The organism is Fluviirhizobium alvei (assembly GCF_030551875.1).
Taxonomy (GTDB): domain Bacteria; phylum Pseudomonadota; class Alphaproteobacteria; order Rhizobiales; family Rhizobiaceae; genus Rhizobium_E; species Rhizobium_E alvei.
This window is the reverse complement of the sequence record NZ_JAUOZU010000006.1, coordinates 226,988-282,677: the sequence shown is the minus strand read 5'-3', so window position 1 is coordinate 282,677 and position 55,690 is coordinate 226,988. Positions and strand designations below refer to the sequence as shown.

Below are 55,690 nucleotides of genomic sequence, written 5' to 3'. Positions count from 1 at the left end.
CAGGCCGAAGATCAAGCCTCTGGTCTGCCGAGTAGCCAGAACAATCCAGCATATCGGTACCGCCGCTGTCATAAAGCGTCAGCGCCGGCGCCACGTTATCTTCCGGCGTCCCCGATCGGGTGAAATCGTAAAGGGCCGCAGACGCGCCATCGAGGCCGGATGTGTTGAAGCCATAGGACGTATCGCCCGTACGGGTCCGTTCGGCTCCATATTTCTCGGCGATGGCATAGATATCCGCCATCTGGGGCGTCAGAACGTCAAGCGTTGTCGAGCCATGGAAGTTTGCCTGACTGCGATAGGACATGATCGAAAACTGCAGCGTATCGTTTCGGTAATGGGCGCCGCCAACACTGCCGTTATAATCGCCGCCATGGCCGAGACCGAGCGCATGGCCGATCTCATGGACGAAAATTTCCGTCAGAACGCTGTTGAGCACCGCCGCATGGGTCGGATCGACATTGATGGTTGCCTCGGTGATGTCTCCAGCCGAAGTCACGTCGACACTCGCAAAGCTGCCGCCGATCATGGTCGAGAAATCGATCATCGCCTCGGCATCCGTCTCCGTTGCCTCCGTGAAGGTCAGGGCCGAAACATCATCCCAGGTCGCAAAGGCGATGCGCGCGATCGCCTTGTGCGCCTCCGACAGTCCTTCCAGCGAATAGGAGATTTCGGTCGTCTCCACAGGCCAGCTGCGCGCGCCCCAGGTCGGTTTTTGGTCCTGCCAGTAGCCGACGATCAGATAATCGGCGATCTCTGCCAGTGAGAATACTGGCAGGAGACGGTTTGCCGGATGCGAATTGCCAGGCGCTGCCATTCGGAACTCGTTGACGCAATCTTTTGATTCTTGACCTTTATAATCATGTTAATTCCTCACCTGACACCAAACAAGCCCGGCAGGTGCCAAAATGGCCGAAACGTCGCCGGTTTCGGATTTCGAAAAGTAATACGATAATATTCTTGATGACGATTAGGTTTCCTATTCAGTAGTTAACTTACTATTTTTTTGATAAACATCAATATTTATAGAATATTTATTGCCATCCCATCATTTCAACATGGACGAAAATATAGTTAACGAACTATGAATAAGATGGTCTCCGATAGATTCGCGGCAAGGGAACGAACTCGGAAGACCGGGGCACATTGTTGGCAGGGGGGGCTTATAAATGCACGTTTTCAGCAATTTTGTCAGGGTTTCAGCAGTTCTCGTCGCTCTATCGGGCTGCGAAATTGCTTTCGCTGACGAACCGTGGATCGACGAAATCCGCTTCGGAGCAAGCGGAAGTATTCAGTCTGACCACCTATATGAATCTGGTATCTTTACTTCAACAACGGTTTTTACTGATCCATTTGGCAACAATGATGCTCAAGGCGCATTGGAAAACATACTCCATCCGCGCCTGCATACTGGCGTCATCTATTCGCTCGATGGCAATGCCAACCAACTCTACGCTGGTTTCGACTGGCAGGCGCATATCGGTAGCCGCTTCTTTCTCAACGCCGGAATCGGTGGCAGCTTCCATAGTGGCGACCTGAAGCCCGACGGAACCGATGGCCCCAAGCTGGGAACACGGCTCCTCTTTCATGAATTCCTGGCGGCGGGTGTCGACATCAACAAACACTGGCGCGTTCTGGGCACTGTCGAGCATTCGTCCAATGCCAACATCGTCAATGCCAATGACGGATTGTCCTACGCAGGCATATCGATCGGATACAAGTTCTGACCGCCAACCATAGTCCGCGGTACCGAGCATAGAAGCCATATGCTTTGATCGGTTGCGCCGGCGGGCGCGCCAAACGGCATCCTCTCCGCTGGCAGAGCCAAGTTCCGGCCTGCCGAACATGATATGTCGTCACATGTTCGGCAGGCTCGTCAGACGATGGGAACCGAATGCGGGTTCCATCTGTTAAATCCCGCATTTTCCGGTCGCATCATCGCCCCCCATCGGCTATAGGCAGGCAAACGCCGTCTCCTAACGATTTCGAGAGCCCGATGACCGTTTCCAACGACCGCCCGATCACCCAAGAGCTGATTGCCAGCCATGGCCTCAAGCCAGACGAATACGAGCGCATCCTGAGCCTCATCGGCCGCGAACCGACCTTCACCGAGCTCGGCATCTTCTCGGCCATGTGGAACGAGCACTGCTCCTACAAATCCTCGAAGAAGTGGCTGAAGACATTGCCGACCAAGGGTCCGCGCGTCATCCAGGGTCCGGGCGAGAATGCTGGCGTCGTCGATATCGATGATGGCGATTGCGTCGTCTTCAAGATGGAAAGCCACAATCACCCCTCCTATATCGAGCCCTACCAGGGGGCAGCGACTGGCGTTGGCGGTATTCTGCGCGATGTCTTCACCATGGGCGCCCGACCGGTCGCCGCCATGAACGCGCTGCGGTTCGGTTCGCCGGATCATCCCAAGACCCGTCATCTCGTTTCGGGCGTCGTCGCCGGCGTCGGCGGCTATGGCAACTCCTTCGGCGTGCCGACAGTCGGCGGCGAAGTGGAGTTCGATGCCCGCTATAACGGCAACATTCTCGTCAATGCCTTTGCTGCCGGCCTTGCCAAGTCCAATGCGATCTTCCTCTCGGAAGCCAAGGGCGTCGGCCTGCCGGTCGTCTATCTTGGCGCCAAGACCGGCCGCGACGGTGTCGGCGGCGCAACGATGGCCTCGGCTGAATTCGATGAATCGATCGAGGAGAAGCGCCCGACCGTTCAGGTTGGCGACCCCTTCACCGAAAAGTGCCTGCTCGAGGCCTGCCTCGAACTGATGCAGACCGGCGCCGTCATCGCCATCCAGGACATGGGTGCGGCCGGCCTCACCTGCTCGGCTGTCGAAATGGGCGCAAAGGGCGACCTCGGCATCGAACTCGATCTCGACAGCGTGCCGGTGCGCGAAGAGCGCATGACCGCCTATGAGATGATGCTGTCGGAAAGCCAGGAGCGTATGCTCATGGTGCTGGAGCCTTCGAAGGAAGATGTCGCCAAGGCCATCTTCGTCAAGTGGGGACTGGATTTCGCCATCGTCGGCAAGACCACCGACGACCTGCGCTTCCGCGTCAAGCACCAGGGAACCGAAGTCGCCAACCTGCCGATCAAGGATCTCGGCGATCAGGCACCGGAATATGACCGTCCCTGGACGCCGCGCGTGGTGCCGGCTCCCATCGCTGCCAACGATATTCCGCAAGCCGATATTGCCGACGCACTCGTCAAGCTGGTCGGATCGGCCAACAATTCCTCGCGCCGCTGGGTGTGGGAACAGTATGATACGCTGATCCAGGGCAACTCGCTGCAGCTGCCGGGCGGCGATGCCGGCGTGATCCGCGTCGAGGGCCATGCCACCAAGGCGCTCGCCTTCTCTTCCGATGTGACGCCGCGCTATGTCGAGGCCGATCCTTACGAAGGTGGCAAGCAGGCCGTCGCCGAATGCTGGCGCAACCTGACGGCAACCGGAGCGCTGCCGCTCGCCGCCACCGACAACCTGAACTTCGGCAATCCGGAAAAGCCGGAAATCATGAGCCAGCTCGTCCATGCCATCAAGGGCATCGGCGAAGCCTGCCAGGTGCTGGAATTCCCGATCGTCTCGGGCAACGTCTCGCTCTATAACGAAACCAATGGCCAGGCCATCATGCCGACCCCGACGATCGGCGGCGTCGGCCTGATCAGCGACTGGCAGGACATGGCCCGCATCCGCTTTGCCGGCGAGAACGAATGCATTCTCCTGGTCGGCGCACCGGCATCCTGGGGCACCCATCTCGGCCAGTCGGTCTATATGCGCGACATCCACGGCCGCACCGATGGACCGCCGCCGCATGTCGATCTGATGCATGAGCGCAAGGTCGGCGATTTTGTACGCGACCTGATCCGCAACGAACTGGCGACCGCCGTCCACGATTGTTCGAGTGGCGGGCTGGCGCTTGCCGTTGCCGAAATGGCGATGGCTTCGGGCATCGGCGCAAGCGTCAACGCCCTCAACGATCACGATCCGATCCCGGTGTTCTTCGGCGAGGATCAGGGTCGCTATGTGGTGACAATCGAGCGCGACGATCTCGATGAAGTGCAGGAGTTGGCCGAACAGCGCGGCATCTTCGCCCCCTGGATCGGTACCACCGGCGGAGCGAGCGTCAAACTCGGCAATGCCCGGGCCGTCGCAATTCATGAATTGCAAAAGGCGCATGAATCGTGGTTCCCTGCTTTCATGGCTGGCACATTGCCGGCTTCGGAATAAGGAGACTCACTATGCCCATGAACCCCGGCGATATCGCAGATCTCATCAAGGAAGGAATTCCGGGCGCCCAGGTGGTGATCCGGGATCTGGCCGGAGACGGTGATCACTATGCCGCCGAAGTCGTGGCAGAGGCTTTCCGCGGCAAGTCGCGCGTGCAGCAGCATCAGATGGTCTATGGCGCGCTCAAGGGCCGCATGGGTGGTGAGTTGCACGCCCTGGCGCTGCAGACGTCAGCGCCCGACTGAAGATTGCGGGCGCACGGCATTGCGCCCGGCAGCCATTTTGCGTAATCGAATAATTTTCCCGCTTGAAACGTAGACTAAGCGAGTATTTTCCGGATATTTTATAGATACTCCGGTCAAAAATCGTTTACGGGAGAATTTAATGGCATGGAATGTACCGATATCGCAAACCACCGCTGGGACGACGGTTAATCTTGGCGGCCTCGATTCTGTTTTCGTCACCACCGATGTCGTCCTGATGTCCACTGACAGCAATGTCATCCGGGGAACGGGATCTGGCCACAGCGCCGTAATCTACGGGACTGTCATTGGAACCTCGGTGGGCGAGTTTGCGGTTCATCTCGGAGATTCACCCGGTAGCGATCATGGACACAGTGTTCATGTCAAGTCCTCCGGGCATGTGCAGTCTCTGGGACCTGGCGCCGCCGTTGCGATCTATGGATATGAGTCCGAAATCATCAATGAAGGAATCATTTCATCGATTGACGGCGCAGGCGTGGTGTTGCGCGGCAGCCAGGCGGACACGAGATCCGTCCTCATCAATTCCGGTGTGATTGAGGGCTATGCAGGCGTGACCAGGTTCGGAACGGATCCGGTCGCCGAGACAATCGTGTTGCGTAACAGCGGCACGATCAGCGGTGAACTCGCCTCCTATACGTTCTATTCGACGGAAGGCGGCGCGGCGCGCGATATCCTCACAAACAACGGCAAGATGATCGGCAGAATCGATCTCGGCAAGGGGGATGATCGCTATCTCGGCCGCAACGGAACGGTCGACGGCAACGTCAACGGTGGTGGTGGCAGCGACCTGCTCATTGGCGGTCGTGAAAAAAACCGTCTGAACGGGGATGCCGGCGCAGACACGATCCGGGGCGGTCGCGGAGCTGACATCCTGACGGGCGGTGCCGATGACGATGTTTTCCAGTTTAACTTGATTTCCGAAAGCGGGCGCGGCGCCTCCAAACGCGATGTCATCGGCGACTTTGCGCATGCAGAAGGCGATGTCATCGATCTTCACGCAATCGACGCCAACACTGGCGCCGACGGCGACCAAAAGTTCCGCTTCATTGGCTCCAAGGCCTTTTCCCAGGACGCGGGTGAGATCCGCTATCAGGTCAAATCCGGCGAAACGCTGATCTATGGCGATGTCGATGGCAACGGCACGGCCGACTTCGAGATTGAGGTGACTGGCTCGACGGCATTTCTCACAAGCGATTTCATTTTGTAGAGACATCGAAGCTGCATTGACGAAGTGAGACGTCCATGGCAGCAATGGTTAGCCGGTTGCGCCGGTTTTGCGGCAGGATTTCGATTGGTACGAACCCGATGGCGACCCCGCATCCCAAGCGCCGATCGGCCTCAGGAATTGACCATGAAATGACAGGACGTGGCGCGAAATGACAGGCTTAGTGGACAGTCTCATCACGGGCGTCGTCAAAAGCGCGATGAACGAGATTCTCAAGAAGACGATCGGCGGCAAGACGCGCACGACCAAGCGCACCAAGCGCAAGGCCAGCAGCACAAGTACGACCTCGAAGAAGAGGACCACCCGCACCAAATCGTCGGGCAGTGCCGGCAGCGGCTCTGCCGCAACGGCGCGGAAAACTACCACGCCGGCCAAGAAGCAGGTCAGCCGGCGGCGCACAAGTGCGGCCCGCAGCAAGCAGCGCAGCCGCTGACGTTTTGTTTTTCACCACAAGATTTTGAACGATGCTTATGAACCGAACCCTTCTTTTTGCCTGTCTTCTTCTCGCGCCCCTGCCCGTGCGGGCTGCAGATGTAGAGTGTCATACCGGAGAGATTTTCTCGGTTGCTGTCGAGACCTATGATGACGAAGCTGGCGCGCGTTTTGCCGTGTCGGCGACAAGCCGCGAACCCAAGGACAAGACGTGTCGGTTTGATCCGTCTCAGGCCGAATTCATCATCGGCGAAAAAGGCGATCCGCTCTGGTTCGGCGCGCTCAAGGATCGGTTCCTGGTACTGACACGCTCGACAGGACCGCAAGGCGACCTCGTCGTCCATGATCTCGCAGCGAGGAAGAAGGTGCTCGATGTGCCCGCCGACGAGTTCGAGATCGATGGTCAATCGCTGATCTTCTGGCAACGGGGCGAAGCGGCATCGGCTGACAACTGCCCGACCTTTACCCAGAATGAAGCCAACGGCATGGGTTCGGTGCTGGCAACCGGCATGGTGCTGGATCTTGCGAGCGGCAAAATCGCAGAAACCGGTGAGACACGCTGTCAGGCAACGCAGTGATTGTCAGCGACCGATCACGGACAAGATTTTGAACGATGCTTATGAACCGAACCCTTCTTTTTGCCTGTCTTCTTCTCGCGCCCCTGCCCGTGCGGGCTGCAGATGTAGAGTGTCATACCGGAGAGATTTTCTCGGTTGCTGTCGAGACCTATGATGACGAAGCTGGCGCGCGTTTTGCCGTGTCGGCGACAAGCCGCGAACCCAAGGACAAGACGTGTCGGTTTGATCCGTCTCAGGCCGAATTCATCATCGGCGAAAAAGGCGATCCGCTCTGGTTCGGCGCGCTCAAGGATCGGTTCCTGGTACTGACACGCTCGACAGGACCGCAAGGCGACCTCGTCGTCCATGATCTCGCAGCGAGGAAGAAGGTGCTCGATGTGCCCGCCGACGAGTTCGAGATCGATGGTCAATCGCTGATCTTCTGGCAACGGGGCGAAGCGGCATCGGCTGACAACTGCCCGACCTTTACCCAGAATGAAGCCAACGGCATGGGTTCGGTGCTGGCAACCGGCATGGTGCTGGATCTTGCGAGCGGCAAAATCGCAGAAACCGGTGAGACACGCTGTCAGGCAACGCAGTGATTGTCAGCGACCGATCACGGAAATGACACTGGCAATCGGCGCAACGGATTGCTATCTTGACGATTGAAAGAAGTGCGGCCTTGAACCGCATGCGAAAGGATATGGCCATGAGTGCAATCGAACAATTCATCGAAAATGAAGTGAAGTCCAACGATGTCGTGCTGTTCATGAAGGGCACGCCGGATTTTCCGCAGTGTGGTTTCTCGGGCCGCGTGGTCCAGATCCTCGAATATGTGGGAGTGGACTACAAGGGCCATAACGTGCTGGCCGATGCCGACCTGCGCCAGGGCATCAAGGACTATTCCAGCTGGCCGACCATTCCGCAGCTCTATATCAAGGGTGAGTTCGTTGGCGGCTGCGATATCGTCACCGAGATGTTCCAGTCTGGCGAGCTTCAGCAGGTATTGACTGAACAGGGAATTCCCTTCACCGGACGCGCTGCCTAAGCGATTGCATTCTTTTTTTGATGCATGGCGGGCCGGTTTACCGGCCCGTTCCGTTTCATATCGATTTCATTGCATTTCCCCCGCCTTTTCAGGAACAAACTCATGTCAGACCCAAACCAACCGGGCTCCGCGGCGCGCGCGAACCTGGGAATGTCGGAGTTCATCGCTCTTTGCGCTGCCTTCACGGCGATTGCGGCGATGTCGATCGACATCATGCTGCCGGCCCTGCCCGCCATCGGCAAGAGTTTCGGCGTTCTCGATCCCAATCGGGCTCAGCTCGTCGTTGTCGGTTTCTCGATCGGATTTGCCGTCGCGCAACTGTTTTTCGGCCCGCTGAGTGACCGTTTCGGCCGCAAGCCGATCCTGTCGCTCGGACTTGGTCTTTATATCGCTGGTACGGTCGGATCGCTTCTGGTCAGGGAATTCACGCTCTTTCTCGCCATGCGCCTGCTACAGGGTATCGGTGCCGCGGCCCTGCGCGTCGTGATCATGGCTGTTGTGCGTGATTGCTTTGCCGGTCCGGGCATGGCCCGGGTGCTCACCTTCGTCTTCACCACCTTCATGCTGGTGCCGATCATTGCGCCATCCGTCGGTCAGGCCATCGAATTGGTCGCCGGCTGGCGCGGCATCTTCGTGCTCCTCGGCCTGACTTCGGCATTGATGGCGCTCTGGATGGGGTTGCGGCTCAGGGAAACGCTGGCGGAAAGCGACCGGCGTCCGCTGTCGCTCTCGCATCTGGCCGGTGCGTTCGTGGAAATCTGCACCAACCGGGTCGCCGCAGGCTACACGCTCGCCTCCATGCTGACGACGATCGGTCTGTTTTCCTATATCGTTTCGGTCCAGCAGGTCTATGGCGAGCTCTATGGGCTCGGCACATGGTTTCCGGTCGCCTTCGGCGCTTCTGCACTCGGGATCGCGGCGACGGCTCTCTATTCGGCGCGCCTGTCGCGGAAAACCGGCATGCGGACCGTCACACATATTGCCCTCGTCGTCTTTGCTGCTGCCGGCCTGCTGTTGAGCCTGACCGCGCTTTTTGCGCAGCCGCCCTTCGTGCTGACCTTTGCCTGCCTCAGCCTTTGCATGATGGCGTTCGGCGTTCTGCAGGGCAATATCGGCGCGATCGCCATGGAACCGCTCGGCCATCTGGCCGGCATCGCCTCGTCGCTGTTCGGTGTCGTGACGACGACGGTGGGCGTGATCGCCGGTGGACTGGTCGGTCAGTCCTATAACGGAACCGTTCTTCCGCTCGCGCTTGCCTTCGGCCTTTCCGGACTGGGGGCCGTGCTGATCGTGCTCTGGACGGAAAAGGGGCGCCTGTTTGTCCATTGACGATCGGCGTTCATCTCTTTCGAAAGGCATTGTCATGAATTCCCCTTCCAGCACAGCATCGCGCGTCTCGCGGCCGGAACTCATCGCGCTCATCGCGGCTCTGATGGCGCTAAACGCGCTTGCGATCGACGTGATGCTACCGGCTCTGCCGAAGATGGGCGAAGCGCTCAAGGTCGCGCATGTCAACGACAACCAGCTGGTGCTGACGACCTATCTCATCGGCTTCGGGGTGGCGCAGCTGTTCTTCGGCCCGATTTCCGACCGTTTCGGACGTCGCCGGCCGCTGATCGTCGGTATTGTCATCTATATTGCCGCCGCTGCCCTGGCCGCTGTCGCACCGACCTTTGAATCGCTGCTCGTGCTGCGTTTCATCCAGGGATTGGGGGCCGCTGCCACCCGCGTCATCGCGCAATCAGCCGTCCGCGACCGTTTCGAGGGCCGTGGCATGGCGGAAGTGATGTCGCTCGTCTTCATGGTCTTCATGGTCATTCCGATCATTGCACCATCGATCGGCCAGCTGCTGTTGTTCTCCGGCCATTGGCAGATGATCTTCCTGTTCATGGCAGGGCTGGCGCTCATCATCGGGCTCTGGGCCTGGTTCCGACTGGATGAATCGCTCGCGGTCGCCGACCGGAGGGCCTTGCGGATCGGCACGATCGCCGAGGGTTTCTGGATGGTGCTTTCGAACCGCAGCGCCTTTTTCTATGGCCTGTCGGGCATGTTCGTCATGGGCGGATTGATGGGCTTCATCAACACCTCGCCGCAGATCTATCTCAACATCTACGGGCTCGGCAGCTGGTTTCCGCTCGCCTTTGCCTTCGTGGCGGCCACCATGTCGCTGTCGTCCTTTCTGAATTCCCGCATCGTACGGGCGATCGGCATGCGCCGCGTCGCCCATTCGGCGCTGGTCGCCTTCATTCTGCTCAGCGGTCTCTTTCTTGTACTGGCGCTGAATGGCGCCCTGCCCTTCTGGCTCTTCATGGCGGTCTTTACCACCATCATGTTCACCTTCGGACATCTGGGTTCCAACAGCCAGGCACTGTCGATGGAACCGCTCGGGGCGGTGGCCGGCACAGCCTCTTCGGTCTTCGGCTTCCTGCAGACCGTGGGCGGTGCGGCAATCGGCGCGACGATCGGTTATATCTACGATGGCACGCTTGTTCCGGTAGCGGCCGGCTTCTTCGCACTCAGCCTTATTGGTCTTGCCTGCATGCTGATTGCCGAACGCGGCAAGCTGTTCGGCGTTTCGTCGCAGTATCGGTAACTCTGAAAAGGATGGCAACGCTTCGAGGCGTTGACGATGCTCGCCAGAGTCATCTCCCAACTTCTCTTACGAGGGCGGAAAATGCCGCCCCCGAGATTGCCGGAGCATAGGTCGAGAATGGGCATAGAAAAAGAAAGAATCCGGTACGGCTCAGATGTCTGACGATGTCGAGGGCGGCGTAGCGACGAAGAGACCGGCAAAATCAAACAGCTTCGGATCGAGCATGTGCGACGGGTTGATGTGCCCGAGCGCCCGCAGCATCACATCCTTACGACCCGGCATCTTCGCCTCGATATCGCTCAGCATCGCCTTCATCGCATTGCGTTGCAATCCATCCTGCGAACCACAGAGATCACAGGGGATGATGGGGAACTGCATGGCCTGCGCGAAGCGGGCGAGATCGTCCTCAGCCGCATAGGCAAGCGGCCGCAGAAGCATCAGGTCGCCCTCGTCGTTCAAAAGCTTGGGCGGCATGGCGGCCAGACGTCCGCCATGAAAGAGGTTCATGAAGAAGGTTTCGAGAATATCCTCGCGGTGATGACCGAGGACGACGGCGTCACAGCCCTCCTCGCGGGCGATCCGGTAGAGATTGCCACGGCGCAGGCGCGAACAGAGTGAACAGTAAGTGGCTCCGCTGGGCACCTTCTCCTTCACGACCGAGTAGGTGTCGCGATATTCGATCCGATGGCGGATCCCGAGCGAGGCGAGATAGTCCGGCAGAATATGTTTCGGGAAATTGGGCTGGCCCTGATCGAGATTGGCAGCCACCAGTTCCACCGGCAGCAAACCGCGCCATTTCAGTTCCAGAAGGATGGCGAGAAGGCCGTAACTGTCCTTGCCGCCGGACAGACAGACGAGCCAACGGCTCTGACCGTTGAGCATGCCATAGTCGTCGATGGCCTGGCGCACCTGTCGCAAAAGGCGCTTGCGCAACTTGTTGAAGTTGGCCGAGGATGGCGCATGCCGAAAGAGCGCCTGCATCGTCGCATCACCGGCAAACGACAGGCCGTCCTCATCATCCTGATGATCGGGATTGGTGGTCAACATGCGCCCTGCCTCAGATGGAACGGTTTCCGACAGGCAATAGACGAATGGAAGCGGGCGTCAAGCACTGTTGCAGATGGTGTACCATCGCTCTCCTCATTCAGTCCTGGTTGCCATGCCTTGGCCAGAGCATGCGCTTCAGCACATCATCCCGGTGATGGAAATGGTGTCGAAGTGCCGCCAGCGCATGAATGCCGGCGAGGAAAAGCGCTGAATAGGCGAGAAGGCCATGGACGCTGCCCCAGATCTGCTGCGAATGAAGCGAGATTGTGAGCGGCAGCCTTGGAATGGTGAAGAGACCGAAGAACCAGCTGGCAATCGGCAGCGGCGAGGTGGAGACCACGGCCCAGCCGGTCAGGGGAATGGCGAACAGCGCCAGATAGAGCAGAGCGTGGCTTGCTTTCGCCAGTTGCCGCTCGCTCTCTTTCATTGTCGCGGGAAGCGCCGGCCGGCGATTGGCAAGCGACCATAGCAATCGCAGCATCACCAGACCGAGGATCAGGAAACCGAAGCTCTTGTGGCGCTGGTAAAGGGCGAATTTCTCGAGCGGATTGACAATACCCATCATCGTCAGCCCAATCCAGAACTGGATGAGAAACAGGATGGCCATGACCCAGTGAAAGGCAATGGCGACAAATCCGTAGGAGGCAGCCGAGTTCCGCAGCATGAGAATTCCGTTCGTTTCGCTGACAGAAGACAACAAAAAAGCCGCCCTGACGAGCGGCTTTTCCGAAACGCGGCGCTGAAAGGATCAGCGCGAATAGAATTCGATGACCAGATGCGGTTCCATGATGACCGGATACGGAACATCCGACAGGTTCGGCACGCGGGCGAACACAGCCTTCATCTTGGAATGATCGGCTTCGATATAGTCCGGAACGTCACGCTCGGCGAGCGATACCGATTCCAGAACGATCGCGAGCTGCTTGGAACGTTCGCGAACTTCGATCACGTCGCCAGCCTTGCAGCGGTAGGAGCCGATGTTGACGCGGACGCCGTTGACCGTCACGTGGCCGTGATTGACGAACTGGCGAGCAGCGAAGATGGTCGGTACGAACTTGGCGCGATAGACGATGGCGTCGAGACGCGATTCCAGAAGACCGATCAGGTTTTCCGGGGTATCGCCCTTGCGGCGCGATGCTTCTTCGTAGGTGGCGCGGAACTGCTTTTCAGAGATATCGCCGTAGTAGCCCTTGAGCTTCTGCTTGGCACGCAGCTGGACGCCGAAGTCCGAGAGCTTGCCCTTGCGGCGCTGGCCGTGCTGGCCCGGGCCATATTCGCGGCGGTTCACCGGGGACTTCGGACGGCCCCAGATGTTCTCGCCCATGCGGCGGTCGATTTTGTACTTAGACGATGCGCGCTTGCTCATCGCATTTCCTTTCTTTTTTGTGCCGGCGACCCGGCTGTTTGTTCAAGGAAACACGCCCTCCTGAGAAGATCCTTGCGTCACTTCTGACAGGCCCTTCCATTCGCGAACGGAACGACCACGGGACATGCTTGATTTTCTGCAGCGTCTGCAACAGAAAACAAACACCGGGCTTTTGGCCCGGAGTTGAGCGCCTTCTAGGGACTCAAAATGGAAAAGTCAACGCCCTGCCCTTGAATTGCAGACAAATGCTCCCCATTTCCGGCAGGCAACAGGGATCCGGGCCCCTCTGGCGTGGTAATCCGGACAGCACGTGATGTCGGAACCCTCAAGCCAACCGCGTCCGGTATCAGGTTGACTTATGGACCTCCTCCTTTTTGACTTCCTTGGCAAGCCCCTCTGGATGTGGGCTGTCTTCATAACTCTCGTGCTCGGGCTTCTCATTCTTGACCTGGGCGTTCTCCACAAGGGCTCTCGCGAGATCGGCATTCGCGAGAGCCTTCTGATGTCTGCCTTCTATATCAGCATCGGCCTCGCCTTCGGCGGCTGGATCTGGTACCAGTCCGGCGAGCAATCCGCATTGGAATATCTGACCGGCTTCGTGGTCGAAAAATCGTTGGCGATGGACAATATCTTCATCATCGCGATGATCTTCTCCTATTTCGCCATTCCGCGTGAATACCAGCATCGCGTGCTGCTCTGGGGTATCCTGGGCGTCATCGTGCTGCGCGGCATCATGATTGCGGCGGGCGCTGCAGTGGTGGAAAACTTCCACTGGGTTCTCTATCTCTTTGCCGCCTTCCTGGTCATCACCGGTATCAAGATGCTGTTTTCGGCCGATCATGACGAAAACGACATCGGCAACAATCCGGTGCTGAAGTTCCTGCGCAAGCATCTGCCGGTTGCCGACAAGCTGCATGGCGAGCATTTCTTCGTCCGCGAGACGGACCCGAAATCGGGGAAGCTGAAGACCCTGATCACGCCGCTCTTTCTGGCGCTGATCATGGTGGAACTGGCCGATCTCGTCTTTGCCGTCGATTCGATCCCGGCGATCTTTGCGATCACCACCGATCCCTACATCGTCTACACCTCGAACATCTTCGCCATCCTCGGCCTGCGCGCGCTCTATTTCGCTCTCGCGGCGATGATCCATCGCTTCGTCTATCTGAAATATGCGCTGGCAGCGGTTCTGGTGTTCGTCGGATCGAAGATCTTCGTCGCCGACATGTTCGGCCTCGCCAAGATCCCGCCGGCGGTCTCGCTCAGCGTCACGGTCGGCATTCTGGCCGTCGGTATCATCGGCTCGCTGTGGGCGACGCAGAAGGAAGAAAAGAAGCTCACCCAGAGCTGACCGTCATTCGGCCGCCGGCTTTGCCACTGGCTCCTCGGCGTCGGGATTTCCCGGCGCCGTTTCCGTTTCAAGATCCGGAAAAGCCGCGATCCTGTAACCACGCCGATCCTGATGCAGCACGATCAGACCCTGCTCCTCGAAATAGGAGAGGAAACGGCGCGCCCTTCGCGCCGAATGGGTTCCGTAGGCTCTGGCAATCGCAGCATCCGAAGGACAGGGTGCGCCATTGATGGCGGCGACGGCGAGCATGAGAAACACCGCCTTCAGATCATCCGTAACGGCATGACTCAACGTCAAGGTCTTCTGCCAGGCATCGGTGGCCTGCATCGCTTCATCCGCGCCAGAGCGGACCACCGCCAGCCGATGCCGGAAATCTGCGAGTGAAAAGGCCGTGCCGGTAACCCGGCGGATGCGGCATCGCACGAGAAAATCTTGATAAAGTTCCGCATCGGTCCGGAAGGAGGCATCGGGGCCGCTCAAAACATCGGCAAGGGCCGCATCGATCTGTTCCTGACGCTCCTCGGCACTCATCTCGGCCCGACGCGGCCGGCTTTCCGCGATTTCCTGTGGTGCCCCCTCCTCACGCGGTCGCGACAGTTCCGCGAGGATATCGGTGGAGGGGCGCGGCGCCGGCGCGATGTAACGCGTCACCGGACGGGCGAATTCGGCGGGATCGGGCGTGAGGATGAGATCGGCAGCATCGATATTGGCTTCCGGCAACGGCATGAGCTTCGGGCTCGAGGAACGGGCCGACGTCTCGACCGTCCCGATCTCCACCTTCAGCGGGCGGCGGGACATGGCCGGGCCAAGCGCAACGAAATTTCCGCGCGGCAGGTCGCGGAACATCTCCGCCTGGCGACGGTCAAGCCCGAGAAGATCGGCGGCGCGCGCCATGTCGATATCGAGAAAGGTGCGGCCCATGAGGAAGTTCGACGCTTCGGCGGCCACATTCTTGGCGAGTTTGGCGAGACGCTGGGTGGCGATGACGCCGGCAAGACCGCGTTTACGGCCACGGCACATGAGATTGGTCATGGCACCGAGCGACAGGCGACGGACCTCGTCGGCAACCTCACCGCTCGCGGCCGGCGCAAAGAGCTGCGCCTCATCGACCACCACCAGGACCGGGTACCAGAAGTCGCGATCGGCATCGAAGAGGCCATTGAGGAACAGGCCGGCAATTCGCATCTGGTCTTCGGCATCGAGCCCTTCGAGGGAAAGGACACAGGAAACGCGATGCTGGCGCACGCGCGCGGCAATGCCGAGCAATTCGGCCTCGGTCCGGTCGCCTTCGACAACGACATGGCCATAGCGATCCGACAACGTGACGAAATCGCCTTCGGGATCGATGATCACCTGCTGCACCCAGCCTGCGGATTGTTCGAGCAAACGCCTGAGAAGATGCGATTTACCCGAACCCGAATTGCCCTGCACCAGAAGGCGCGTTGCCAGCAACTCTTCCAGATCGAGCATTGCGCGGCCGCCGCCCGCGCCCTGCCCCATATCGATGCCTGCCGTCATGCCTGCCTCAAAACTTCTCGCAAACCGTCCCTTCGGGTCGAAACTCAATCAGGATTTGGAGCGTGGTATGCGGGAAAATCGTTCGGTTTTAGAAGCAGATCCGAAGATGGATCGATCATCCATCGAGGAGTTGCGACGCCAAACCGGGCGATTTTCACCATATCTCTTCGGGACGCGGCGGATTTTTGTTCTGAAGGCGTCGAAAACCCTTTGTGGAGTTGCGCTCCACGGCAGGCTTTTCTCCTGTTCAGAATCAAAATCCGTCTCGCGCCACGCCCGAAACCTGATTGAGTCTCGACCCTAGCAAGGATTCGCGCATGCGCCTGCGAGAAATTCACCCTACCCACAGCAATGTCGCGCGGCAGCTCGCCGCACGTTTTCAATCCTTCTAATGTGAAGGAATATGGTTTTTCCTTTCCTGCCTTTAATCGTCAATTAAGCATGGTTCTTCATAGTCCGATCGTCAGGGCCGCAAGCCGAAGCCGTGTATGGGCAGAGGTGGTCTTGATAAGGCAGCGTATTTCCACGGGTATCGAGTTCGAAATTTGCCATGTTGAGTATAGTAACCAACGCGGGGGCGATCTCTGCGGTCGATAGCTTGCGCTCTATTGGGTCTGTGCGTGATGCGCAGCATAGCCAGCTGGTGACCGGACTGAGAGTCGCCTCCGCGCAGGATAATTCCGCCTATTGGTCCATTTCCAAGACCATGGGCTCCGATAATAAGGCTTTCGCAGCCGTCGCCGATTCGCTTTCGTTCGGCGCAGCAACCGTCGATGTCGCCTATACGGGCATGACGGCCGTGATGGATGTGGTGGAGGAGATCAAGAAGAAGCTGATCTCGGCGCAGGAAAGTGGTATCCACTGGAACAAGATCAATCTTGAATTGAAGGAATTGCGCCAGGAGATCTATACGATCATCGACGGCTCGAGCTTCAACGGCGTCAACTGGCTGACGCGCCGCAGCGCCGCCGATGACAAGGATCATGAACTCGTCGGTTCCTTCGTTCGCGACCGCGCCGGAAATGTGTCCGTGAAGACGCTTGTCTACCAGATGGACAATGCCAAAGGCACCAATCACATCATCGATGAGGATTCCCAGGTCGGCATTCTCACCAATGCGCAATATGCGACCGATCTCGGCACCTCCAAGGACTGGGTGCTGATCAACGGGCGAAACCAGACGGCGCATACCGAGTTCAACCTGTCAGCGACGACGACCGACCAGGAAGTCAACGAGATGATCTACGTGACGGATGCCATGCTCCTGAGCATGACCGATGCCGCCACACAGCTCGGCGCCATCCATTCCCGTATCGGCATGCAGGAGGAATTCGTCGCCGATCTCCAGGATTCGCAGGATCGCGGGATCGGCAAATTGATCGATGCCGATCTGGAATCCGCATCCGCCCGGCTTCGGGCGATCGAAGCACAGGCGAAGCTGGCCACGACGGTCATTTCGATCGCCAACAACTCCCCTCTCGATCTGCTCGAGTTGCTGAGATGAAATCGAACGGGTGATCATGTTTTGATCGTCTTGTCTTGATCCTTGTCAATGCCCTGTCGTCGAAATGGTCGACATTGGGCGCACGACAAGGGAGAGCAAGATGAAAATCCTCATCGCCTATACATCCATCGAAGGCCAGACCCGCAAGATCGCCGAAGTGATCGCCGACCGTATCGAAGAGCGCGGCAACAGCGCCGCACTCATGAACATTGCCGGAATGGCGGAGTTTTCGCTTGAGAGGCCCGATGCGGTCATTCTCTGCGCACCCATCCATGCCGGACGCTATCCGACGCCCTTTACCGATTTCGTGCATCGCGAGAAGGACTGGCTGAACGGCCTGCCATCGGCCTTCGTTTCGGTGTCGCTGTCGATCCACAGCGAACATGCCGACGAGCGGCGGGAGGCTGAGAACTATCCCGAAGCACTAAAGGCTGAGACAGGCTGGCAGCCGCTGATGCATCACAATGCGGCCGGCGCTTTGCGCTTCACCGAATATGATTTCTTCAAGCGCTGGATGATGAAACGGATCGCCGAAAAGGAAGGGGCCGCCAGCAACGGCAAGCAGGATATCGAATTCACCGATTGGGCTGCCCTGGCTGCCTTTGTCGATCAGTTCGCCGAAGCCGCACAGAAGGAACAGGAGGCCGGCTGACCCGGGCTCGGGCGATAGCGATTTGCGGACAGCAAAAGACCCGGTGCAGCGTTTGCACCGGGTCTTGTCATTTCCGGAATGATCAGGCCGACATGGCCTTCTGCAGGTTCTCGTCGATCTTGTCGAGGAAGCCGGTGGTGGAGAGCCACGGCTGATCCGGACCGATCAGGAGTGCGAGGTCCTTGGTCATGAAGCCGCTTTCGACGGTCTGGATGCAGACCTTTTCCAACGTGTCGCAGAACTTCGCCAGTTCGGCATTGTCATCGAGCTTGGCGCGGTGAGCGAGACCACGGGTCCAGGCGAAGATCGAAGCGATCGAGTTCGTCGAGGTTTCCTGGCCCTTCTGGTGCTGGCGATAGTGACGGGTAACCGTGCCGTGAGCGGCTTCGGCTTCGACGGTCTTGCCATCGGGCGTCAGCAGAACCGAGGTCATCAGGCCGAGCGAACCAAAGCCCTGCGCAACCGTGTCAGACTGCACGTCACCATCATAGTTCTTGCAGGCCCAGATATAGCCACCAGACCACTTGAGGGCAGATGCAACCATGTCGTCGATCAGGCGGTGTTCGTAGGTGATGCCGAGCTTTTCGAATTCGGCCTTGAACTCGGTCTCGTAGACTTCCTGGAAGATGTCCTTGAAGCGACCGTCATAAACCTTGAGGATGGTGTTCTTGGTCGACAGGTAAACCGGCCACTTGCGCATGACGCCGTACATCATCGAGGCGCGCGCGAATTCGCGGATCGACTCATCGAGATTGTACATGCCCATGGCAACGCCGGCACCCGGAGCCTTGTAGACTTCCTTCTCGATGACGGTGCCGTCCTCGCCGACGAACTTCATCGTCAGCGTGCCCTTGCCCGGCATCTTGAAATCGGTTGCCTTGTACTGGTCGCCGAAAGCGTGACGGCCAACGACGATCGGCTGGGTCCAACCCGGCACCAGGCGCGGCACGTTCTTGCAGATGATCGGTTCGCGGAAAATGACGCCGCCGAGGATGTTGCGGATGGTGCCGTTCGGCGACTTCCACATTTCCTTGAGGTTGAATTCCTTGACGCGGGCTTCATCGGGGGTGATGGTCGCGCACTTGATGCCGACGCCATACTTCTTGATGGCATTGGCGGCATCGATCGTCACCTGGTCGTTGGTGGCATCGCGATTCTCAACGGAGAGGTCGTAATAGTCGATTTCGAGGTCGAGGTAGGGATGGATCAGCTTGTCCTTGATCAGCTGCCAGATGATACGGGTCATCTCGTCGCCATCGAGATCGGCGACCGGGTTTGCGACCTTGATCTTTTTCATGGATTTTCCTCTTCGTTCAACCGCAGTCACCCTGGCCGCGGCACCTGATATCTCGGGATGGGACTGCCTATAACACCGACATTTCCGAACGCAAATACGCCGCTGGTCGAATAGGCGCGGTTTGGTTGATTTTTCTCACCCTTCGCTTAAGTAACCCGCCCTCCCGTCCAGCGCCTGGGAAAAATGTGCATAAGGGAAAGCGGGATCGATCGTCATCTTGAATGGAATCGGCGCTTCGGACGTACTGGCATGGAAGGGCGCGGTCTTTCTGATCCGCCTTCCGCCTCGCCCAACCAATACGTTCAGGATTTTTGATGCGCCCGTTTCTTGCTCTTTTTCTCGCCCTTGCCTTCGTCAATCCTGCCGCAGCAGCCGATGCTTCGGCACCGGCCAAGGAATTGCTCGAAATCATGGTCGGCAGCGCCTCCGATGCTGGCGGCGACAGCGACTATTTCAGCGAGGACCGGCTGAACCGGCTCTTTAGCGACGACTTCGCAAAGCTTTATCGCGCTGCCTGGAAAAAACAGGAATCCGACGAGAATGGCGGCTATCTGCTCGGATACGATCCGATCACGATGGCGCAGGATGGATGTCCGATCAAGGATCTGTCGATCGAGACGCTGGACGATCAGGGCGGCTGGCTGCCGGTCATTGCCCGGTTCAAGGCTTTTTACTGCTTCAGCGACGACAACAAGGACAAGGTCGAAATCCGCCAGTTCATCATGGTGCCGAAAGGCGATGGCTGGGTGATCGACGACATCCAGTCGGTCGTCAACAATCGCGTCGAAGGATCGGTCAAGGCCAATCTAGAGGAATTGTCGAAATAAGCTGCAATCCGGCGGCTTCTCGGCCATCCTCGGGCCATGATTCGCAAGCCTCATGGAGGCTTCGCCGCGCCGAAAGGGTTTCCATGTTCAGACGTCTCGCCACCCTCATCCTGTTTGGATCCACCCTTGCCTCGCCGGCCCTGGCGGCCGGACCGGAAGACCCGGTCATTGCGGTGATGGATGTTGCCAAGGCGCTGTGGAGCGACACAGCAACCGAAGGCATGGATTATTTCGAGCCGAGCCGTCTCGACACGCTCTATTCGAAGGCGTTTGCCCAGGCCTATCGCGAAGCGGCGAAATATCCGATCTATGACGAGGGTGGTGGCCCGTTCGGCTATGATGTCATCACCAACGGCCAGGATGGCTGCCCGCTGAAGGATGTGACCATCAGCAAGGCTGGCGAGAAGGCCGGCGTCACCGATGTGAAAGTGACCTTCAAGCTCTGGACCTGCGTGGAAGATGGTTCCGCCGTCAAGGATGAAGTGTCGGAAGTGCATTTCGACGTGATCGAGGAGAATGGCCGGCCGGTGATTGCCGATATCCACCGGCTGACGGAAGGCACTTCGGATTCGCTGCTCAAGGAAATGCAGGACATCGCGAAGGAAGGCGCATCCGGCGCCAATGATGCCGTGCCGCAGGCCGAGATCGTGCCCGGCGACAAGCCGGCCGATCCCAATGCCAAGCCTTTGCCGGAGAATCCGCTCGGCGTCGGAAATTGAGCCGGGTCAGGCCGGAAGCTGCATGCATTTTTACATGACTTGACGATCGGAAACCGTTATTCGCCCGGCATAAACGATGGAATGGACAGATGGCGGGTACGAATTCTGAACTTGAACTGATCACCGGCGGACCGGCAATCGTGCTCGTGGAGCCGCAGCTCGGCGAGAATATTGGTATGGTCGCGCGCGCCATGGCCAATTTCGGCCTCTCGGAACTCAGGCTCGTGGCGCCGCGCGATGGCTGGCCGAGCGAGAAGGCCCGCGCCGCCGCTTCCAAGGCCGATCACGTCATCGACGGCGCCGTGGTCTATCCGACACTTGCCGAAGCGATCGCCGATCTCAACTTCGTCTTTGCCACGACCGCCCGCATGCGTGACGGGTTCAAATATGTGCGCGATCCGGTCACGGCCACGGCGATGCTACGCGAACGCGATCGCGCCGGCGCCCGGACCGGTATCCTTTTCGGCCGTGAAAAGGCCGGTCTTTCCAATGAAGATGTGGCGCTGGCCGATGAAATCGTCACCTTCCCCGTCAATCCGGCCTTCGCTTCGCTCAATATTGCGCAGGCGGTTCTCCTGATGTCGTACGAATGGATGAAGGCCGGGATCGGGGATATCACCGAAACGCCCTTCCAGGCACCCGAGCAGGAACCGGCAACCAAGGAGGAACTGTTCGGCCTGTTCGACCATGTCGAGGAGGCTCTCTCGGCGCGCGGCTATTTCCGGCCTGCCGACAAAAAGCCGAAAATGGTCGACAATATCCGGGCCGTGCTCTCGCGACCCGGTTTCAGCAAACCTGAAATCAAGATTCTCAGGGGTATCATTTCTTCCTTGGACCGCTTCTCGCGGAAACATCCGCGCGGCGCGGGCAATCCGGATCTAAACGATGACGAATGACATTTCGAAGCCGGTTCTGGTGTTTGATTCCGGGATCGGTGGACTGACGGTGCTGCGCGAACTCCGGGTGCTGATGCCGGAGCGCGATTTTCTCTATGTCGCCGACGATGCCGGCTTTCCCTATGGCGGATGGGCGGAAGCTGATCTCAGAGCCCGCCTTCTCGATCTGTTCGGGCAACTCCTCGCCGACCATGATCCGGTCGTCTCGGTGATCGCCTGCAACACGGCCTTCACACTGGCCGGGGCCGATCTCAGGGCCGCCTTCCCCAACCACACATTCGTCGGCACGGTTCCTGCCATCAAGCCGGCGGCAGAACGCACCCGGTCGGGGCTGATTTCGGTGCTCGCGACGCCGGGAACGGTCAAGCGCGCCTATACGCGCGATCTCATCCAGTCCTTTGCCAGCCAGTGCCATGTGCGGCTGGTCGGGTCTGAAAATCTCGCCCGCATGGCGGAGGACTATATCCGCGGCGGAACAGTCGATACGGCTGCGGTGACAGCTGAGATCGAACAATGTTTCTACGAGCAGGACGGACGCAAGACCGACATCGTGGTGCTGGCCTGCACCCATTATCCCTTCATGGCCAACCTGTTCCGCAAGCTGGCGCCCTGGCCCGTCGACTGGCTCGATCCGGCCGAGGCGATTGCCCGCCAGGCACGCAGGCTGGTGCCAGCGCTCGACCATCTTCGCCCCGGCCTGCATCTCGACCGGGCGATCCTGACCAAGGGCACGCCGGATTTCTCCACCCGGCGTCTGTTGCAAGGGTTCGGGTTGACTGTTCAATAGATGATTCAACAACTTTCTATTGACGGCATCAGCATATCAACAAGAATCAACTTTCAACAATTGGCGCTTATACAGCAATTGACTCCTATATTTTAGAGCAGTATTTTCTGGCAAATACTACAATGTGGGGAGCATTTTGAATGGCATACCCGAAAAGAATTTCCGGCCCCTCCCTTATCAACACATATACGGAAAATGATCAATATCAAGCACAGATATCTGCACTCAACAATGGCGGTTACGTTGTAACCTGGACATCCTACGCTCAAGACGGCAGCGGCTTCGGTATTTACGGCCAATTGTTTAACAAAGCAGGCCGTGATGTTGGGACAGAATTTCGTATAAACTCGGCAACCAGTGGAGATCAATCCGGCTCGTCTGTAGCGACCTACGGAAACGGATCCTTTCTAGTTGTCTGGAACGGCTTCGACGCAAACTCCTCAGGTATTGAAGCACAACGGATTGGGAGCGATGGGACGCTTCTAGGTTCTGAATTCTCTGTGAACACAACATCAGGCGGTGACCAACTTTATCCCTCTATTGCAGCACTGGCGAACGGCAAGATTGTAGCCACATGGTCGTCTCGCGGTCAGGACGGCAGTGACTTAGGCGTCTATGGGCAAATACTTGCGAGTGATGGATCAAAGGTAGGATCAGAGTTTCGGATCAACACATATATCAATAATTATCAGCGTTACTCCGTTGTTGACGGCCTCGCGGATGGTGGATTTGTGGTTGCCTGGGCTTCCTTTGGCCAAGATAGTAGCGGGGAAGGTGTATATGCGCAGCGGTTCAACAAGAACGGCGAAACTGTCGGCAACGAGTTTCAAGTAAATATTGCGGTAGACGGCAATCAGAATGAGGCAAGCGTGGCTGGCTTGATTGATGGAGGCTATGTCATCACCTATTCCGCCGACGGACTTGACGGGAGCGGTAGAGCCGTGTTCGGTCAGATGTATACAAGCACTGGCAAGAAGGACGGAACCGCGTTTCAGGTGAACACTTACACAAACGGATACCAGGCCGAGTCGCATGTAACTGCAATTGAGAACGGTGGGTTTGCTGTGACCTGGACTTCTGCCGGCAAAGACGGAAGTGACAAAGGGGTGTTCGGTCAGGTCTTCGACGCGGATGGCAAAAAGATCGGCAGAGAGTTTCAATTAAACGACTATACAAACGGCGATCAAGTCGGGGCATCCTCGGCTGTATTGTCGAGTGGCGATCTTGCCACCATCTGGGCCTCATATCCCAATCAGGATGGCTCTTCCGTGGGCGTCTACGGCTCAATTTATAGGGTTACCGAGATAATAGATGGAACTCAAAAGAATGACTCGCTCATAGGCACGAGCGCAGACGAGGTTCTTAAAGGTCTAAATGGTAAAGACTACCTGGAGGGACGAGCTGGGGCAGACCGGCTTGATGGCGGCAATGGCCTAGATGTCGCTTCTTATGAGCATGCCGGTGCAGGCTTGCATGTTAGCTTGTCGCGACCATCTATGAATACTGGCGACGCCAAGAGTGATACCTTTATCAGTATTGAAGGTGTGTTAGGGTCAAAATTCAATGATGTCCTCATTGGTGACGGCGAAGAAAACACAATAGAATCTGGCGGTGGCAATGATACGCTCACAGGCGGCGGTAAGCAGGATACATATATTTTTTGGACGGGAGACGATCGAGACACGATAACTGACTTTGAGGCTAGTGGCGTGAATCACGACGTCATCGACCTGTCAGGCGTTTCAAGTATAGCAAGTTATAAGGATCTAAAGACCAACCATCTTACATTTCATTCCGGCTACGCACTTATCGACACACACGACGGCGACACGGTCAAGTTGCTAGACGTAACGCTCCGACAAATTGACAGTGACCTTTTCGTGTTTTGAATTGCAACTGGTTATCAGAATCGGCTAGCCTCGATTAAGCCGTCTGCACAGGCTGTCGCAACACGGTCTTGAGTTTTTCGGGCGCCGTCTTGCGCGGATCGCCGAGATAGATCTCATGGTGTTTGCCATTGAAGATATAGCCGCCCGCCGGCATGACCTCATGATGCAGCCGCTTCAACACCGGACCTTCATCATCATAGGAACCGACATGCATGATCTGCAGGCTCGTTCCTTCGGCATAGGTCTCAAACCGGAGCTTGGCGAGCGCGGGCAAGGTCTTCTTGCGCGCCGCCTCTGATCGGGCCCGCTCGACCATCTCGGCGGTGATCCAGTCCGGTTGCATGATCATCATCGTCCAGTCCCAGGCATCCTTGCGGCGATCGACGAAGGATTGCATGTCGTCCGACCACCAGAGACCTTCAAGCGGATTGACGGAATAGTCGCGCTCGAGCTCCTTCTTGCTCATGAATTTGAGCGTATAGGACACCGAATAGAGTGCCTCGACGGCTTCGACATAGGCGGGCGAGACATTGGGATCGCCATGGCCATCAACCATCAAGAAGTTCATGGCAGGAACATCGACAAGGCTGAATTCGCCCATGCGCGGCTGATAGAGATGTTTGAGAACCTTCTTGAAATCGATCTTTTCCATCTTGATCCTCCACCGTGCCCGGTGCCGCGTTGGCTCTGGTCCGCGTGTTCCGCATAACGGCTCGTCTTGCGAACCAAAGATCGATGAATAGACGGAACCTTAAGGGGATTCGGGCAAAAGGAAACAGCGGCATTTTGGCGCTGCTGCGCCATTTGGCAGGTTACGAGGGCATTCAGTGATGAACGAGACGGCAAACTGCGCGGCTTGCGCCAACGGGCGCACCTTTCCGATTGCCATAACCATGGCCTTCCAGCCGATCATGGATGTTTCGACTGGCCAGGTGTTCGCGCACGAAGCGCTTGTTCGGGGTGAAGCCGGCGAAAGCGCAGGTCTGGTTCTGTCCGGTCTGGATGATGAGAACCGCTATGCGTTCGACCAAATGTGCCGCGTCAAGGCCATCGATCTGGCCGCCAGCCTGGGCATAGCCAAAAGCGGCGCGCTTCTGTCGATCAACTTCCTGCCCAATGCGGTTTACGAACCCTCCGCCTGCATTCGGCAAACGCTGGCCGCCGCCAAGCGCGCGCAGTTTCCGATCGAGAACATCATCTTCGAGTTCACCGAAGGCGAACGGATCGATACGGACCATTTGTTGAACATTCTGCAGGCCTATCGGGCGATGGGCTTCAAGACGGCCATTGACGATTTCGGCGCAGGCTTTGCCGGACTCGGTCTGCTTGCCTCCTTCCAACCCGATATCGTCAAACTCGACATGGACCTGATCCGCAATATCGATAGCGACAGGCCCAAACGGACGATCGTCAGCCACACGCTTTCGATGTTGCGCGACCTCGGCATCACGCCACTTTGCGAAGGAATCGAGTCGGTCGCGGAATATCAGTGCCTCGCCGATCTTGGCGTGAACCTGATGCAGGGCTACCTGTTCGCCAAACCGTCTCTTGCATCCCTCACCAAACCCGATCCTTCCTTTCTGCGGGTGGCATGACCAATCGGGTCCTTTTCGGCTTACACGGACCCGACCTATTGCATGCTGAGCGAAATGTTTTGCGCCTGCCCCCTCGCGCCGATTGTAAAGCCCCGCGCTTTTTGCAAAGCTTAGGCTGATCGTTGCCACATCCGTTGCGGGAGGAGGCATGCAGCCATCGTCAGACATGTTCGCGCCCAAACTCTGGAGCGTTCTGAAGGAGGGCTATAGCGGCGCAAAGGCGCGCGCCGACCTGATCGCCGGTCTGACAGTTGCGATCGTGGCGCTTCCGCTCTCGATGGCCATCGCAATCGCCTCTGGGGTCACGCCCGCCATGGGGCTCTATACGGCCATTGCCGGCGGCTTTCTCGTCTCTGCCTTTTCGGGCAGCCGCCACCAGATCGGCGGTCCCGCCGGCGCCTTCATCGTGCTCGTTGCCGCAACCGTCGACAAGCATGGCGTCGACGGGTTGATCCTCGCCACCATGCTTTCGGGCATCATGCTGTTCATCGCCGGCTGGCTGCGGCTCGGAAGCTATATCAAGTTCATCCCCTACCCCGTGACGGTCGGCTTTACCGCCGGCATTGCCGTGATCATTTTCGCAAGCCAGATCAAGGATCTGTTCGGGTTGACGCTTGCCGGCAAGGAGCCCGGCGATCTGGTGGCGAAGCTCGAAAGCCTGTGGCAGGTCCGGGAGACTGTCAGCCCGGCTGCAATCGCTGTTTCGATCGTCACGATCACGCTCATTCTGGCGATCAAGAAACTGCGCCCCCACTGGCCGAACCTGCTGATTGCGGTTGGCGTCGCCGCAATCGGCTCCTTTATCCTGAACCTGCCGGTGGAGACGATCGGAACCCGCTTCGGCGGCATTCCGCATTCTGTTCCGCTGCCACATATGCCCGCGCTATCGCTTGACAAGATAGAGGCCGTGCTGCCGGCCGCATTCTCTTTCGCGCTGCTCGGTGCCATCGAATCGCTCCTGTCGGCGGTGGTTGCCGATGGCATGACAGGACGGCGCCACCGTTCGAATGTCGAACTGGTCGGCCAGGGAATTGCCAATGTCGGCTCGGCGATCTTCGGCGGCTTCTGCGTCACCGGAACGATTGCACGCACGGCAACCAATGTGCGTGCCGGCGCCGTCAGCCCGATTTCCGGCATGGCGCATGCGGTGATCCTGCTCCTGTTCATGCTGCTTTTTGCACCGCTGGCGTCCTACATTCCGCTTGCAGCGCTCGCCGGTGTTCTGGCGACGGTGGCCTGGAACATGATCGAAAGACCCGCCTTCGCTGCCCTGCTCCGTTCTTCGCGCGGCGATGCCCTGGTTCTGCTCGCCACGTTTCTTCTGGTCGTGTTCCGCGACCTGACCGAGGGAATTCTTGTCGGCTTCGTTCTGGGAACAGTGCTTTTCATCGAGCGGATGGGGCGTTCGGTGAAGGTGAGCCCGGCGGCACGAGCAGCACTCGGCGACGGCAACGAAGGGCGCGAACATCCGGTCGACTATGCCGATCCCGATGTCGTGGCCTATCACATCAACGGCGTCTTCTTCTTCGGCGCAGCTGCGACGGTGGGTGCGGTGCTGGACCGGATTGCCGATACGGCAAAAACTTTCATCCTCGATTGTTCGGCGGTGCCCTTTCTCGATTCCACCGCAGCCAATGTCATCGAAGGGTCGCTCCGCAAGGCAGAGGCCCGCGGCATGCGTTTCTTCATTGCCGGTGCGAGCGAGGAGGCGCGCGACATGCTGAGGGCCCACCATGTGGGCGAGCCCCGGGTGCAGTTTCACGACACGATCGATGATGCCTTCGCGGAAGCGCGCGCTTTACCGTTTGTTGGAGTGGCTGCGAACGGACAATCGGCTCACCCGGCGCTTTGACAGGCTGACGCGGCTTTCCTCGCCGGATTCGACGATTTTCTGCAGGCGCTGTGCCGGATGGAACTGGCAGACCCGATTGCGTCCCTCGCCCTTGGCAATATAGAGCGCATTGTCGGCCGCAGCCATCAGGTTGTCGAAATCAAGCCCGGCATCCTCGATCGTCGCCATGCCGATGCTGGTCGAAATCTTGAGAATCGCTCCCATGAAGACGATGTCGAGCGCTTCGATCTCGGCACGGATGGCGTCGAGTTCGGCATAGGCCTCCTCCGCGGTATAGAAAGGAAGGAAGAGGCCAAACTCCTCGCCTCCGAGGCGCCCGAACAACGCCCGCGCCGGCAATCGCGATTTCACCTGGGCAGCGAATGCCGCCAGCACCTTGTCGCCAGCCATGTGGCCATAGGTATCGTTGACCTTCTTGAAGAAATCGAGATCAAGAACGGCAAGCACACCGGCGTCGGGTCGACGGCCAAGGCATTCCCGTGTTTGCGAGACGAAGAACCGCCGACTGGCAGCCCCGGTCAATCCATCGATTTCGGCCGCCAGACGATAAAGCCGCTCCGTGCGCTCCCGTATCACGACCACGAAGATGAAACTCGCCATCACGCCATGGATAAAGGCTTCAAGGGTCAGGACAGAATACCAGAGTGATTGATAAGGACCCTTGATGCCATAGACTGGCCAGATCAGTGCGAAAGGAATTCGAAACAGGTAGAATAGGCCGTGCGACCCATAGACGATTGCGGTACCCAACATGGATGGCAATCTCTCGACCGCCCAGTTTCGGTAGCTCACGCGCGCGACCAAGAGACCATAGGTGGCGCAAATCGCCGAGAAAAGCATGATCCGGACATCGATATCGTCGCGAACCCAATCGAAAGCAGCGTACAGTCCGAGCCAGATCAGCGACCCTGCCCCAATCTGGTACCAACGGAAAGTCTGGCCGACGAAGGCGATAAATCCGCCCCAGATCATTCCGTAGGCTAACAGTCCGACTGCGTTACCAATTCCGATCGCGAGCCAATCCGGTCCGATACCCCGCAATGCCAGGGCGGAAGAGGAGAAGGTGCCTATGAGCATGGCCAGGCACCAAAGTCCCACGGCCCGTTCGCGACGCTCAAAATACCAGATGAAGGCCAGCGCAAGACCAACGACGAACGTCATGATCGCGGTGCAAAGCATCATGGTCGAAATGTTGAGTACAGCAGCCAAGTTACGCCTCCGATTGGCATACTGTTAGGCCGCAAGCCTTAACAAAGGGATGAAACTTGGGGAGTTCCGTACCAGTTTGGTGCAATCAGAGTAAACTTAATCTGAATCTACCCAACCGGAATGCTCCATGCCGCAAGAGGTTGGTTATACGCGTTTTCTGGTTCCAGAGACCGGATGATGCGGGCCCTGTCTGTACGCGAATGGCCGTTCGATTCGGCTTGACCCGAAAATAAGCCAACTGTTGTTGGCGCCGGATCGCAAACTGCCTAGATTGTTTCAGACCATACGAATCCAGGAGAGCTACCATTGCGGCTGCAATATCATACGGTCGATGTATTCACCCGAACCCGCTTTGGCGGCAATCCGCTTGCCGTTGTGCTCGATACGGACGGGCTTTCGACAGAACAGATGCAGGCCATCGCGCGCGAATTCGGCTATTCCGAGAGCAGCTTTGTCATGCGCCCCTTCAATCCCCATCACACGGCGCAGATCCGGATTTTTACCCCGACCGTCGAAGTCCCGTTCGCGGGTCATCCGAATGTCGGGACAGCCTATGTTCTCGCAAAGACCGGTTTCGGCTCAAGCAAAAGCGAGTTCGTCTTCGAGGAAGCCGCCGGTCTGGTGCGGGCCCACATCTCGCGTGACGGCACAGATGTCAGCGAAGTGCAACTGGCCGCACCACAGCCGCTCAGTATTGGTGCGACATTCGATCCAGAGGTGATCGCCGAGTGCCTGTCTCTGACGACGTCCGAGATCGTTTGCAATTGCCATCCTCCTTCGATCGCCTCGGTGGGACTTCCATTCATCGTCGTCGAAGTTGCAAACCGGCAGTCTCTTTCGCGGGCTCAGCCAAATCCGCTCGCCTTCCGCAAAATCCTGCCGAGAGATGGAGCGGATGCGATCTATCTCTACAGCCGCGACACGAACGAGCATGATGGGAGGGTCGATTTCACGGCGCGCATGTTCAGCCCGTTCGACGGTGTGCCGGAGGATCCCGCAACCGGTAGCGCCACCGCGGCGACCTGCGCCATGCTGGCCGCCCTGGATGGAACATCCGTGCGGCGGTTCGAAGTGGCCCAGGGCATCGATATGGGGCGCCCGAGCCGGATCTCTGTCGAAATTACGGAAGATGCTGTTCTGATCGGTGGCGCATGCGTCGAAGTCATGTCGGGCGAGATTCTTGTCTGAACCGCAATCCATTGCCTTTTTGGGCTTTGCAACGGCACCTCTGGAATAGCCGCACGCATTTCCCAACGAAAACGCCCGGCTAAAAACCGGGCGCCACATCCTTCGTTTGCCTTGCAGGAATCAGAGAGACGCAGCCACGGCCTCGACCGCCGCTTCGGCCTTGCTGCCATCGGGTCCGCCGGCCTGAGCCATATCCGGACGGCCGCCGCCGCCCTTGCCGCCAAGAGCCTGCGAGGCAATCCGAACCAGATCCACTGCGCTCAGACGGGAGACGAGATCCTCGGTAACGCCGACAACAGCGCTCGCCTTGCCATCTTCAGCAACGCCGATGAGAAGCACCACACCCGAGCCCAGCGACTTCTTGCCTTCATCGGCAAGGCCCTTGAGATCCTTGGGATCGATGCCGGTCAGCACGCGGCCGATGAACTTGACGCCATTGACCTCGCGCTGGCCGCTATCGCCGCCTGAAGCACCGCCGCCCATGGCGAGCTTCTTCTTGGCTTCGGCCAGTTCGCGCTCGAGCTTGCGACGCTCGTCCATCAGGGTTTCGATGCGCGACAGAACCTCGTCCGGCTGGACTTTCAAGATCGAAGCCATGGCCTTGACCCGCTCGTCCTGACCATTGAGATAATCGCGGGCCGCTTCACCGGTCAGCGCCTCGATGCGGCGAACACCGGCACCGACGGCACTGTCGGACAGGATGCGGATCAGACCAATCTCGCCCGTCTCAGCCACATGGGTACCGCCGCAAAGCTCGACCGAATAGGCGCGTCCCGCTTTTTCGCCATGCTTGGCCGTTCCCATCGAAACGACGCGGACCTCTTCGCCATATTTTTCGCCGAACAGCGCCATCGCGCCTTCGGCAATCGCATCATCCACGCTCATCAAACGGGTGGTGACCGCCGCATTCTGGACGACGATTTCGTTCGCCAGCGTTTCGACTTCCTTCAGCTCGTCGGCGGAAATCGGCTTGGGGTGCGACACGTCGAAACGCAGCCGCTCGGGCGCGACCAGCGATCCCTTCTGTGTCACATGGGTGCCGAGCACTTCGCGCAGCGCCTCGTGAATGAGATGGGTTGCCGAATGGTTGGAACGCAAACGTGCACGGCGCGCATGATCCACTTCCAGAATCACGGCATCGCCGACCTTGAGGCTGCCGCCGGTGATTTCGGCCTGATGAACGAACAGCCCGTCACCCTTCTTCTGGGTGTCGGTAACGATTGCACGGCCGCCGTCAAAGGCGATCACGCCGGTGTCGCCCATCTGACCGCCCGATTCGCCATAGAACGGCGTCTGGTTGACGATGATCTGCACCTTCTGGCCAGTGACCGCTTCGGCGACCGATGCACCGCCCGAGACAATCGCCTGCACGACGGCTTCGGCGCGTTCGGAGCCGTAACCCAGGAATTCCGTGGCGCCGAACGCATCCTTGAGTTCGAACCAGACTGTCTCGGTTGCCGCTTCGCCGGAACCCGCCCAATGGGCGCGTGCCTCGGCCTTCTGACGTTCCATCGCCTTGGAGAAGCCTTCGGTATCGACGCCGATCCCCTTCTGACGCAGAGCATCCTGAGTGAGATCGAGCGGGAAACCATAGGTATCGTAAAGCTTGAAGGCGGTTTCGCCATCAAGCTCTGCCCCTTCGGCCAGTCCGCCCACGGCATCGTTGAGGAGGCCGAGACCGCGATCAAGCGTCTTGCGGAAACGGGTTTCCTCAAGCTTCAGCGTTTCGGAAATCAGCGCCTGGGCACGGACGAGCTCGGGATAGGCTGCACCCATCTGCTGGACCAGCGCCGGCACCAGCCGCCACATCAGAGGATCGCGTGCGCCGAGCAACTGACCGTGGCGCATGGCGCGGCGCATGATGCGGCGCAGAACATAGCCACGGCCTTCGTTGGACGGCAGAACGCCATCGGCAATCAGGAAGGCCGAAGAACGCAGATGGTCGGCGATCACGCGATGTGACGCCCGGCGTTCGCCTTCGGCATCGACCCCGGTCGCCTCCATCGAGGCCGAGATCAGGGCACGGAAGAGATCGGTGTCGTAATTGTCATGCTTGCCCTGCAGCAGCGCCGAAATGCGCTCGAGCCCCATGCCGGTATCGATCGACGGACGCGGCAGGTTGACCCGCTCTTCCTTTGTCACCTGCTCATATTGCATGAAGACCAGATTCCAGATTTCGATGAACCGGTCGCCATCCTCTTCGGCCGAACCCGGAGGGCCACCCCAGATATGCTCGCCGTGATCATAGAAGATTTCCGAACAGGGGCCGCAGGGACCGGTGTCGCCCATGGCCCAGAAATTGTCCGAAGTCGGAATGCGGATGATGCGGCGGTCCGAAAGACCGGCGATCTTCTGCCAGAGGCCGAAGGCTTCATCGTCTGTATGATAGACGGTTACCAGCAGGCGCTTGGCGTCGATGCCATATTCCTTGGTGATCAGGTTCCAGGCGAGTTCGATCGCCCGCTCCTTGAAATAGTCGCCAAAGGAGAAATTGCCCAGCATTTCGAAGAATGTATGGTGGCGAGCAGTATAGCCGACATTGTCGAGGTCATTGTGCTTGCCACCGGCGCGCACGCATTTCTGCGCCGTCGCTGCCGTCGAATAGGGGCGATGCTCAAGACCGGTAAAGACGTTCTTGAACTGCACCATGCCAGCATTGGTGAACATCAGGGTCGGATCGTTGCGCGGAACCAGCGGCGAAGACGGAACGATCTCATGCCCGTTCTTCTTGAAGTAGTCGAGAAACGCCGACCGGATCTCATTCACGCCACTCATGTCATGCCCTTTGATCTGAAACGCCTTTGCCAGGCCGCTTGATTAACCACGCGCTTTTATAACCGCCACGAAGGCATGTCCAGAAAAGAAAAGCCCCGGAGACGGTGCTTTCCAGCATCCTTCCGGGGCCAATGTCTGAGGACAAGCCGATCTTGCCGTCATGCATCCAGAGCGTCGTCGCCATCCTCGGATTCGGCTGCACCATTCTGCAGGAACCGATCGGCAATCAGGCCGGCATTCTGCCGCAGTGCCAGTTCGATTTCGCGCGCGAGATCCGGGTTGTCGCGCAGGAAGGTCTTGGCATTTTCGCGACCCTGGCCGAGACGCTGGCTGTTGTAGGAGAACCAGGCGCCCGACTTTTCCACGATGCCGGCCTTGACGCCGAGATCGATCAGTTCGCCGGTCTTGGAAACGCCTTCGCCATACATGATGTCGAATTCGACCTGCTTAAAGGGCGGCGCCATCTTGTTCTTGACCACCTTGACGCGGGTCTGGTTGCCGACAACCTCATCACGCTCCTTGACGGCGCCGATGCGGCGAATGTCGAGGCGGACCGAGGCGTAGAACTTGAGAGCGTTACCGCCTGTGGTGGTTTCCGGCGAACCGAACATAACGCCGATCTTCATGCGGATCTGATTGATGAAGATCACCATGCAGTTCGAACGCGAGATCGATGCCGTCAGCTTGCGCAGGGCCTGGCTCATCAGGCGGGCCTGCATGCCGGGCAGATTGTCGCCCATCTCGCCTTCAATTTCCGCGCGCGGGGTCAGAGCCGCCACCGAGTCGACGACCAGCACGTCGATCGCACCCGAACGCACCAGCGTATCGGTGATTTCAAGCGCCTGTTCGCCGGTGTCGGGCTGCGAGATCAGGAGGTTTTCGAGATCGACGCCCAGCTTGCGGGCATAGACCGGATCAAGCGCATGTTCGGCATCGACAAAGGCGCAAATGCCGCCCTTCTTCTGCGCTTCGGCAATCGTCTGCAGGGCAAGTGTGGTCTTACCGGAGCTTTCCGGCCCGAAAATCTCGACGATACGTCCCTTCGGCAGACCGCCAACGCCCAGCGCAATATCAAGACCGAGCGATCCGGTCGGGATCGTTTCGATTTCGACCACATTCTCGTTCGAACCGAGACGCATGATCGAACCCTTGCCGAAAGCCCGCTCGATCTGGGAGAGAGCCGCGTCCAGTGCCTTGCTTTTGTCCACCGATTTTTCCTCAACGAGTCGCAAAGAATTCTGAGCCATCTGGTCCACCTTTAGGTTATTGGCACGAGCGAGGCAATGCGCCCTGTCTGCAAATTATGTACACCATTTGTTCTCATTTTGCAAGCCCCACTCATCACATTGATTCTTAAGTATATTCACGCCAATGTTCTTTTTTTGTTTTCCATTCGGCAACGGAATAGGCCAAAGCGATGGCCTTGCCTAAGGCTTTGGCTTGCCCATAGATGAGCACAGCATTGAAAGGAATCGACAGATGGCAAACATTCTGGCTCTCGGCGGCGCCCATATCGACCGACGCGGACGCATCTCCGGAGAGACTGCGCCGGGAGCATCCAATCCCGGCAGCTGGAAGCAGGAGGCCGGCGGCGGCAGCTTCAATGCGGCACGCGCCCTTGCCCGTCTCGGACATTCCGTCACGCTTTTTTCGCCGCGCGGCGGCGATAGCGAAGGAGAAGCCGTCGCACGCGCGGCCGAAGCTGCCGGTGTCATCGACCGGCCGCTGGTGTTTCTCGATCGGCAGACGCCAACCTACACGGCCATCCTCGAACGCGACGGCAATCTGGTGATCGCGCTTGCGGATATGGAGCTTTACAGCCTCATGAGCCCGCGACGTCTGACGATGCACGATATAAGGGAGGCGATTGCCGCCGCAGACCTCATCCTGACCGATGCCAACCTGCCGCAAGAGACGCTGCTTGCCCTTTGCGATACGGCGTCTGCGGCTGAAAAGCCGGTCGCAGCCATCGGCATTTCGCCCGCCAAGATCGTTCGTTTCAAACCGTCGCTGGCAAAGCTCGGTTTCCTCTTCATGAACGAGGCCGAAGCGCGCGCGCTTACAGGTGCTGCCCCTTCCGATCCGACAGAGTGGCCGGCGATTTTCCGCACCGTCGGCCTCAGCGCAGGAGCGATTACGCGCGGGCGTGATGCGGTCGTGGCCTGGAACGAGAATTCCGTTGGAACGTTGCTGCCGCCGCCTCTTGCTGCAATCGGCGATGTCACCGGTGCCGGTGACGGATTTGCAGCCGGCTTTTTGCATGCGACGCTCGAGGGCAGCGATCTTGCCGGAGCTCTTGCCCATGGCGCCGCCTCGGCAAGGCTGGCACTGATCAGCGAGATGGCGACGGCGGAAAATCTCAGCCGGGCGCTGCTTGCCGAAACGCTTGCCCTTGTGCCGAATGCTGAAATAGTGTTGTAGCGCTCGCCTCTCTTTCATCTTCAGGATCCAGACCATGACATTGCCCGCCTCACCGAAGCTTCCCGTGTCCTATTCCGCCGAGGTTGCGCGCGCCAAAGCGGAGGGCATCCCGGTGGTGGCCCTCGAATCCACCATCATCACCCATGGCATGCCCTACCCCGGCAATCTCGAAATGGCCGAGAGCGTGGAAGCGATCATTCGTGAAGAGGGCGCGGTTCCGGCAACCATCGCCGTGATCGATGGCGTTCTGCATATCGGGCTCGAAAGCGAGCAGTGCCGCATGCTGGCGCAGTTTCAGGGGGCGATGAAACTTTCGCGCGCCGATCTCGCCTTCGCGATCGCCGAAGGCCGCACCGGTGCCACCACGGTGGCTGCGACCATGATTGCAGCGGCACGCGCCGGCATCAAGGTGTTTGCGACCGGCGGCATCGGCGGGGTTCATCGGGGCGCCGAAACGAGTTTCGATATTTCCGCCGATCTCGAGGAACTGGCCCGTACGCAGGTCACGGTCGTGTGCGCCGGCGCCAAGGCGATTCTCGATATTCCGAAGACGCTGGAAGTGCTCGAAACCAAAGGCGTGCCGGTCGTGACATTCGGCCAGGACGAATTCCCGGCCTTCTGGTCGCGGTCATCGGGCCTCAAAAGCCCGCTCCGGCTTGATAGTGCCGCAGCCATTGCCGGCTTCCAGTCAACGCGCGAACATCTCGGCATTGCCGGCGGCATGCTGATTGGCAACCCGGTGCCGGAAGCGGACGAAATCGAACGCGAGGAAATGGAAATCTACATCACCCGCGCGCTCGATAATGCCGATCGCGATGGCATTTCCGGCAAGGCAGTCACGCCCTACCTGCTCGACAGTCTGTTCCACCTGACGGGTGGTCGCAGCCTGAAGACCAATATCGCGCTGGTGGAAAACAATGCGCGGCTCGCGGCCCGCATCGCCATCGCCATGGCAAAGCTGTCGCAGTAAGCGGCAACCGAACTGAAATCGGGAGGGGGAGCGATCGCGCACTCCCCTCAGATGTTACCGCCAGTTCAAAACCCTTTATGGGTTTCGAGGAAAATGCGCTCCTCTTCGTTGCTCGTTCGTCCGAGCGCATGGTTTCGGTGCGGAAAGCGACCGAAACGGGCAATGATATCATGGTGCTGGCGGGCGAAATCCAGCGAATTCTCATCACCATGCTGCTCGTATAGTCTGACGCATTCGCGCTGATCCTCGATCGTTTCCGAATGCATCAGAGGCAGATAAAAGAATGTCCGGCGGTCAGGGTCAACCCTCTGGTCGAAACCGCGTGCGCGTGCTTGCGCGCTGATTTCGCGCGCCTTTGCATCACTCGCAAACGCCTCTCCCGACCCTCGATGGAGATTGCGGGAAAACTGATCGAGCAGAATGAGAAGGGCGAGCGCGCCCTCCGGCGTTTCGGCCCAGGCATCGAGCGCGCCATTCCTGGCATCAACGCAGGAATTGCCGAAACGCGCGCGAATTTTCGCATCAAGGTCCGGGTTTGCATCGAACCAATGTGCCTTGACCTCCGGCGCGAACCAGAAATCCAGCACCTCACGCGGTGAAACAGCGCCCATATCCGATCTCCTCTCGTTTCTGAAAGGGTTCAGATAGGGATCGCCGGCTCAACTGTCGAGCATTTCGCGTACGGTCGTTGCCAACTGCTTGAGCGAGAAGGGTTTTGGCAGGAACCCGAATTTCGACCCTTCGGGCAGGTTGCGCGCGAAGGCATCCTCCGCGAAGCCGGAAACGAACACGAATTTCATGTCCGGCCATTGCTTGCGGATTTCGCCCAGAAGCGTCGGACCGTCCATTTCCGGCATCACGACGTCGGAGACGACGACATCGACCTGACCATCGAGTTCTTCGAGAATTTCCAGCGCCTCGACGCCGGAACCCGCTTCGTGGACGGTATAGCCGCGCGTTTCGAGCATGCGCTTGCCACCACGGCGCACAGCATCCTCGTCCTCGACCAACAGCACGACAGCAGAATTGCCGGTCAGATCCACGTCCTGTTCCGGCTGGGTGGTCGCGGCCGGTGCCGCCTTCGGTTCGCCGACCGTTTCGCCGGCCACCGTGGCGATCGCCGGCTGTTCGACGGGCACATGGCGCGGCAGGAAAATGTGGAAGGTCGTGCCCTTGCCCACTTCCGATTCCGGAAACACATAGCCGCCGGACTGCTTGATGATGCCATAGACCATCGAAAGGCCAAGCCCGGTGCCCTTGCCCACTTCCTTGGTGGTGAAGAAGGGTTCGAAGATCTTGTCCATGATCTCCGGTGCAATCCCGGTTCCGGTATCGGAGACATCGATCTGCACGAAATCTTCCGCCGGCAATCCTCGCAGATTGAGGGCCGCCACCTCCGCCGCCGGACGATTGAGGGTCCGGATCGTCAGCGTGCCGCCTTCCGGCATCGCGTCGCGCGCATTGACCGACAGGTTCACCATCACCTGTTCGAACTGCGACAGATCCGTCTTGACCGGCCAGAGGTCGCGCCCGTAATCGACCTCGAGCTTCACCTGGGTGCCGGAAAGCATGCGGGCCACAAGCATCCGCAGATCGCCGATCGCATCCGTCAGGTTGATGACGGCCGGACGCAGCGTCTGCTTGCGCGAGAAGGCGAGCAACTGTCGCACCAGAACGGCGGCGCGGTTGGCATTGCGCTTGATCTCCATGAGATCAGCAAAGGAAGAATCCGATTGGCGCGCCTGCAGCAGAAGATGATCGGCAGACAGAAGAATTGCCGTCAGCACATTGTTGAAGTCATGCGCGATGCCACCGGCCAGAGTGCCGACCGCATTCATCTTCTGGGTCTGCGCCATCTGGCTTTCGAACGCCTTCTGCTGGGTCGTTTCGACAGCGTAGATGATTGCAGCCTCGTCAGGCGCCTCTTCGGACTGGTCGATCACAGCATTGACGTAGAAGCGGAAATAGCGGTCGTCTTCGGTCGGGTGGCGACTGTCGACCGGTTCGATATCGACCTTTCGATCGCGTGCGGCGGTCAGCGCATCGGCCATCTTTCCGCGCTCATTTTCGTGCACGATGGAAAAGAGATCGCCCGTTCCGTCGCTTCCGCGGTTCGAGCCGGAGAACAGCTTCATGAACTGCGTGTTGGTGCGCAGGATATGGCCGGCACCATCGACCGAGGCGATCGCCATCGGCGAATTGTTGAAGAAGCGGTTGAAGCGCATCGCGGCCGAGGAATCCTCCGCCAGCCCTGTCTCCTCCCGCGACCGCAGGAGCACGATCGTGCGGCTTTCGCCCGGCGCACCATCGCGGGTCGCCGTGGTCCGGTGGACGATGCGCACCGGCAGGCTCTGGCCGTTGGCCTTGCGGAAATCGAGATCCATGGTCTCGGTGCGGTTCTGGCCGGGTTCGGGCTTGATCGCCTCGATCCGGGTCAGGCCTTCGCCGGCCGCGATATCGCGGATCGCCATGGCACCGGGCGCGAATTTGGTGAGGTCGATGCCCAGCCAGTCAGCGAGCGTGGCATTGATATAGAGGAGTTCGCCCTTACGACCGGCCGAAAAGAAACCGACCGGCGCATGATCGAGATAGTCGATCGCATTCTGCAACTCGCGAAAGAACACTTCCTGTTCGTCGCGCTCGGAACTGATGTCGGACAATTGCCAGAGAAAGACGGCACCGCCTTCATCCTCAAGCTCCAGCGGGCGGGCCTTGAGCCGATACCACCAGGCGCCCTGGCCGCTGGTCGCGGTTCCAAGCGGGCGGGAAAGGCGGAACTCTTCGTGCCCGGATTTGCCTTCGATCAGCGAGTTGGTCAGCCGATAGACGGCTTCAGCGGACTCGCGATTGCGGGAGAGCAGCTTTTCGAGCGGCGGCAATTCGGCCTGCCCTTCGCCACCGGTGAGTTTCGCATAGGCATCGTTGGCATAGATAATCCGACCGCGCCGGTCGGTGATCAGGGTGCCATCGGGATGGTTGTCGATGAAGGCGCGCGAAATGATATCGGTGCGGTTCTGCGGCATCACCTCGATGAAGCCGATGATCGCCGAGACGATGAAGACGACACCAGCCATGGCGAGAACGCCGAGCAGGCCGAGCACGATCTCGTTTTCGAGCTGATTGCGGAACCAGACAAAGGCGCCGGCCGTCAGGAGGAGTACGATGGCGAGAATGACCAGCCGCGGCAAGGTTCCGGGCTTCTGGGCATTTTCGACAACCGGCATGTGATAATCACCTGCCTGCTTGAGCTTCGTCATTGATCCCCCGATGCGCCGGTCCTTGCGATGCTGAAGAGAGGTCCGGTTTTGTTCACGAATCATCAATACCAATTCATAGTGCGATCACAAAGCGGCAGCCGTTTCAATTCACCACTGAATCGACGGGCTTTTCGGCATGCGGCTCATGGTTTTGCACAGGCCCGGCCTGCGGCTCTTGCCAATCCATGAAAAAGCCGTCAATGACGGGCAGGCTGTGGTTTGCCGAAAGGATTTTGATATGCTCGAAGGTCTTGACCCGAACCTCGCCTCGCGCCTGATCATGGCCGTCGTTATTGTCGCAATTGCGCTGGTGGCGCTGATTGTCGGCCTTGCCATTCTCAAACGTCGCAATGCGCATCTGTTCGTCAAGGGCGGGCGCTCGCGCGAACACCGCCTGCTCGTGCTCGATGCCGCAGCGGTCGATTCCAGGCGGCGCCTCGTACTCATACAGCGCGACAATGTCGAGCATCTGATCATGATCGGCGGTCCGACCGATATCGTCATCGAAAGCGGCATCGTCGATCGCCACGCACCTGCCGTCGCGTCGAAGGCGGCGGAGGCCCCGGCCCTCGCCGTTTCGACCGCGCTTCAGCCTGCCGCACCGGTTGTTGCACGGCCCGTCGAGCCAAAGCCGCAACAACCGGCTGCCGCAAGAGCCGTGAGCGAGCCGGTGCGCACTGTCGCCGAACCGGTCGCCGATCCGGTGCCAGCAGCCAAACAAGCGATCCGTATGGAAGAGGAACGCAAGCCGGTTTCCAACATGGGCGCCGTTCTTTACGGCGACGACCGCGAACCGATGGCGGGCCAGCGTGCGCCACAGGTTCCGCAAGCCGCCGCAACCGCGCAGGTCCCAGCCGCGGCACAGCCACGTCCGGCCCAGCAGACCCCGGTCGTTCGGGCCGAAAATGTGCTGGATGCTGCCCGCGAACGCGTCCTTGCACCGCCGACCGCCAAACCGCAGTCGCCGGAAGTCCGCCCCTCCACTCCCCTGAAGGCAACGACCGAAGAAGAGGCAAAGGCGCTGGCTCTGAGGCTTGAGACGGCCAAGCTGGAAGCGGCGCGCCTCGAAGCGGCGAGACGCGCGCAGACCAACGTTGCGCCAGCGCGGCAGGATCCCGTGATGGCGAAAGAGCCCGCTGCCCCGTCGCTGCAAAGCGAGTTCGAAAAGCTTCTGGAAGCTGAGTTGCAGGCGGGCGGCCTTGTCGATGGGCCCGACCCTCTCCTTTCGCAAAGACCGGCCGCCGGCACCGACGCGCCAGCCGGTTCGCGGCCCGCTCCGCATGAGCCGCTGACAGCCAAGCGATAAGGCGATTGGGCAGTTGATCAAAATCAATGCGCCCCGCATCATCAGGTTGCAACCTCTTCCCATTCGATTTGGGAAGGGTGACGAACATGGAACTTGCAACCGATAGCATTGCCGCGAAAGTCTCGAACTGGTGGAAGAACTGGCTCGAAACCAATCAGCAGATGGATGAGCTTCGCTCGCTTGGTTATGAAGATCTTGAAAGCGTTGCGGCCGATTGCGGCGTCAGCACCACGCAACTGATCAGCATCGTACGCGCAGGGCCGCATGCGACAGATGAAATGCTGGCAATGATGAAGGCGCTCAACATCGATGCCGCTGCGGTTCAGGCGAATGATCCGCACCTGTTCCACGATATGCAGGTCGTCTGTGCCGAATGCGAATCCAAGGGCCGCTGCCGCAAACATCTTGCCGACGGTTCTGCCGCTTCCACCTATGCAGGCTATTGCGGCAACGCACCGTTGATGAACGAGCTGCGCGCCGAACCGGAAATGCTCGTCGAGTAAACGCAGCCTCGGGTAGACGACTATCGCCCACAAGATCGACCTTCAACCGCAACGATCATGGCTGGCGCGTTTGGCGCCCGCTTGGCCGGTTCAGCCGATCAGTCTCGGATATTCGATTGCCGGGCAATGATCCATGATCACGGTCATGCCCGCGGCTTCCGCTGTTGCGCGTGCGCCGTCATGGGAGACACCGAGTTGTCCCCAGAGCACCTTTGGCCGTGGCTCCATTTTCAGGACCTCCGTGACGACGTCCGGCAGATTGTCGGGCGCGCGAAAGACATCCACCATATCCACTGCGAAGGGAATGTCCGCGAGCGCGGCATAGACCGTCTGCCCGAGGATTTCCCCTCCCGCATGGCCGGGATTGACCGGCACCACCTGATAGCCTTTCGACAGCAGGAAACGCATGACACCGAAGCTCGGCCGCGCCGCATTGGCCGAAGCGCCGACCACGGCGATCGTCCGCACGGTCCGGAGCACTTCGGCGATTTTCTGATCACTGTCAGGCATCTCGTCTTCCTTCATCTGCCAGCCGCGATCAAAGCGATCGCCATGGCCGCACTATGCCGCGCGGATGACAGATAGGCCAGGTGTTTTGGTGTTTGGTTTGGCATGTGAAGGCACATTGTTCCGACAGAAATGGAAGGATGTACGAAGAGCCGAATTCTGCACTGGAGCGCCCGCAACACGAGAGTGACTGAGAACCATGGTACTATCGATCGGTGTTGCCGGTCATCCGTTAGCCTGTCCTGCGCGGTTCTATCGGCAGCAATTGATCAGAAGCGAATTCTCCTTATACCTTCGATAAGTCCGCCGCACGCGGCCATAACGAACACAGAATTACAGGCATAGTATGTTGCCGTTTCAGGACCAGCGCTCTGACTTATTCTAAGCATTGAGGACAGGCCCAAACCCATAGGTACGATCAGCAAAGGAACCCAACGAACTTCTTGGTACGTACGCAAATCTAGATTGCTGTTAATTGCACCGACCTTTATGATGTAACTTGTTGTTCTCCATCGGAAGTAGAACAAAATAATAAAATTCAGCCCAAGCCAAAGTGGAAAATAGATTCCAGCATACCCGCTCAACCACATAAACAAAACTGGCAGCTGAAGGGTCAACAAAAAAGTAAACACTCCCCAGCCAATCCGCGTCATATCTTCTTCATGTTCGTTCGTCATTCGAGCCACTGCATTATCAAAACAATTCGCTTTCACTTAACATCCAGATGTCCAGAGACGGCAATAGCCTGCTGTTTGTCCGGATTTCTGTCTTGTCTTCGCTTCCATTGAATGCACTGCGATGAGCGAAAATCCTCTCCTATCAACTAAACCACTTCTGTCTCAAGGGCGTTGATCCGGGACAGCCAATCAATCCTGCTCATCTGCCTGGACCCGTCCGGTGGATGATTAAAATCGTCTCTCGCTTTGATTTCACCATAGTACGGCGCCGTCCGTTTATCATCCGGTCCCCTGTAATGACCTATCGAATTATCGAGCAACAAGCCATATCGTTTCAAACCGCGCACGCGATCCCGCGATCAAATATGCCTCTGTCTACGCGTCTCGTTGGTTCTTTTCGAGTTGCCTAATCCGGCAGGATCACATGCCCATCCTTGTCGAGGGGGAAGAACGGATTGTAGGCGATCTCCCACAAATGCCCGTCCGGATCGGCGAAATAGCCCGAGTAACCGCCCCAGAACACTTTTTCCGGCGGCTTGACCGCCGTAGCACCGCAGGACAGCGCGAATTTATACACCGCATCGACACCGCGTTCGCTCGTGACATTGTGGGCGAGCGTCACGCCAGAAAAGCCCGGAGGCGTGTTTTCGACTTTCGCATCCTCGGCAAGCGCCTGTCGGGAAAAAAGGCCCAGCACGGTCCCCTTCAACTGGATGAAGGTAATGGCATCCTGGCTGGAGGGCGACCGCGTCCAGCCCAGCCGCTCATAAAATGCCGTGGACCGAGCGACATCCTCGACGCCAAGTGTTATGAGAGAAATTCGGCGGTCCAGCGACATATGTTCACCATTTATTCGTCATTCGTTTTATTTTTGTACTTTGTATATTGCGTCAGATCAATGGTTTTTATCAACAGAAATCATACTTGAGAACAAAAGGTGACCTACCCTTTTCTTATCACCCGATCCGATCTTTTGAGACAACCGCACTGACCGGTTCGAACCGGACTTATCCGATCGAATAAATAGGGTTGGATTCTGCTTAAAACTGAGGCAGATTGCACCTTCTACTTTTGCGGATTCTCCCATGCCTTTTGATGTTGTCGTCCTTGTCTTGATCGGCGCGCTCCTGCATGCCACCTGGAATGCACTTGTCAAATCCGGTACCGACAAACAACTCGATTCCACGATGGTGGCGTTGGGAGCCTCGCTTGCATCGCTTTGCGCCCTGCCCTTCGTGCCGCTTCCGGATCCTGCCGCCTGGCCCTATATCTTCGCGTCGGTGATGATCCACTTCACCTATTACCAGCTCGTGGGCGCAGCCTACCGGCTCGGCGATATCGGGCTGGTCTATCCGCTCATGCGCGGGGTGGCGCCGCTGATCGTGGCGCTAACGAGCGGGCTTGTGCTGCAGGAACATCTGCCGCCGCTGATGTTTGCAGGCGTCATCGTCATTTCCGGCGGGGTGCTGACCCTGGCCGCAGATTTCCGCGGCGGCCATTCCAAGGCCATGGTGGTGGCGCTCCTCAATGCCTGCGTGATCGCCGCCTATACCTATGTCGATGGCCTGGGCGCCCGCGTTGCCGGCAATCCGATCACCTATACGCTCTGGATCTGCATCCTGCCGCCCATTCCCCTGTTTGCCGTCGCTTTCGCCATGCGCGGCACGAAACCCGTGCTTGCCCATGTCAAATCTTCGTGGAAGCGCGGGATTTTTGGCGGCGCCGGATCGGTGCTATCCTACGGGCTCGCTCTTTATGCCATGACCCGCGCACCGATTGCGGCTGTCGCGGCACTACGCGAAACCTCCATCCTGTTTGCGCTTCTGATTTCCGTCTTCATCTTTCATGAACGGGCGAGCCACTGGCGCTATGTGGCCGCGACGATGATCGCAATCGGCGCCCTGACGATGAAACTCGGCTGAGATCGACAAACGTTCATCATTGAACAACGTCCACAAATCTGGCATGGGTGACCTTGCGGGGCCGGGATTGTTCCGCAGACACGGCAGCCGCAACGGCAGGCCGCTTGCTGGACACCGTTTTCGAATGAAATGCTGAGCTGCTTCGGCAGCAGGAGGAACTTTCATGACACCCATTCTGACAGCCGAGCAGATCAATGCCCTGCTCGAGCGGGACATTCCGCAGATTGTCGGTGAGGAGCCGATCTTCCGGGTCATCAATGTCGCATCCGGCACCTGCACCCTGCGCTTCAGTCCGAACGAAAGCCACCTCCGGCATGGCGGTACGATCTCGGGTCCATCGATGTTTGCGCTTGCCGATCTCGCATCCTATGTGACGTTGCTTGCCCATATCGGCCCGCGAACCGAAGCCGTCACGGCCAATCTCAACATTTCCTTCCTGCATCGCCCCGATCCGGTACCGCTCGATGGCATCGGCCGGATTCTCAAGATCGGCAAGCAACTCTCCGTTATGGAAGTGATGATCGAGCGCGTCGACAATCGCCAATTGATCGCTCATGCAACCTCGACTTTTTCGGTTCCGGCCCGAAAAACTTGAGGTAATATTTTACCCCATATCTAACTATCTGATTTTTAACAACAATAATTTCCGCCGTCGAAATAGGCTCCCTTGACGCCTAACGGGCGCATCTCTATAAGCCGCTGCAGATCGCTACCTTTCGGGGCAGCATCTTTTTTGGTGCCGTCAAACGCCCAAACCAAGCAACAAGAAACGCCCCGCGGCGCTTAACCGCCAAAGGGATGAAACTGAGAGACCAAGTTCATGTCTACCTTCGTTCAGAAGCCGGCAGAGGTCGAAAAGAAGTGGATCCTGATCGACGCCGAAGGGCTCGTCGTCGGCCGCCTCGCCTCGATCATTGCCAATCGCCTCCGCGGCAAGCACAAGCCGACCTTCACGCCGCACGTCGATGACGGCGACAACGTGATCGTCATCAATGCCGACAAGGTTCTCTTCACCGGCAAGAAGTACACCGACAAGAAGTTCTACTGGCACACCGGCTATCCGGGCGGCATCAAGGAACGCACCATGCGCCAGACGCTGGAAGGCCGTTTTCCTGAGCGCGTGCTCGAGAAGGCTGTGGAACGCATGGTTCCGCGCGGCCCGCTCGGCCGTCGCCAGATGAAGAACCTGAAGGTCTATGCCGGCCCGTCCCATCCGCATGATGCGCAACAGCCCGTCGTTCTCGACGTTGCCAAGCTCAATGCCAAGAACACCAAAAGAGGCTGATTATGGCTGACCTTTCTTCCCTCAAGGATCTCGGCGTTGCAGCTGAAGCTGCTGCTCCGGTTCATGTCCGCAAGGTTGACTCCTTCGGCCGCGCTTACGCCACCGGCAAGCGCAAGGATGCGGTTGCCCGCGTCTGGGTCAAGGCTGGCTCCGGCAAGATCGTCATCAACGGTCGCGACTACACCGCCTATTTCGCCCGTCCGGTTCTGCAGATGATCCTGCGTCAGCCGATCGTTGCGGCTGCCCGCGACGGCCAGTTCGACATCATCGCAACCGTCACCGGTGGTGGTCTGTCCGGTCAGGCCGGTGCCGTTCGTCACGGCATCTCCAAGGCACTGACCTACTTCGAGCCGGCGCTGCGCGGCGTGCTCAAGAAGGGCGGCTTCCTGACCCGCGACAGCCGCGTCGTCGAACGCAAGAAGTACGGCAAGGCCAAGGCCCGTCGTTCCTTCCAGTTCTCCAAGCGCTAATCGCTTCGGATACACCTTCGAAAGGCCGGGTTTTCCCGGCCTTTTGTTTGTCGCCACCATTCCGGCGCGAGATCTTTAGTATTCTGGCAAGTTACGGTTTACGAATATGAGCTAGCGTCCGACCTGAGGCTCGAAGAGAGTCAGGACGCGAAGCCGGGATAATAGCGAAGTGCAGAACGAATTTTCCGCATCCGACATTTTCAGCCTTGCCCCCATCGCCATGTGGATCGAGGATTTCAGCGATGTCGCCCGACAGTTCGAAATCTGGCGTGCGGAAGGCGTTACCGATCTCCGCTCCTATCTTCGGGAAGACCTGAACCGGGTCGCCACCTGTTCGCAAAAGATCAAGATCATTGCGGTTAATGCCAAGACGCTCGAACTGTTCGAAGCCGACAGCACCGAGCATCTCGTCACCAATCTGGAGAAGATCTTCCGCGGCGACATGCTGGAAAGCCATGTCAACGAACTTGTCGAACTGTGGGAAGGCAAGACGGTTTTCTCTTCCAATGCCGTGAATTATTCGCTTTCCGGCAATCGCCTTGACATCCAGCTGCGCGGTCAGGTGCTTCCGGGCCACGAGCGTGATCTCAGCCGCCTGCTCATCACCACTGAAGATGTGACCGCACGCGAGGAAGCCCGCCGCAACGAGGTCAAGAACCGCCGATACGCGGAGGGCATTTTCGAACATTCACCGGTTTCGTTGTGGATTGAGGATTTCAGCCATGTCAAACGGCTGATCGAAGATGCCCGGTTCCGGGGCATCATCGATTTCCGGACATTCCTTGATGTGCATCCCGAGTTCGTTCGCCAGTGCATGTCGGAAATCCGGGTCATCGACATCAATCGCGCCACGCTCGAACTCTTCTGCGCCAGCGATCGCAACATGCTCCTCAAGCGGCTTTCGGATGTTTTCCGCGGCGAAATGGAGAAGCATTTCAAGGAACAGCTGATCGAACTCTGGAACGGCAACCTTTTCCATCACCGCGAAGTCGTGAACTATGCGCTCGATGGATCCGAACGGCATGTATTGATGCAGTTCTCGGTGTTTCCGGGTTTCGAGCGCGACTGGTCGCTGGTCCAGGTTGCCTTGACCGACATCACCGCACGCAAGCGCGCCGAGGCCTATCTCGAATATCTCGGCAAACACGACGTGCTGACGCGGCTGCACAATCGCGCCTTCTATACCGAGGAGCTCAACCGGATGGAGCGCAGCTCGCTGCATCCGTCATCTGTCATCATCATCGATCTCAATGGCCTGAAGGAGGCCAATGACGAACTCGGACATGATGCCGGCGATTCACTGTTGCGCCGCATGGGCGAAGTATTGAATGGCGTGGTCAGCATCCCCAACAAGGCCGCCCGTATCGGCGGCGACGAGTTTGCCGTGCTGATGCCGGGCAGCGACCGCCAGGCGGCGATCTCGATGATGGAAACGATCAGCGAACTGATGAAGATCAACAATCAGTTCTATTCGAACCTGCCGCTCAGCATTTCCTGGGGAATTGCCACACGCGATGGCAACGAACCGATGGAAGCCGTCGTCAAACGGGCCGATACGGCCATGTACGAGCACAAGCGCGCCTTTTACGCTTCCGCACGCAAACAGAAATCCTCGATCGGCTGACGTGGCGCCCGGTTCCGTCCGGTCGGCTTGCAACTACCGCCCAAGGTCGCCGGGGACGAAGAGAATTCCACGTTCCCGCAGCCAACCGGCAAACCGTTCAATCTTGATATCCATCGAACAGGTCGGGCTTTGGCGATCGAGTTCAGGCTGGTAGGCGATCTGCAGGGCAATCCGTTCGGCTTCCACGAGATCGGCCCAGGCGCGCATGTTGCCGCAACTCTCCGCCATAGCCTTTCCCTTCCCCCTCGCTGTTCGGTCTCGCATACAGCACGCACGAATGTCGGCGTTCAGAGACCGCGGAAAAAATCCATGAAAATGGTGGCCGTATTGATATCGGGACTCGCCTTGCCAAACACATGAACCGGCAAGGTATCGCCGCTCGAAACAGCATGACCGCCACCCAGCACATCATAGGCAATCAATGGTTTGCCTGCGCGGCATCCCGTCCAGACATGCCGCAGGACCGAGACCCCATCGGTCTTGGAGTGGTCGGGCAGGCTCGTCGTTTCGACGCTGCGGCAGCCATTGGCCTTGGCAAACCGTTCGAGCGTGGCTCTCGCCCCCAGCACCTGGCCCTGATTGGGCAGATGCGCCACCACGCCCCCCTGAAAGGGCACAACCTGATCCTTGCTGGCGTTGATCGCCAGCAGCGGAACCGGCTTGATCGGACAGTCGGCAAATGCCTCAGGCATGCTGGCAAGCGTTGTTGCGTAGCCGGCGAACAGTCCGGGCGCCTCGCAGGTGATGCGATAGGCCATCATTCCGCCGTTCGAAATGCCGGCGAGATAAATGCGGCGACGGTCGGCCACGCCATCCTTTACCAGACGATCCACCAAGTCCTTGAGAAAGGCGACGTCATCGATATGGCTGAGCTTCCCCTTCTTCACCCGCCCATCCTGCCAGCGCGCCTTGTAGCCATCCGGAAATACGGTCGTGAAGCCGCGCGCGCGCCCCACTTCGTCAAAGTCGTACTTGGCAATCACCCGCTTCGCCGCGGCAATCCGGCCATGCAGAACGATTACGGTCGGCTGCGGCCCTGCCCTGCCATTGAGCCTCAGATAGGCGTAACGTGGCCCATCCCGGGTTTCGATCGTTAGCCTTGTCGGGTCCTTCGGCGATTTCGCCGAGAGCGGTCCGGTGAGGCTGAACAGGCAGGAAAGGACTAGCGAAAGGAAAAAGGGAAAGCGGCGCATGCATTCCTCGAAAGGGTGGTCGCCAGCAGCACTGGTCGTAACCACGTCACATTGCGTTGACATGATTTGCGTTATATACCGACCGCGCGCCCGGGCAAGCAGCATATGGACGCAGATGCCGGCGACCGAACTTGAGACATCGATTCAACCGGCTGAAAAAATGAATCCGAAAAGAAGCGCATCACTCTGAATTGGCAGGAAGAACATGAAACCGAGGATCTTCATCGACGGCGAACACGGCACAACCGGGCTCCAGATCCGGGCTCGCATGGCCAACCGCAACGATGTCGAATTCCTCTCCATTCCGGAAGCCGAACGCCGCAATGCCAAGCTGCGCGAAGAACTGCTGAACTCGGCTGACATTGCGATCCTTTGCCTACCCGACGACGCTTCCAAGGAAGCCGTTGCGATGACGGCTAACAATCCGTCGGTCCGCATCATCGACACATCCACCGCCCACCGGGTTCATCCGGACTGGGCGTATGGCTTTGCCGAAATGGACAAGGCGCAGGCCGGCAAGATTGCCTCTGCCCGCTATGTTGCCAATCCCGGCTGTTACCCGACCGGCGCGATCGGCCTTCTGCGCCCGCTTCGCCTGGCTGGCCTTCTTGCGGAAGATCATCCGGTGACCGTCAATGCCGTGTCCGGCTATACCGGCGGCGGCAAACAGATGATCGCGCAGTTCGAGGATGCGACCCATCCCGATCCGATCCATGATCCGTACTTCCTCTATGGGCTCAGCCTCAAGCACAAGCATGTGCCGGAAATGAAGATGCATGGATTGCTCTCCCGGTCGCCGCTCTTCTCGCCTTCGGTCGGCAAGTTCCCGCAGGGCATGATCGTGCAGGTACCGCTCTATCGCGAAGATCTGCCCGGCAACCCGACGATGGAGACGATCCACGCCGCGCTCGCAGACCATTATGCCGGCCAGTCGATCGTCGAGGTGGTTAAGCTTTCGGACAGTGCCGCCCTGCCCCGCATCAATGCGGCAGAGCTCGCCGGACAGGATACGATGAAGCTCTTCGTGTTCGGCCATGCGGATGGAGCCCATGTCAACCTCGTGGCGCTTCTCGACAATCTCGGCAAGGGCGCTTCGGGCGCGGCTGTCCAGAACATGGACCTGATGCTCAAGGGCTGATCGAGCCGGATCGCTTAGACAGGCCGCCTTCGGGCGGCTTTTCTTTTCGCGGTTCTGCAATTGGCGGGGCCGGTCTGTCGACGCAGCGTTCACCTGCTGCCATCTCGCGTCATGGGCCCGATGTTGCTAAAACCATGATGGCTGATATGAGGTGGAGGAACCCATGGAAAACAGAGAGCGCCTGCCCGTCTATTTCATTCCGCACGGTGGCGGCCCCTGGCCTTTCATGGACAGCGGCACCCGGTTCGGTATCGATCCCTGGAAGGGGCTCGATAGGTTTCTCAGAGGGTTTGCGGCAACCCTGCCACGCAAGCCGAAAGCCATGGTGGTCGTCTCTGGCCATTGGGAACAGGAACCCTCTTTCACCGTCAGCACTGCCGCTCGCCCCGGCATGCTCTATGATTATTACGGATTTCCACCCGAAACCTATGAGCTCGTCTATCCGGCGCCGGGCGCGCCCGAGCTCGCCCATCAGATCCGCTCCATGATCGAGACGGCTGGACTTGAGGCGGCAGAAGATGCCGAGCGCGGCTTCGATCACGGCGTCTTCATTCCCCTTATGGTGGCCTTCCCGGAGGCCGAGATCCCGGTCGTCATGCTGTCGCTCAGACAGGATCTTGATCCGGCGGCGCATGTTCGCCTCGGCCAGGCGCTCGAAGGGCTGAGAGATCAGGATATCCTCATCATCGGCTCGGGTATGAGCTACCACAATATGCGGCTGTTCCGCAGCGACGAGCCGACCCATGTCGAGGCTTCCATCCGCTTCGATGACTGGCTGACAGAGACCGTCACTCTCGACGCCGCAGAGCGGGAACATGCGTTTGCCCATTGGTTGGACAATCCCGATGCGCGCGCCTGCCACGTCCCCGATGTCGACCATCTGGTGCCCCTGTTCGTGGTCGCCGGCGCGGCGGGAATGGACAAGGGCGTCCGGATCTTCAACGACCGCATCCTCGGCAAGCCCTATTCCGGCTATCGCTTCGGCTGACAGGATCGGCGGCTCAACGATTGGCAGTGCTCGGGTTTCCCCGTTCACTAAAGCGTGATACATAGTCAGCTTTAGCGATCAAGCCTGCACCACAGAGACGCCGATGCGTTCCGCCATTGCCAATGTGATGTTCGACTTCATCGCCTCGCTGGACAAGATGTCGCGCGAGGAAGAGGCCTATGTCGAATTGCAGAAGGTCGCGGATTTCTTCGGGTTCCGTTCCTTCGCGATTTCCGGGATCCCCGAAGCGCACGAGCGGATGGATCCCTACGTTCTGATGAATGGCTGGCCGCAGGAATGGGCGCAACGCTATCTCGACAACCAATATGTCAAGATCGATCCCGTGATCCAGCGCACGCTCCTGTCCGACAATGCCTTTGTCTGGTCGGATGCGATGGGCGAGATGAATATCAGCCGCCCGGCGCTCAGCTTCATGCGCGAGGCCACCGATTTCGGCTTCATCAACGGTTTTTCGGTGCCGATCCACTCGATCATGGGTTTTCGGGCGATCGTGACCTATGCCACCGACAAGGTGGATATGTGCCAGGATGCGCGCGGTGCGCTCCATATGGTTTCAATCTACGCCCATAATAAAATCAAGGAATTGAAAGGCGGGGGCACATCCAATCTCATCGAACGTTCGACCTATCTCACCCCGCGTGAGAGGGAATGTATCTCCTGGTGCTCGGAAGGAAAGACTGCCTGGGAAATTTCGGCAATACTGGGCATTTCAGAAAGAACTGTTACACATATTCTTGAAAACGCACAGAAGAAGATGAACACAACCAACCGCACTCAATTGGTTGCAGAAGCATTACGTGCCGGCATTATTCGCTAGACTGTCAATTGGGTATTTTTGCCCATAGATCTCACCATGAAATATTGTGAAATACCCCTAGATTTTTAGGGGGTTTCCAAATGGTACAGATTATCACCGCGCAGAACTGTGACGAGCATGAAGCTCTGATGGAGGATGTCTGGCAGTTTCGTCATCGCCAGTTCGTCGATCGTCTCGGCTGGAAGGAACTGGCCAGCGACGACGGGCGCGAACGCGATCGGTTCGATACAGACGATGCCATCCACCTGGTTGTCAGCAAGGCAAACAGGGTCGTGGGATATACGCGGCTCCTGCGCACGTCCGAACCGCATCTTCTGTCGGAAGTCTATCCTGAACTCATGGATGGCGCCGATTGGCCACGGGCTGCCGACATCTATGAATGGACGCGCTGCATTTCCGATCAGGATGCCGGGCTGATCGACGAGGTTCAGGCCTCCCATCTTCTGATCACGGCCGTTCTGGAATTCTGCCTGGTTGCCAGGATCCGTGGTCTGATTGTCGAGACCCATCCGAAGCTGGTGAACTGGATGCTGGAAACCGGTTACAAGGTGGAGACGCTGGCCGCTCCCAAGGAGATGAACGGTGTACCGGTCGTGCCGGTCTATATCGGCGCCACCCTTTCCGCGCTCCAGCGACATCAGAGCATGTTCGGTATCCGTCACTCGACGCTCGAAATCGATGAGGGTCTGATCAATCCGGTCGATGGCCGCAGCCTGCTGCGTCATCTGCCGGCTGTCGCACCGGCAAAGGCGGCCACCGAACCGTATTTCCCGGAGGTGGATTTTGGTGCGATGCGCGAATCCTCCGGCAGCGGTTCGAACTGAGGATGATGGCAGCGGCGGCCACGCTCGCCGTTGCCTTCCGAACCCGGTCGTGAATATTGTCGGGGGCCCGCACGTTCTGTCGGGTAACACGTTCGCCCGCCCCTCCAGACAGGTTCCCCATGGTCCGCTCCCTGATAATGACGTTCTGCCTGCTGATGACAGGCTCATCCGCAGCCCTCGCCGGCAGCAACGATTTCGAAGGGCGTTGGCAATTCTCCTCAAGCCAGCCGGCGCCCTGGGCGGATCCGAAACTGCCGCCGATGGCATCCGACGATGCGCTGTTTAAGAACCATCCTATCGTGATCGGTGCCGACAGCATCGATGGACCGGACATGCTGAACTGCGGCAAGACGGCGCTCTCGGTCGACGGCCTACCCTATGCAGGCCTGTTCGAGGGCGGTCTTGCCGTCGAACCGGGCAACCCGGCAGCGGCACCCGACGAAGCGAAGGCGAAACGCCTTGCCATTGACCTGGGCTTTACCAAGGAACCGGTTCCAACACTCAGCCAGGGTTGCTCGGAGATCCTGCTCCATCTACGCGACCCCAACACGATCATGATCGGCCTCGACAACCGGATCTATTCGTTCCAACGTCAGTAGCAGATCACGTGGTCCGCTCAGCGGACCACGGCAATGTCAGTGTCGCGGACATATTCACCGTAGAATCCGCGCCAGTGGGCAATCGAAAAGACGAGCACGATCATCGCCATGCCCTGATGGGCAAGCGCCCAGTCGATCGGCACGGCCCAGATCAGCGTGACGATGCCCAGCATCGCCTGGATCAGCACAAGCCCGAGGAGAACGAGGCCACGGTTGGCATGGGGCGAATTCGGCAGCCGGAGGTTCAGGTAGACGAACTGCACCACGACAACCAGGATCAGCAGATAGGCGTTCATCCGGTGCAGGAACTGCACGGTCTTGACGTTTTCGAAGGCATTGATCCAGAGCGGGCTCATGGCATCAAGACCATCGGGAATGAGCGCGCCATCCATGAGGGGCCAGGTGTTGTAGGTCAGCCCGGCATCGAGCCCGGCGACCAGCGCGCCGAGATAGATCTGAAGGAGAACGAGGACCGCTGTGAATGCCGCAAAATGAGAGGCGCCGCTATGCGGATAGAGCTGACCGCTATGGCGGCACAGGCCGCGCCATACCCAGGCGACGGAAGCGAAGATAAGACAGGCGACCGTCAGATGGACCGCTAGCCGATATTGGCTGACATCCACCCGCTGAGTGAGTCCGGATGCCACCATCCACCAGCCGATGGCGCCCTGCAGGCCACCGAGCAGAAAGATGCCGGCCAGCGGTAGCCGCAGACGGCGCTCGAGCCGTCCCGTCAGCCAGAAGAAGGCAAGCGGAAGGCCGAAAATCACCCCGATCGAGCGCGCCAGAAGCCGGTGCGCCCATTCCCACCAGAAGATCGACTTGAACTCCTCGACGGTCATGTCCTTGTTGATCTGCGAGAATTCCGGAATCTTCTGGTAGAGGCTGAACTCCTCGTCCCACTCCTCCGCCGACAGCGGCGGGATGACGCCGTGGATCGGCTTCCATTCCGTGATCGACAGGCCGGAATCGGTCAGGCGCGTGGCACCCCCGACAAGCACGAGCGCAAAGATCGCGACCAGCACGACACCGAGCCAGATGCGGACAGACCGCCTGTTGCGGTCAATCCGTTCTATTTCCTTGAAAATGCGCGCGTCCGCTTGTATTGCCGTGTCAGTCATCGGGGCTTCCTTTCGATGGCAAGATCTGCAACAGCGTTGCCGGCAAGGCAAGCGGAAAACAGGGATGGTGAGACAATATGCCCACCACAGTTCGCAAACTCATCGGCACCGTCCTTATCATCATTCTGGTCATCGCCTATGCCCTGATTGCCACGACGGTTGCTGCCGCGCTCCTGGCCACCTCGCCCTGGTATGTGCATTTCGCCTATTTCCTGTTTACCGGTCTTTTCTGGATCCTGCCGGCCATGCTGATTATCCGCTGGATGCTGAAACCGGCAGCAAAATAGACAATAGATAATTTCCGTCAGGCACTTATACGGGTCGTTAACCAGCCCGGACCAAATAGACGGGAACAACCGGCGGAATTAATTCTTTATCCGGTCTCCTGAGCCTAGTAGTCTAGCGAGCAATCGTGCTCGTCGGAGATTTTGCGCCGTGCAAACTGGGCAAATGAATTTTCAGATGACGGATTTCGACAGGAACACCCAAGCCGGGTCGAGCACCCGGGATTCTCTGGACCATACTCTCATGCCGGACATTCCAGAAATCGTGATCCATCGTCATATGGAACCGATCGAAGCACGCTGGCGGCAGCTTGAAACCCTCGATATCAACTCGCTTCATCAGGGATTTGACTGGTGCCGCGCGTGGATCGAGGCCTACAAGCGCCCGATCATGATCGTGGAAGGCCGCAGCAAGGACCGGACGCTCTTCATTCTTCCTCTGGAAATCGTCCGCGGCAAACTGTTCACCAAGGCCCAGTTCATCGGCGGCGATCACTCCAATATCAATACTGCCCTCGTTTCGGACGATTTCATCCATGAAGCCGATGACCGGATGATGGCGGCAATTGCATCTCAAATACGGTCGAAGGTGTCAGGCGCCGATTGCATCGTGCTCGGCAACATGCCGGCTGTCTGGCGCGGCCTCACGCTGCCCTTCAGCCGCCTGCCCTCGGTCGAAAACCAGAATCACGCCTTCGCGCTCGAGATCAAGCCGACCTTTGTCGAAACGCTCGCGCAACTGAATGCCAAGCGGCGGCGCAAGAAATACAGCGTCGGCCACCGCCGTCTGGAAGCCTTGGGCGGTTACCGCCATTCAATTGCCGAGACGGCCGACGAAAAGCGCCAGATGCTGGACCTGTTCTACAAGCAGAAGGGTCTGCGCCTCGAACAATCCGGCCTGCCCAACGTGTTCTCCTGCCCGAAAACGCGGAAGTTCTTTCATTCGCTGGC

The 55,690-nt window shown here is 58.6% G+C and carries 55 protein-coding genes (2 of these 55 cut by a window edge); 37 read left to right on the top strand and 18 right to left on the bottom strand.

Going from position 1 to position 55,690, the window contains the following annotated elements:
* A protein-coding gene (locus tag Q4481_RS07755) for a M10 family metallopeptidase C-terminal domain-containing protein (protein ID WP_304375758.1) crosses the window boundary here: on the bottom strand, positions 1–814 show its 5' portion. It extends 425 nt beyond the left edge of the window; 814 of the gene's 1,239 nt are visible here — the first part of the coding sequence; the start codon lies at positions 812–814; its stop codon lies beyond the left edge, outside the window.
* A gap of 352 nt (positions 815–1,166) precedes the next feature.
* Here Q4481_RS07755 and Q4481_RS07750 point away from each other — a divergent pair, with 352 nt between their 5' ends.
* The 10 genes from Q4481_RS07750 (at position 1,167) to Q4481_RS07705 (ending at position 10,343) form a co-directional block, all read left to right on the top strand.
* Positions 1,167–1,724, top strand: coding sequence for an acyloxyacyl hydrolase (locus Q4481_RS07750; RefSeq protein ID WP_304375757.1), 558 nt, complete (start codon positions 1,167–1,169; stop codon positions 1,722–1,724).
* 269 nt (positions 1,725–1,993) lie between these two features.
* The gene (gene purL / locus Q4481_RS07745) at positions 1,994–4,225 is read left to right on the top strand and encodes a phosphoribosylformylglycinamidine synthase subunit PurL (protein WP_304375756.1); all 2,232 of its coding nucleotides are present in this window, start codon (positions 1,994–1,996) and stop codon (positions 4,223–4,225) included.
* Positions 4,226–4,236: 11 nt separating this feature from the next.
* Positions 4,237–4,470, top strand: coding sequence for a BolA family protein (locus Q4481_RS07740; protein ID WP_304375755.1), 234 nt, complete (start codon positions 4,237–4,239; stop codon positions 4,468–4,470).
* Positions 4,471–4,609: 139 nt separating this feature from the next.
* Entirely contained in the window at positions 4,610–5,695 is a 1,086-nt protein-coding gene (locus tag Q4481_RS07735) for a M10 family metallopeptidase C-terminal domain-containing protein (RefSeq protein WP_304375754.1), read from the top strand.
* Positions 5,696–5,864: 169 nt separating this feature from the next.
* Positions 5,865–6,146, top strand: a complete 282-nt coding sequence (locus tag Q4481_RS07730) for a hypothetical protein (RefSeq protein WP_304375753.1) — start codon at positions 5,865–5,867, stop codon at positions 6,144–6,146.
* 37 nt (positions 6,147–6,183) lie between these two features.
* The gene (locus tag Q4481_RS07725) at positions 6,184–6,723 is read left to right on the top strand and encodes a hypothetical protein (RefSeq protein WP_304375752.1); all 540 of its coding nucleotides are present in this window, start codon (positions 6,184–6,186) and stop codon (positions 6,721–6,723) included.
* Between the two features lie 41 nt (positions 6,724–6,764).
* The gene (locus Q4481_RS07720; protein WP_304375752.1) at positions 6,765–7,304 is read left to right on the top strand and encodes a hypothetical protein; all 540 of its coding nucleotides are present in this window, start codon (positions 6,765–6,767) and stop codon (positions 7,302–7,304) included.
* Positions 7,305–7,411: 107 nt separating this feature from the next.
* Entirely contained in the window at positions 7,412–7,750 is a 339-nt protein-coding gene (gene grxD / locus Q4481_RS07715; RefSeq protein WP_304375751.1) for a Grx4 family monothiol glutaredoxin, read from the top strand.
* A 150-nt stretch (positions 7,751–7,900) separates the two neighbouring features.
* The gene (locus Q4481_RS07710; RefSeq protein WP_304375750.1) at positions 7,901–9,079 is read left to right on the top strand and encodes a multidrug effflux MFS transporter; all 1,179 of its coding nucleotides are present in this window, start codon (positions 7,901–7,903) and stop codon (positions 9,077–9,079) included.
* Positions 9,080–9,113: 34 nt separating this feature from the next.
* Entirely contained in the window at positions 9,114–10,343 is a 1,230-nt protein-coding gene (locus Q4481_RS07705; protein WP_304375749.1) for a multidrug effflux MFS transporter, read from the top strand.
* 150 nt (positions 10,344–10,493) lie between these two features.
* Here Q4481_RS07705 and ttcA read toward each other — a convergent pair whose 3' ends face one another.
* The 3 genes from ttcA to rpsD all read right to left on the bottom strand — a co-directional run bounded on the left by ttcA (position 10,494) and on the right by rpsD (position 12,756).
* Entirely contained in the window at positions 10,494–11,324 is an 831-nt protein-coding gene (gene ttcA / locus Q4481_RS07700; protein ID WP_304376075.1) for a tRNA 2-thiocytidine(32) synthetase TtcA, read from the bottom strand.
* 163 nt (positions 11,325–11,487) lie between these two features.
* The gene (locus Q4481_RS07695) at positions 11,488–12,054 is read right to left on the bottom strand and encodes a cytochrome b (RefSeq protein WP_304375748.1); all 567 of its coding nucleotides are present in this window, start codon (positions 12,052–12,054) and stop codon (positions 11,488–11,490) included.
* A gap of 84 nt (positions 12,055–12,138) precedes the next feature.
* On the bottom strand, positions 12,139–12,756 hold the full coding sequence (rpsD, locus tag Q4481_RS07690) for a 30S ribosomal protein S4 (RefSeq protein WP_304375747.1): 618 nt from the start codon (positions 12,754–12,756) through the stop codon (positions 12,139–12,141).
* Between the two features lie 358 nt (positions 12,757–13,114).
* On the opposite strand from rpsD, the gene Q4481_RS07685 reads away from it, so the two are divergent.
* Positions 13,115–14,104, top strand: coding sequence for a TerC family protein (locus Q4481_RS07685; protein WP_304375746.1), 990 nt, complete (start codon positions 13,115–13,117; stop codon positions 14,102–14,104).
* Positions 14,105–14,107: 3 nt separating this feature from the next.
* Here the strand turns inward: Q4481_RS07685 and Q4481_RS07680 are convergent, their stop codons facing one another.
* Positions 14,108–15,622 (bottom strand): helicase HerA domain-containing protein, encoded by a 1,515-nt coding sequence (locus Q4481_RS07680; protein ID WP_304375745.1) that lies wholly within the window; start codon positions 15,620–15,622, stop codon positions 14,108–14,110.
* A gap of 550 nt (positions 15,623–16,172) precedes the next feature.
* On the opposite strand from Q4481_RS07680, the gene Q4481_RS07675 reads away from it, so the two are divergent.
* Together Q4481_RS07675 and Q4481_RS07670 are read left to right on the top strand one after the other, a co-directional pair.
* The gene (locus Q4481_RS07675) at positions 16,173–17,126 is read left to right on the top strand and encodes a flagellin N-terminal helical domain-containing protein (RefSeq protein WP_304375744.1); all 954 of its coding nucleotides are present in this window, start codon (positions 16,173–16,175) and stop codon (positions 17,124–17,126) included.
* A 100-nt stretch (positions 17,127–17,226) separates the two neighbouring features.
* The gene (locus Q4481_RS07670) at positions 17,227–17,778 is read left to right on the top strand and encodes a flavodoxin domain-containing protein (RefSeq protein WP_304375743.1); all 552 of its coding nucleotides are present in this window, start codon (positions 17,227–17,229) and stop codon (positions 17,776–17,778) included.
* Between the two features lie 82 nt (positions 17,779–17,860).
* Here the strand turns inward: Q4481_RS07670 and Q4481_RS07665 are convergent, their stop codons facing one another.
* Positions 17,861–19,075: an NADP-dependent isocitrate dehydrogenase gene (locus tag Q4481_RS07665; RefSeq protein WP_304375742.1), complete on the bottom strand. Its 1,215-nt coding sequence runs from the start codon at positions 19,073–19,075 to the stop codon at positions 17,861–17,863.
* Between the two features lie 314 nt (positions 19,076–19,389).
* Here Q4481_RS07665 and Q4481_RS07660 point away from each other — a divergent pair, with 314 nt between their 5' ends.
* The 5 genes from Q4481_RS07660 (at position 19,390) to Q4481_RS07640 (ending at position 24,193) form a co-directional block, all read left to right on the top strand.
* Positions 19,390–19,902 carry a hypothetical protein gene (locus Q4481_RS07660; RefSeq protein WP_304375741.1) on the top strand — a complete coding sequence of 171 codons (513 nt, stop codon included), beginning with the start codon at positions 19,390–19,392 and terminating at the stop codon, positions 19,900–19,902.
* 83 nt (positions 19,903–19,985) lie between these two features.
* Entirely contained in the window at positions 19,986–20,621 is a 636-nt protein-coding gene (locus Q4481_RS07655) for a hypothetical protein (protein ID WP_304375740.1), read from the top strand.
* 89 nt (positions 20,622–20,710) lie between these two features.
* Entirely contained in the window at positions 20,711–21,517 is an 807-nt protein-coding gene (locus Q4481_RS07650; protein ID WP_304375739.1) for an RNA methyltransferase, read from the top strand.
* The gene (gene murI, locus Q4481_RS07645) at positions 21,507–22,304 is read left to right on the top strand and encodes a glutamate racemase (RefSeq protein ID WP_304375738.1); all 798 of its coding nucleotides are present in this window, start codon (positions 21,507–21,509) and stop codon (positions 22,302–22,304) included. The genes Q4481_RS07650 and murI overlap by 11 nt, the downstream gene beginning before the upstream one ends.
* A gap of 140 nt (positions 22,305–22,444) precedes the next feature.
* A complete protein-coding gene (locus tag Q4481_RS07640) occupies positions 22,445–24,193 on the top strand; it encodes a calcium-binding protein (RefSeq protein ID WP_304375737.1) in 1,749 nt (582 codons plus the stop codon).
* 34 nt (positions 24,194–24,227) lie between these two features.
* Here the strand turns inward: Q4481_RS07640 and Q4481_RS07635 are convergent, their stop codons facing one another.
* The gene (locus Q4481_RS07635) at positions 24,228–24,845 is read right to left on the bottom strand and encodes a GyrI-like domain-containing protein (RefSeq protein WP_304375736.1); all 618 of its coding nucleotides are present in this window, start codon (positions 24,843–24,845) and stop codon (positions 24,228–24,230) included.
* A gap of 178 nt (positions 24,846–25,023) precedes the next feature.
* On the opposite strand from Q4481_RS07635, the gene Q4481_RS07630 reads away from it, so the two are divergent.
* Positions 25,024–25,788: an EAL domain-containing protein gene (locus tag Q4481_RS07630; RefSeq protein ID WP_304375735.1), complete on the top strand. Its 765-nt coding sequence runs from the start codon at positions 25,024–25,026 to the stop codon at positions 25,786–25,788.
* Positions 25,789–25,936: 148 nt separating this feature from the next.
* Positions 25,937–27,640, top strand: coding sequence for a SulP family inorganic anion transporter (locus Q4481_RS07625; protein WP_304375734.1), 1,704 nt, complete (start codon positions 25,937–25,939; stop codon positions 27,638–27,640).
* On the opposite strand, the gene Q4481_RS07620 is transcribed toward Q4481_RS07625, so the two are convergent.
* On the bottom strand, positions 27,587–28,849 hold the full coding sequence (locus Q4481_RS07620; protein ID WP_304375733.1) for a GGDEF domain-containing protein: 1,263 nt from the start codon (positions 28,847–28,849) through the stop codon (positions 27,587–27,589). The genes Q4481_RS07625 and Q4481_RS07620 overlap by 54 nt on opposite strands.
* A 306-nt stretch (positions 28,850–29,155) precedes the next feature.
* Between Q4481_RS07620 and Q4481_RS07615 the strand changes: the two genes are divergently transcribed.
* The gene (locus Q4481_RS07615) at positions 29,156–30,037 is read left to right on the top strand and encodes a PhzF family phenazine biosynthesis protein (protein ID WP_304375732.1); all 882 of its coding nucleotides are present in this window, start codon (positions 29,156–29,158) and stop codon (positions 30,035–30,037) included.
* A gap of 120 nt (positions 30,038–30,157) precedes the next feature.
* Here the strand turns inward: Q4481_RS07615 and alaS are convergent, their stop codons facing one another.
* Entirely contained in the window at positions 30,158–32,812 is a 2,655-nt protein-coding gene (gene alaS / locus Q4481_RS07610; protein WP_304375731.1) for an alanine--tRNA ligase, read from the bottom strand.
* A 158-nt stretch (positions 32,813–32,970) separates the two neighbouring features.
* Positions 32,971–34,059: a recombinase RecA gene (recA, locus tag Q4481_RS07605; RefSeq protein WP_304375730.1), complete on the bottom strand. Its 1,089-nt coding sequence runs from the start codon at positions 34,057–34,059 to the stop codon at positions 32,971–32,973.
* 232 nt (positions 34,060–34,291) lie between these two features.
* On the opposite strand from recA, the gene Q4481_RS07600 reads away from it, so the two are divergent.
* Together Q4481_RS07600 and Q4481_RS07595 are read left to right on the top strand one after the other, a co-directional pair.
* Positions 34,292–35,233, top strand: a complete 942-nt coding sequence (locus Q4481_RS07600) for a carbohydrate kinase family protein (RefSeq protein ID WP_304375729.1) — start codon at positions 34,292–34,294, stop codon at positions 35,231–35,233.
* A 34-nt stretch (positions 35,234–35,267) separates the two neighbouring features.
* Complete coding sequence (locus tag Q4481_RS07595; RefSeq protein WP_304375728.1) at positions 35,268–36,203, top strand: pseudouridine-5'-phosphate glycosidase; 936 nt, start codon at positions 35,268–35,270, stop codon at positions 36,201–36,203.
* 65 nt (positions 36,204–36,268) lie between these two features.
* On the opposite strand, the gene Q4481_RS07590 is transcribed toward Q4481_RS07595, so the two are convergent.
* Positions 36,269–36,814, bottom strand: coding sequence for a DUF924 family protein (locus tag Q4481_RS07590; protein WP_304375727.1), 546 nt, complete (start codon positions 36,812–36,814; stop codon positions 36,269–36,271).
* Between the two features lie 48 nt (positions 36,815–36,862).
* Positions 36,863–39,460 carry a cell cycle histidine kinase CckA gene (gene cckA, locus Q4481_RS07585; protein ID WP_304375726.1) on the bottom strand — a complete coding sequence of 866 codons (2,598 nt, stop codon included), beginning with the start codon at positions 39,458–39,460 and terminating at the stop codon, positions 36,863–36,865.
* Positions 39,461–39,698: 238 nt separating this feature from the next.
* On the opposite strand from cckA, the gene Q4481_RS07580 reads away from it, so the two are divergent.
* Together Q4481_RS07580 and Q4481_RS07575 are read left to right on the top strand one after the other, a co-directional pair.
* Positions 39,699–40,766 (top strand): flagellar biosynthetic protein FliO, encoded by a 1,068-nt coding sequence (locus tag Q4481_RS07580; RefSeq protein ID WP_304375725.1) that lies wholly within the window; start codon positions 39,699–39,701, stop codon positions 40,764–40,766.
* Between the two features lie 86 nt (positions 40,767–40,852).
* Positions 40,853–41,269 carry a DUF6455 family protein gene (locus Q4481_RS07575; RefSeq protein WP_304375724.1) on the top strand — a complete coding sequence of 139 codons (417 nt, stop codon included), beginning with the start codon at positions 40,853–40,855 and terminating at the stop codon, positions 41,267–41,269.
* 90 nt (positions 41,270–41,359) lie between these two features.
* On the opposite strand, the gene Q4481_RS07570 is transcribed toward Q4481_RS07575, so the two are convergent.
* The 3 genes from Q4481_RS07570 to Q4481_RS07560 all read right to left on the bottom strand — a co-directional run bounded on the left by Q4481_RS07570 (position 41,360) and on the right by Q4481_RS07560 (position 43,291).
* Entirely contained in the window at positions 41,360–41,779 is a 420-nt protein-coding gene (locus Q4481_RS07570; RefSeq protein WP_304375723.1) for a CoA-binding protein, read from the bottom strand.
* A gap of 266 nt (positions 41,780–42,045) precedes the next feature.
* Positions 42,046–42,453, bottom strand: coding sequence for a hypothetical protein (locus Q4481_RS07565; RefSeq protein ID WP_304375722.1), 408 nt, complete (start codon positions 42,451–42,453; stop codon positions 42,046–42,048).
* Between the two features lie 406 nt (positions 42,454–42,859).
* Complete coding sequence (locus Q4481_RS07560; protein WP_304375721.1) at positions 42,860–43,291, bottom strand: VOC family protein; 432 nt, start codon at positions 43,289–43,291, stop codon at positions 42,860–42,862.
* Positions 43,292–43,538: 247 nt separating this feature from the next.
* Between Q4481_RS07560 and Q4481_RS07555 the strand changes: the two genes are divergently transcribed.
* The 5 genes from Q4481_RS07555 (at position 43,539) to Q4481_RS07535 (ending at position 47,754) form a co-directional block, all read left to right on the top strand.
* The gene (locus Q4481_RS07555) at positions 43,539–44,375 is read left to right on the top strand and encodes an EamA family transporter (RefSeq protein ID WP_304375720.1); all 837 of its coding nucleotides are present in this window, start codon (positions 43,539–43,541) and stop codon (positions 44,373–44,375) included.
* Positions 44,376–44,538: 163 nt separating this feature from the next.
* On the top strand, positions 44,539–44,970 hold the full coding sequence (locus tag Q4481_RS07550) for a PaaI family thioesterase (RefSeq protein WP_304375719.1): 432 nt from the start codon (positions 44,539–44,541) through the stop codon (positions 44,968–44,970).
* A gap of 225 nt (positions 44,971–45,195) precedes the next feature.
* Positions 45,196–45,660: a 50S ribosomal protein L13 gene (gene rplM, locus Q4481_RS07545; protein WP_304375718.1), complete on the top strand. Its 465-nt coding sequence runs from the start codon at positions 45,196–45,198 to the stop codon at positions 45,658–45,660.
* A gap of 2 nt (positions 45,661–45,662) precedes the next feature.
* A complete protein-coding gene (gene rpsI, locus Q4481_RS07540) occupies positions 45,663–46,130 on the top strand; it encodes a 30S ribosomal protein S9 (protein ID WP_304375717.1) in 468 nt (155 codons plus the stop codon).
* 220 nt (positions 46,131–46,350) lie between these two features.
* Positions 46,351–47,754, top strand: coding sequence for a sensor domain-containing diguanylate cyclase (locus Q4481_RS07535; RefSeq protein WP_304376074.1), 1,404 nt, complete (start codon positions 46,351–46,353; stop codon positions 47,752–47,754).
* Between the two features lie 33 nt (positions 47,755–47,787).
* On the opposite strand, the gene Q4481_RS07530 is transcribed toward Q4481_RS07535, so the two are convergent.
* Together Q4481_RS07530 and Q4481_RS07525 are read right to left on the bottom strand one after the other, a co-directional pair.
* Positions 47,788–47,982 carry a hypothetical protein gene (locus Q4481_RS07530; protein WP_304375716.1) on the bottom strand — a complete coding sequence of 65 codons (195 nt, stop codon included), beginning with the start codon at positions 47,980–47,982 and terminating at the stop codon, positions 47,788–47,790.
* 59 nt (positions 47,983–48,041) lie between these two features.
* A complete protein-coding gene (locus Q4481_RS07525; RefSeq protein ID WP_304375715.1) occupies positions 48,042–48,947 on the bottom strand; it encodes a CE1 family esterase in 906 nt (301 codons plus the stop codon).
* A 205-nt stretch (positions 48,948–49,152) separates the two neighbouring features.
* Here Q4481_RS07525 and argC point away from each other — a divergent pair, with 205 nt between their 5' ends.
* The 5 genes from argC (at position 49,153) to Q4481_RS07500 (ending at position 53,334) form a co-directional block, all read left to right on the top strand.
* Positions 49,153–50,085, top strand: coding sequence for an N-acetyl-gamma-glutamyl-phosphate reductase (gene argC, locus Q4481_RS07520; protein ID WP_304375714.1), 933 nt, complete (start codon positions 49,153–49,155; stop codon positions 50,083–50,085).
* Positions 50,086–50,248: 163 nt separating this feature from the next.
* Positions 50,249–51,073, top strand: a complete 825-nt coding sequence (locus Q4481_RS07515; protein WP_304375713.1) for a DODA-type extradiol aromatic ring-opening family dioxygenase — start codon at positions 50,249–50,251, stop codon at positions 51,071–51,073.
* 103 nt (positions 51,074–51,176) lie between these two features.
* On the top strand, positions 51,177–51,911 hold the full coding sequence (locus tag Q4481_RS07510; protein ID WP_304375712.1) for a LuxR family transcriptional regulator: 735 nt from the start codon (positions 51,177–51,179) through the stop codon (positions 51,909–51,911).
* An 80-nt stretch (positions 51,912–51,991) separates the two neighbouring features.
* Entirely contained in the window at positions 51,992–52,735 is a 744-nt protein-coding gene (locus Q4481_RS07505) for an acyl-homoserine-lactone synthase (protein WP_304375711.1), read from the top strand.
* Between the two features lie 155 nt (positions 52,736–52,890).
* On the top strand, positions 52,891–53,334 hold the full coding sequence (locus tag Q4481_RS07500; protein WP_304375710.1) for a hypothetical protein: 444 nt from the start codon (positions 52,891–52,893) through the stop codon (positions 53,332–53,334).
* Positions 53,335–53,351: 17 nt separating this feature from the next.
* Here the strand turns inward: Q4481_RS07500 and Q4481_RS07495 are convergent, their stop codons facing one another.
* On the bottom strand, positions 53,352–54,455 hold the full coding sequence (locus Q4481_RS07495) for a COX15/CtaA family protein (RefSeq protein ID WP_304375709.1): 1,104 nt from the start codon (positions 54,453–54,455) through the stop codon (positions 53,352–53,354).
* A gap of 77 nt (positions 54,456–54,532) precedes the next feature.
* On the opposite strand from Q4481_RS07495, the gene Q4481_RS07490 reads away from it, so the two are divergent.
* Positions 54,533–54,742, top strand: a complete 210-nt coding sequence (locus Q4481_RS07490; protein ID WP_304375708.1) for a DUF2842 domain-containing protein — start codon at positions 54,533–54,535, stop codon at positions 54,740–54,742.
* 241 nt (positions 54,743–54,983) lie between these two features.
* Positions 54,984–55,690: the 5' portion of a GNAT family N-acetyltransferase gene (locus Q4481_RS07485; RefSeq protein ID WP_304375707.1), read on the top strand. It continues 466 nt past the right edge of the window; 707 of the gene's 1,173 nt are visible here — the first part of the coding sequence; the start codon lies at positions 54,984–54,986; its stop codon lies beyond the right edge, outside the window.

Excerpts from the sequence above, each read along its gene's own strand:
- Q4481_RS07660 (WP_304375741.1), top strand. The coding sequence starts at position 19,390 with ATGCGCCCGTTTCTTGCTCTTTTTCTCGCCCTTGCCTTCGTCAATCCT.
- ttcA (WP_304376075.1), bottom strand. The coding sequence starts at position 11,324 with ATGCAGGCGCTCTTTCGGCATGCGCCATCCTCGGCCAACTTCAACAAG.
- rplM (WP_304375718.1), top strand. The coding sequence starts at position 45,196 with ATGTCTACCTTCGTTCAGAAGCCGGCAGAGGTCGAAAAGAAGTGGATC.
- Q4481_RS07665 (WP_304375742.1), bottom strand. The coding sequence starts at position 19,075 with ATGAAAAAGATCAAGGTCGCAAACCCGGTCGCCGATCTCGATGGCGAC.
- Q4481_RS07740 (WP_304375755.1), top strand. The coding sequence starts at position 4,237 with ATGCCCATGAACCCCGGCGATATCGCAGATCTCATCAAGGAAGGAATT.
- murI (WP_304375738.1), top strand. The coding sequence starts at position 21,507 with ATGACGAATGACATTTCGAAGCCGGTTCTGGTGTTTGATTCCGGGATC.
- Q4481_RS07525 (WP_304375715.1), bottom strand. The coding sequence starts at position 48,947 with ATGCGCCGCTTTCCCTTTTTCCTTTCGCTAGTCCTTTCCTGCCTGTTC.
- Q4481_RS07495 (WP_304375709.1), bottom strand. The coding sequence starts at position 54,455 with ATGACTGACACGGCAATACAAGCGGACGCGCGCATTTTCAAGGAAATA.
- Q4481_RS07635 (WP_304375736.1), bottom strand. The coding sequence starts at position 24,845 with ATGGAAAAGATCGATTTCAAGAAGGTTCTCAAACATCTCTATCAGCCG.
- Q4481_RS07695 (WP_304375748.1), bottom strand. The coding sequence starts at position 12,054 with ATGCTGCGGAACTCGGCTGCCTCCTACGGATTTGTCGCCATTGCCTTT.
- Q4481_RS07535 (WP_304376074.1), top strand. The coding sequence starts at position 46,351 with ATGTGGATCGAGGATTTCAGCGATGTCGCCCGACAGTTCGAAATCTGG.
- Q4481_RS07655 (WP_304375740.1), top strand. The coding sequence starts at position 19,986 with ATGTTCAGACGTCTCGCCACCCTCATCCTGTTTGGATCCACCCTTGCC.
- Q4481_RS07680 (WP_304375745.1), bottom strand. The coding sequence starts at position 15,622 with ATGACGGCAGGCATCGATATGGGGCAGGGCGCGGGCGGCGGCCGCGCA.
- Q4481_RS07550 (WP_304375719.1), top strand. The coding sequence starts at position 44,539 with ATGACACCCATTCTGACAGCCGAGCAGATCAATGCCCTGCTCGAGCGG.
- Q4481_RS07750 (WP_304375757.1), top strand. The coding sequence starts at position 1,167 with ATGCACGTTTTCAGCAATTTTGTCAGGGTTTCAGCAGTTCTCGTCGCT.
- Q4481_RS07565 (WP_304375722.1), bottom strand. The coding sequence starts at position 42,453 with ATGACGAACGAACATGAAGAAGATATGACGCGGATTGGCTGGGGAGTG.
- Q4481_RS07555 (WP_304375720.1), top strand. The coding sequence starts at position 43,539 with ATGCCTTTTGATGTTGTCGTCCTTGTCTTGATCGGCGCGCTCCTGCAT.
- purL (WP_304375756.1), top strand. The coding sequence starts at position 1,994 with ATGACCGTTTCCAACGACCGCCCGATCACCCAAGAGCTGATTGCCAGC.
- Q4481_RS07575 (WP_304375724.1), top strand. The coding sequence starts at position 40,853 with ATGGAACTTGCAACCGATAGCATTGCCGCGAAAGTCTCGAACTGGTGG.
- Q4481_RS07630 (WP_304375735.1), top strand. The coding sequence starts at position 25,024 with ATGAACGAGACGGCAAACTGCGCGGCTTGCGCCAACGGGCGCACCTTT.
- Q4481_RS07590 (WP_304375727.1), bottom strand. The coding sequence starts at position 36,814 with ATGGGCGCTGTTTCACCGCGTGAGGTGCTGGATTTCTGGTTCGCGCCG.
- argC (WP_304375714.1), top strand. The coding sequence starts at position 49,153 with ATGAAACCGAGGATCTTCATCGACGGCGAACACGGCACAACCGGGCTC.
- rpsD (WP_304375747.1), bottom strand. The coding sequence starts at position 12,756 with ATGAGCAAGCGCGCATCGTCTAAGTACAAAATCGACCGCCGCATGGGC.
- Q4481_RS07625 (WP_304375734.1), top strand. The coding sequence starts at position 25,937 with ATGCAGCCATCGTCAGACATGTTCGCGCCCAAACTCTGGAGCGTTCTG.
- recA (WP_304375730.1), bottom strand. The coding sequence starts at position 34,059 with ATGGCTCAGAATTCTTTGCGACTCGTTGAGGAAAAATCGGTGGACAAA.
- Q4481_RS07515 (WP_304375713.1), top strand. The coding sequence starts at position 50,249 with ATGGAAAACAGAGAGCGCCTGCCCGTCTATTTCATTCCGCACGGTGGC.
- Q4481_RS07505 (WP_304375711.1), top strand. The coding sequence starts at position 51,992 with ATGGTACAGATTATCACCGCGCAGAACTGTGACGAGCATGAAGCTCTG.
- Q4481_RS07570 (WP_304375723.1), bottom strand. The coding sequence starts at position 41,779 with ATGCCTGACAGTGATCAGAAAATCGCCGAAGTGCTCCGGACCGTGCGG.
- grxD (WP_304375751.1), top strand. The coding sequence starts at position 7,412 with ATGAGTGCAATCGAACAATTCATCGAAAATGAAGTGAAGTCCAACGAT.
- Q4481_RS07510 (WP_304375712.1), top strand. The coding sequence starts at position 51,177 with ATGCGTTCCGCCATTGCCAATGTGATGTTCGACTTCATCGCCTCGCTG.
- Q4481_RS07705 (WP_304375749.1), top strand. The coding sequence starts at position 9,114 with ATGAATTCCCCTTCCAGCACAGCATCGCGCGTCTCGCGGCCGGAACTC.
- Q4481_RS07670 (WP_304375743.1), top strand. The coding sequence starts at position 17,227 with ATGAAAATCCTCATCGCCTATACATCCATCGAAGGCCAGACCCGCAAG.
- Q4481_RS07500 (WP_304375710.1), top strand. The coding sequence starts at position 52,891 with ATGACAGGCTCATCCGCAGCCCTCGCCGGCAGCAACGATTTCGAAGGG.
- Q4481_RS07710 (WP_304375750.1), top strand. The coding sequence starts at position 7,901 with ATGTCGGAGTTCATCGCTCTTTGCGCTGCCTTCACGGCGATTGCGGCG.
- Q4481_RS07640 (WP_304375737.1), top strand. The coding sequence starts at position 22,445 with ATGGCATACCCGAAAAGAATTTCCGGCCCCTCCCTTATCAACACATAT.
- Q4481_RS07720 (WP_304375752.1), top strand. The coding sequence starts at position 6,765 with ATGAACCGAACCCTTCTTTTTGCCTGTCTTCTTCTCGCGCCCCTGCCC.
- Q4481_RS07490 (WP_304375708.1), top strand. The coding sequence starts at position 54,533 with ATGCCCACCACAGTTCGCAAACTCATCGGCACCGTCCTTATCATCATT.
- Q4481_RS07735 (WP_304375754.1), top strand. The coding sequence starts at position 4,610 with ATGGCATGGAATGTACCGATATCGCAAACCACCGCTGGGACGACGGTT.
- Q4481_RS07725 (WP_304375752.1), top strand. The coding sequence starts at position 6,184 with ATGAACCGAACCCTTCTTTTTGCCTGTCTTCTTCTCGCGCCCCTGCCC.
- Q4481_RS07595 (WP_304375728.1), top strand. The coding sequence starts at position 35,268 with ATGACATTGCCCGCCTCACCGAAGCTTCCCGTGTCCTATTCCGCCGAG.
- Q4481_RS07530 (WP_304375716.1), bottom strand. The coding sequence starts at position 47,982 with ATGGCGGAGAGTTGCGGCAACATGCGCGCCTGGGCCGATCTCGTGGAA.
- alaS (WP_304375731.1), bottom strand. The coding sequence starts at position 32,812 with ATGAGTGGCGTGAATGAGATCCGGTCGGCGTTTCTCGACTACTTCAAG.
- rpsI (WP_304375717.1), top strand. The coding sequence starts at position 45,663 with ATGGCTGACCTTTCTTCCCTCAAGGATCTCGGCGTTGCAGCTGAAGCT.
- Q4481_RS07560 (WP_304375721.1), bottom strand. The coding sequence starts at position 43,291 with ATGTCGCTGGACCGCCGAATTTCTCTCATAACACTTGGCGTCGAGGAT.
- Q4481_RS07730 (WP_304375753.1), top strand. The coding sequence starts at position 5,865 with ATGACAGGCTTAGTGGACAGTCTCATCACGGGCGTCGTCAAAAGCGCG.
- Q4481_RS07675 (WP_304375744.1), top strand. The coding sequence starts at position 16,173 with ATGTTGAGTATAGTAACCAACGCGGGGGCGATCTCTGCGGTCGATAGC.
- Q4481_RS07600 (WP_304375729.1), top strand. The coding sequence starts at position 34,292 with ATGGCAAACATTCTGGCTCTCGGCGGCGCCCATATCGACCGACGCGGA.
- Q4481_RS07650 (WP_304375739.1), top strand. The coding sequence starts at position 20,711 with ATGGCGGGTACGAATTCTGAACTTGAACTGATCACCGGCGGACCGGCA.
- Q4481_RS07685 (WP_304375746.1), top strand. The coding sequence starts at position 13,115 with ATGGACCTCCTCCTTTTTGACTTCCTTGGCAAGCCCCTCTGGATGTGG.
- cckA (WP_304375726.1), bottom strand. The coding sequence starts at position 39,460 with ATGACGAAGCTCAAGCAGGCAGGTGATTATCACATGCCGGTTGTCGAA.
- Q4481_RS07580 (WP_304375725.1), top strand. The coding sequence starts at position 39,699 with ATGCTCGAAGGTCTTGACCCGAACCTCGCCTCGCGCCTGATCATGGCC.